The sequence below is a fragment of the Kribbella pittospori genome (assembly GCF_004331465.1).
GTDB lineage: Bacteria > Actinomycetota > Actinomycetes > Propionibacteriales > Kribbellaceae > Kribbella > Kribbella pittospori.
Map to the genome: position 1 here is coordinate 1,086,144 of NZ_SJKB01000001.1, position 57,553 is coordinate 1,143,696.

The 57,553-nt window shown below is 68.8% G+C and carries 52 protein-coding genes and 1 tRNA gene (2 of these 53 only partly in view); 37 read left to right on the forward strand and 16 right to left on the reverse strand.

Translation table 11 applies throughout. The features are described from left to right. Positions 1–214 carry the beginning of an O-antigen ligase family protein gene (locus E0H73_RS04975; RefSeq protein WP_131351848.1) on the reverse strand. 1,169 nt of this gene lie to the left of the window's left edge, so the window shows 214 of its 1,383 coding nt (coding positions 1–214); the start codon lies at positions 212–214; its stop codon lies off the left edge, out of view. 6 nt (positions 215–220) lie between these two features. Continuing rightward, a complete protein-coding gene (locus tag E0H73_RS04980; RefSeq protein WP_131351851.1) occupies positions 221–1,819 on the reverse strand; it encodes a Wzz/FepE/Etk N-terminal domain-containing protein in 1,599 nt (532 codons plus the stop codon). 185 nt (positions 1,820–2,004) lie between these two features. Between E0H73_RS04980 and E0H73_RS04985 the strand changes: the two genes are divergently transcribed. Together E0H73_RS04985 and E0H73_RS04990 are read left to right on the forward strand one after the other, a co-directional pair. Further along, positions 2,005–2,511 carry a MarR family winged helix-turn-helix transcriptional regulator gene (locus tag E0H73_RS04985; protein WP_131351854.1) on the forward strand — a complete coding sequence of 169 codons (507 nt, stop codon included), beginning with the start codon at positions 2,005–2,007 and terminating at the stop codon, positions 2,509–2,511. Further along, positions 2,511–4,118: an MDR family MFS transporter gene (locus E0H73_RS04990; RefSeq protein ID WP_131351857.1), complete on the forward strand. Its 1,608-nt coding sequence runs from the start codon at positions 2,511–2,513 to the stop codon at positions 4,116–4,118. The genes E0H73_RS04985 and E0H73_RS04990 overlap by 1 nt, the downstream gene beginning before the upstream one ends. On the opposite strand, the gene E0H73_RS04995 is transcribed toward E0H73_RS04990, so the two are convergent. Together E0H73_RS04995 and E0H73_RS05000 are read right to left on the reverse strand one after the other, a co-directional pair. Next, on the reverse strand, positions 4,115–5,371 hold the full coding sequence (locus tag E0H73_RS04995; RefSeq protein ID WP_238163805.1) for an MFS transporter: 1,257 nt from the start codon (positions 5,369–5,371) through the stop codon (positions 4,115–4,117). The two genes, E0H73_RS04990 and E0H73_RS04995, sit on opposite strands and share 4 nt — an antisense overlap. After that, positions 5,368–5,973 carry an ArsR family transcriptional regulator gene (locus E0H73_RS05000; protein WP_131351860.1) on the reverse strand — a complete coding sequence of 202 codons (606 nt, stop codon included), beginning with the start codon at positions 5,971–5,973 and terminating at the stop codon, positions 5,368–5,370. The genes E0H73_RS04995 and E0H73_RS05000 overlap by 4 nt, the downstream gene beginning before the upstream one ends. 146 nt (positions 5,974–6,119) lie before the next feature. Between E0H73_RS05000 and E0H73_RS05005 the strand changes: the two genes are divergently transcribed. Then, complete coding sequence (locus E0H73_RS05005) at positions 6,120–6,632, forward strand: RNA polymerase sigma factor (RefSeq protein ID WP_165555486.1); 513 nt, start codon at positions 6,120–6,122, stop codon at positions 6,630–6,632. Further along, positions 6,625–7,209: a hypothetical protein gene (locus tag E0H73_RS05010; RefSeq protein WP_131351866.1), complete on the forward strand. Its 585-nt coding sequence runs from the start codon at positions 6,625–6,627 to the stop codon at positions 7,207–7,209. The genes E0H73_RS05005 and E0H73_RS05010 overlap by 8 nt, the downstream gene beginning before the upstream one ends. A gap of 40 nt (positions 7,210–7,249) precedes the next feature. On the opposite strand, the gene E0H73_RS05015 is transcribed toward E0H73_RS05010, so the two are convergent. Genes E0H73_RS05015 through dacB form a run of 3 tightly spaced genes read right to left on the reverse strand, consistent with a single transcriptional unit; the run spans position 7,250 to position 10,741 of the window. Then, positions 7,250–8,179: a GNAT family N-acetyltransferase gene (locus E0H73_RS05015; protein WP_131351868.1), complete on the reverse strand. Its 930-nt coding sequence runs from the start codon at positions 8,177–8,179 to the stop codon at positions 7,250–7,252. Further along, positions 8,176–9,129 (reverse strand): GNAT family N-acetyltransferase, encoded by a 954-nt coding sequence (locus E0H73_RS05020; protein ID WP_131351871.1) that lies wholly within the window; start codon positions 9,127–9,129, stop codon positions 8,176–8,178. The genes E0H73_RS05015 and E0H73_RS05020 overlap by 4 nt, the downstream gene beginning before the upstream one ends. Positions 9,130–9,169: 40 nt before the next feature. Then, positions 9,170–10,741, reverse strand: a complete 1,572-nt coding sequence (gene dacB / locus E0H73_RS05025) for a D-alanyl-D-alanine carboxypeptidase/D-alanyl-D-alanine endopeptidase (RefSeq protein ID WP_131351874.1) — start codon at positions 10,739–10,741, stop codon at positions 9,170–9,172. Positions 10,742–10,894: 153 nt separating this feature from the next. Between dacB and E0H73_RS05030 the strand changes: the two genes are divergently transcribed. From E0H73_RS05030 to E0H73_RS05045, 4 genes are all read left to right on the forward strand, one after another. Continuing rightward, positions 10,895–12,205 carry a family 43 glycosylhydrolase gene (locus E0H73_RS05030; RefSeq protein WP_131351876.1) on the forward strand — a complete coding sequence of 437 codons (1,311 nt, stop codon included), beginning with the start codon at positions 10,895–10,897 and terminating at the stop codon, positions 12,203–12,205. A gap of 147 nt (positions 12,206–12,352) precedes the next feature. After that, the gene (locus E0H73_RS05035; protein ID WP_131351879.1) at positions 12,353–14,464 is read left to right on the forward strand and encodes an alkaline phosphatase family protein; all 2,112 of its coding nucleotides are present in this window, start codon (positions 12,353–12,355) and stop codon (positions 14,462–14,464) included. Positions 14,465–14,467: 3 nt separating this feature from the next. Further along, the gene (locus E0H73_RS05040; protein WP_131351882.1) at positions 14,468–15,232 is read left to right on the forward strand and encodes an MBL fold metallo-hydrolase; all 765 of its coding nucleotides are present in this window, start codon (positions 14,468–14,470) and stop codon (positions 15,230–15,232) included. Continuing rightward, entirely contained in the window at positions 15,229–15,837 is a 609-nt protein-coding gene (locus E0H73_RS05045) for a DedA family protein (RefSeq protein WP_131351885.1), read from the forward strand. Before E0H73_RS05040 ends, E0H73_RS05045 begins: the two co-directional genes overlap by 4 nt. Here the strand turns inward: E0H73_RS05045 and E0H73_RS05050 are convergent. Continuing rightward, positions 15,823–16,464 carry a TIGR03085 family metal-binding protein gene (locus tag E0H73_RS05050; protein WP_131351888.1) on the reverse strand — a complete coding sequence of 214 codons (642 nt, stop codon included), beginning with the start codon at positions 16,462–16,464 and terminating at the stop codon, positions 15,823–15,825. The two genes, E0H73_RS05045 and E0H73_RS05050, sit on opposite strands and share 15 nt — an antisense overlap. Before the next feature lie 162 nt (positions 16,465–16,626). Between E0H73_RS05050 and E0H73_RS05055 the strand changes: the two genes are divergently transcribed. After that, positions 16,627–18,477 carry an ABC transporter ATP-binding protein gene (locus E0H73_RS05055; RefSeq protein ID WP_238163806.1) on the forward strand — a complete coding sequence of 617 codons (1,851 nt, stop codon included), beginning with the start codon at positions 16,627–16,629 and terminating at the stop codon, positions 18,475–18,477. Further along, positions 18,474–20,270: an ABC transporter ATP-binding protein gene (locus E0H73_RS05060; protein ID WP_131351894.1), complete on the forward strand. Its 1,797-nt coding sequence runs from the start codon at positions 18,474–18,476 to the stop codon at positions 20,268–20,270. The genes E0H73_RS05055 and E0H73_RS05060 overlap by 4 nt, the downstream gene beginning before the upstream one ends. A gap of 65 nt (positions 20,271–20,335) precedes the next feature. Here E0H73_RS05060 and E0H73_RS05065 read toward each other — a convergent pair whose 3' ends face one another. Together E0H73_RS05065 and E0H73_RS45745 are read right to left on the reverse strand one after the other, a co-directional pair. Continuing rightward, positions 20,336–20,656, reverse strand: a complete 321-nt coding sequence (locus tag E0H73_RS05065; RefSeq protein ID WP_131351896.1) for a Fe-S cluster assembly protein HesB — start codon at positions 20,654–20,656, stop codon at positions 20,336–20,338. Between the two features lie 395 nt (positions 20,657–21,051). Beyond that, positions 21,052–22,068 (reverse strand): hypothetical protein, encoded by a 1,017-nt coding sequence (locus E0H73_RS45745; protein WP_165555487.1) that lies wholly within the window; start codon positions 22,066–22,068, stop codon positions 21,052–21,054. 184 nt (positions 22,069–22,252) lie between these two features. Between E0H73_RS45745 and E0H73_RS05075 the strand changes: the two genes are divergently transcribed. Beyond that, positions 22,253–23,119, forward strand: a complete 867-nt coding sequence (locus E0H73_RS05075; RefSeq protein ID WP_131351903.1) for a GNAT family N-acetyltransferase — start codon at positions 22,253–22,255, stop codon at positions 23,117–23,119. 30 nt (positions 23,120–23,149) lie between these two features. Here E0H73_RS05075 and E0H73_RS05080 read toward each other — a convergent pair whose 3' ends face one another. After that, positions 23,150–24,262: a dipeptidase gene (locus tag E0H73_RS05080; protein ID WP_131351906.1), complete on the reverse strand. Its 1,113-nt coding sequence runs from the start codon at positions 24,260–24,262 to the stop codon at positions 23,150–23,152. A 64-nt stretch (positions 24,263–24,326) separates the two neighbouring features. On the opposite strand from E0H73_RS05080, the gene hisI reads away from it, so the two are divergent. The 12 genes from hisI (at position 24,327) to E0H73_RS05140 (ending at position 33,629) form a co-directional block, all read left to right on the forward strand. Further along, positions 24,327–24,656, forward strand: coding sequence for a phosphoribosyl-AMP cyclohydrolase (gene hisI, locus E0H73_RS05085; protein WP_131351909.1), 330 nt, complete (start codon positions 24,327–24,329; stop codon positions 24,654–24,656). Further along, positions 24,653–26,185, forward strand: coding sequence for an anthranilate synthase component I (locus E0H73_RS05090; protein ID WP_238163807.1), 1,533 nt, complete (start codon positions 24,653–24,655; stop codon positions 26,183–26,185). The genes hisI and E0H73_RS05090 overlap by 4 nt, the downstream gene beginning before the upstream one ends. Continuing rightward, positions 26,185–26,715, forward strand: a complete 531-nt coding sequence (locus E0H73_RS05095; RefSeq protein WP_131351912.1) for a Trp biosynthesis-associated membrane protein — start codon at positions 26,185–26,187, stop codon at positions 26,713–26,715. Before E0H73_RS05090 ends, E0H73_RS05095 begins: the two co-directional genes overlap by 1 nt. A gap of 56 nt (positions 26,716–26,771) precedes the next feature. Next, the gene (locus E0H73_RS05100) at positions 26,772–27,026 is read left to right on the forward strand and encodes an HGxxPAAW family protein (RefSeq protein WP_131351915.1); all 255 of its coding nucleotides are present in this window, start codon (positions 26,772–26,774) and stop codon (positions 27,024–27,026) included. Positions 27,027–27,037: 11 nt separating this feature from the next. Continuing rightward, positions 27,038–27,847 (forward strand): indole-3-glycerol phosphate synthase TrpC, encoded by an 810-nt coding sequence (gene trpC / locus E0H73_RS05105; RefSeq protein ID WP_131351918.1) that lies wholly within the window; start codon positions 27,038–27,040, stop codon positions 27,845–27,847. 90 nt (positions 27,848–27,937) lie between these two features. Then, the gene (gene trpB / locus E0H73_RS05110) at positions 27,938–29,152 is read left to right on the forward strand and encodes a tryptophan synthase subunit beta (protein ID WP_131351921.1); all 1,215 of its coding nucleotides are present in this window, start codon (positions 27,938–27,940) and stop codon (positions 29,150–29,152) included. Then, positions 29,145–29,972: a tryptophan synthase subunit alpha gene (trpA, locus tag E0H73_RS05115; RefSeq protein WP_131351924.1), complete on the forward strand. Its 828-nt coding sequence runs from the start codon at positions 29,145–29,147 to the stop codon at positions 29,970–29,972. The genes trpB and trpA overlap by 8 nt, the downstream gene beginning before the upstream one ends. Before the next feature lie 7 nt (positions 29,973–29,979). Then, positions 29,980–30,636 carry an SCO family protein gene (locus E0H73_RS05120; RefSeq protein ID WP_165555488.1) on the forward strand — a complete coding sequence of 219 codons (657 nt, stop codon included), beginning with the start codon at positions 29,980–29,982 and terminating at the stop codon, positions 30,634–30,636. Next, entirely contained in the window at positions 30,633–31,136 is a 504-nt protein-coding gene (locus E0H73_RS05125; RefSeq protein ID WP_238163808.1) for a MauE/DoxX family redox-associated membrane protein, read from the forward strand. Before E0H73_RS05120 ends, E0H73_RS05125 begins: the two co-directional genes overlap by 4 nt. Next, the gene (locus E0H73_RS05130; protein WP_131351930.1) at positions 31,133–31,840 is read left to right on the forward strand and encodes a DsbA family protein; all 708 of its coding nucleotides are present in this window, start codon (positions 31,133–31,135) and stop codon (positions 31,838–31,840) included. Before E0H73_RS05125 ends, E0H73_RS05130 begins: the two co-directional genes overlap by 4 nt. Before the next feature lie 72 nt (positions 31,841–31,912). Further along, on the forward strand, positions 31,913–32,911 hold the full coding sequence (gene lgt, locus E0H73_RS05135) for a prolipoprotein diacylglyceryl transferase (protein WP_202867197.1): 999 nt from the start codon (positions 31,913–31,915) through the stop codon (positions 32,909–32,911). Continuing rightward, positions 32,904–33,629 carry a VIT1/CCC1 transporter family protein gene (locus E0H73_RS05140; RefSeq protein ID WP_238163809.1) on the forward strand — a complete coding sequence of 242 codons (726 nt, stop codon included), beginning with the start codon at positions 32,904–32,906 and terminating at the stop codon, positions 33,627–33,629. The genes lgt and E0H73_RS05140 overlap by 8 nt, the downstream gene beginning before the upstream one ends. Here E0H73_RS05140 and E0H73_RS05145 read toward each other — a convergent pair. Continuing rightward, entirely contained in the window at positions 33,590–34,639 is a 1,050-nt protein-coding gene (locus tag E0H73_RS05145) for a 1-aminocyclopropane-1-carboxylate deaminase (protein WP_131351933.1), read from the reverse strand. The genes E0H73_RS05140 and E0H73_RS05145 overlap by 40 nt on opposite strands. A 55-nt stretch (positions 34,640–34,694) precedes the next feature. Between E0H73_RS05145 and E0H73_RS05150 the strand changes: the two genes are divergently transcribed. The 5 genes from E0H73_RS05150 (at position 34,695) to pyk (ending at position 44,891) form a co-directional block, all read left to right on the forward strand. Then, positions 34,695–35,462 carry a protein kinase family protein gene (locus E0H73_RS05150; protein ID WP_131351936.1) on the forward strand — a complete coding sequence of 256 codons (768 nt, stop codon included), beginning with the start codon at positions 34,695–34,697 and terminating at the stop codon, positions 35,460–35,462. 210 nt (positions 35,463–35,672) lie between these two features. Continuing rightward, entirely contained in the window at positions 35,673–40,196 is a 4,524-nt protein-coding gene (gene gltB / locus E0H73_RS05155) for a glutamate synthase large subunit (protein WP_131351939.1), read from the forward strand. Then, complete coding sequence (locus tag E0H73_RS05160; RefSeq protein WP_131351942.1) at positions 40,196–41,662, forward strand: glutamate synthase subunit beta; 1,467 nt, start codon at positions 40,196–40,198, stop codon at positions 41,660–41,662. The genes gltB and E0H73_RS05160 overlap by 1 nt, the downstream gene beginning before the upstream one ends. A 126-nt stretch (positions 41,663–41,788) precedes the next feature. Next, positions 41,789–43,339, forward strand: a complete 1,551-nt coding sequence (locus E0H73_RS05165) for a metallophosphoesterase family protein (RefSeq protein ID WP_238163810.1) — start codon at positions 41,789–41,791, stop codon at positions 43,337–43,339. Between the two features lie 100 nt (positions 43,340–43,439). Beyond that, positions 43,440–44,891, forward strand: a complete 1,452-nt coding sequence (gene pyk / locus E0H73_RS05170; protein WP_131351945.1) for a pyruvate kinase — start codon at positions 43,440–43,442, stop codon at positions 44,889–44,891. A 53-nt stretch (positions 44,892–44,944) separates the two neighbouring features. Here pyk and E0H73_RS05175 read toward each other — a convergent pair whose 3' ends face one another. Continuing rightward, positions 44,945–45,697, reverse strand: coding sequence for a transcriptional regulator (locus E0H73_RS05175; RefSeq protein WP_131351946.1), 753 nt, complete (start codon positions 45,695–45,697; stop codon positions 44,945–44,947). Between the two features lie 48 nt (positions 45,698–45,745). Further along, positions 45,746–45,819, reverse strand: a tRNA-Leu gene (locus E0H73_RS05180). A 517-nt stretch (positions 45,820–46,336) separates the two neighbouring features. On the opposite strand from E0H73_RS05180, the gene E0H73_RS47040 reads away from it, so the two are divergent. The 7 genes from E0H73_RS47040 (at position 46,337) to E0H73_RS05220 (ending at position 53,479) form a co-directional block, all read left to right on the forward strand. Continuing rightward, positions 46,337–46,678 carry a hypothetical protein gene (locus E0H73_RS47040; protein ID WP_238163858.1) on the forward strand — a complete coding sequence of 114 codons (342 nt, stop codon included), beginning with the start codon at positions 46,337–46,339 and terminating at the stop codon, positions 46,676–46,678. Between the two features lie 24 nt (positions 46,679–46,702). Beyond that, positions 46,703–47,284 carry an ANTAR domain-containing response regulator gene (locus tag E0H73_RS05190; RefSeq protein WP_131351947.1) on the forward strand — a complete coding sequence of 194 codons (582 nt, stop codon included), beginning with the start codon at positions 46,703–46,705 and terminating at the stop codon, positions 47,282–47,284. Positions 47,285–47,463: 179 nt separating this feature from the next. Further along, on the forward strand, positions 47,464–48,705 hold the full coding sequence (locus E0H73_RS05195) for a branched-chain amino acid ABC transporter substrate-binding protein (protein ID WP_238163811.1): 1,242 nt from the start codon (positions 47,464–47,466) through the stop codon (positions 48,703–48,705). Positions 48,706–48,793: 88 nt separating this feature from the next. Beyond that, positions 48,794–50,110 (forward strand): branched-chain amino acid ABC transporter permease, encoded by a 1,317-nt coding sequence (locus E0H73_RS05205; RefSeq protein WP_238163812.1) that lies wholly within the window; start codon positions 48,794–48,796, stop codon positions 50,108–50,110. Further along, entirely contained in the window at positions 50,107–51,819 is a 1,713-nt protein-coding gene (locus E0H73_RS05210; protein ID WP_131351948.1) for a branched-chain amino acid ABC transporter permease, read from the forward strand. Before E0H73_RS05205 ends, E0H73_RS05210 begins: the two co-directional genes overlap by 4 nt. Then, positions 51,816–52,766: an ABC transporter ATP-binding protein gene (locus E0H73_RS05215; RefSeq protein ID WP_131351950.1), complete on the forward strand. Its 951-nt coding sequence runs from the start codon at positions 51,816–51,818 to the stop codon at positions 52,764–52,766. The genes E0H73_RS05210 and E0H73_RS05215 overlap by 4 nt, the downstream gene beginning before the upstream one ends. Beyond that, positions 52,763–53,479, forward strand: coding sequence for an ABC transporter ATP-binding protein (locus E0H73_RS05220; RefSeq protein ID WP_131351952.1), 717 nt, complete (start codon positions 52,763–52,765; stop codon positions 53,477–53,479). The genes E0H73_RS05215 and E0H73_RS05220 overlap by 4 nt, the downstream gene beginning before the upstream one ends. A 39-nt stretch (positions 53,480–53,518) precedes the next feature. On the opposite strand, the gene E0H73_RS05225 is transcribed toward E0H73_RS05220, so the two are convergent. Beyond that, positions 53,519–54,259: a DUF554 domain-containing protein gene (locus tag E0H73_RS05225; protein ID WP_131351954.1), complete on the reverse strand. Its 741-nt coding sequence runs from the start codon at positions 54,257–54,259 to the stop codon at positions 53,519–53,521. Positions 54,260–54,383: 124 nt separating this feature from the next. Between E0H73_RS05225 and E0H73_RS05230 the strand changes: the two genes are divergently transcribed. Then, positions 54,384–55,031: a GNAT family N-acetyltransferase gene (locus tag E0H73_RS05230; RefSeq protein WP_131351956.1), complete on the forward strand. Its 648-nt coding sequence runs from the start codon at positions 54,384–54,386 to the stop codon at positions 55,029–55,031. Here the strand turns inward: E0H73_RS05230 and E0H73_RS05235 are convergent. Then, complete coding sequence (locus E0H73_RS05235; RefSeq protein WP_131352545.1) at positions 54,994–55,401, reverse strand: hotdog fold thioesterase; 408 nt, start codon at positions 55,399–55,401, stop codon at positions 54,994–54,996. The genes E0H73_RS05230 and E0H73_RS05235 overlap by 38 nt on opposite strands. 105 nt (positions 55,402–55,506) lie before the next feature. On the opposite strand from E0H73_RS05235, the gene polA reads away from it, so the two are divergent. Then, positions 55,507–57,553, forward strand: the 5' portion of a protein-coding gene (gene polA, locus E0H73_RS05240) for a DNA polymerase I (RefSeq protein WP_131352546.1). It continues 656 nt past the right edge of the window; 2,047 of the gene's 2,703 nt are visible here — the first part of the coding sequence; the start codon lies at positions 55,507–55,509; its stop codon lies beyond the right edge, outside the window.

Genomic DNA, 57,553 nt, shown 5'->3' on the forward strand with positions numbered 1-57,553 from the left:
AGGCAGCAGCGCCGACCCCCAGCACCATCTCGCCGACGAACAACGGACTACCGGGCAGATGGAGATAGGCGAACGCCCGGTCGAGCAGCAGGTAGCCGGCCAGGAGAGGGCCGAGCAATCGCCCGTACAGGATCCAGAGACGTCCTGATGCATCCGATGGCGGCGCGCCCAGGACAGCGCCGACCTCGCGCGGAGTACCCGCGGGCGTCGACATCCCGCATCAGCCCTGTGGTTGGCGGCGGCCTCTGGCAGGCCGGAATGCCAGAACTTCGACTGGCTGCACGGGCTCAGTTCCGATCCGCTCTCGCAGCCGGCGGACGAACTTCGGTCCACTATCGGTCCGCCGGTAGATGTAGCCGGCGACATGCTCGACATGCTCGAGCCGCTCCACCACGGTGACGTGGTCCTGCACCGGTTCGCCGGGACCGAGCACGACGACGGTCGCATCGGAGTCCTGCACCAGCTCGACGGCGTTCGCCGCTGTCAGCACCGCGGGGCTGTCGATCAGGACGATCTCGAAGGACTCCTTGGCCTCGGCGATCAGCTTCCCTACGGCCTCGGCGTACGCCGTGCCGCTGGTCCGCCGCACCCGGGTGGGTCCGGCCCGGAGGACGGTGACGTCCGCGTTGAGCGGGCTCGGCTCGATGCATTCCGACACCGGACGGCAGCCGGCCACGACCTGCTCGAATCCGTCGGCCTGCGGACTGCCAGGAAGAAGCAGACCGGTAAGGCCGCTCCCGCCCACATCGGCGTCCACCGCCAGTACTGGCGTCCCGCTCTCGGCGACCGCGAGCGCGACGTTGGCGACGACCGTACTCCGGTCGGATCCGCTCTCGGCCGAGACGAAGACGACGGCCATCCGGTGGTCCCGGGCAGAGCGCAGACGCTCGACCGACCCCGCCGTGAACCGGAACGCCTCGGCGGCCGCGGACTGCGGATCAGCAGCCATCGGCAGGGGATGGGCGGTCGCCGACAAGGTGGACCGGATCCCATTCCGGCCGGTCGGCGGGATGTCACCGAGGAGAGGCGCGTTGTAGATCGCGACCGGGTCGAGGCGGTCGTCGAGACACCGCCGGCGGCCGGCCCGCAGATACGCAAGTCCGGCACCCAGGGCGAGCCCGGCGACCAGGCCGATCGCACCGGATCGCTTCGCGTTGCCGTTGATCGGCAGCTGCGGTTCGGCGGCCCAGGTGACGGTCGGGTGGGTGGCCAGGGCCAGCTGCAGGTCGACCAGTGTCTGGGTTCGCTGGTTCTGCAGGTCGTTCCGCTGGCCTCGGGTCCGGGCGTCGTTGATGGCCCGCTCGACCGCTGCGACATCGGCCGCACCTTGAGCCGCTATGGCGGCACTCCGGGCGTCGTCGAAGGCCTTGAGCACTGCGTTGACACCGGCCTGGGCGACTTTGCTGCTCGGCCAGGTGAAGGTCAGGGCGACGATGCTGGAACCGAAGCCGCCCGGGGTGGCCTGCTCCGGTGGGGTGATCTCCAGCGAACTGTTCTCGCCCGCGAAGTCGCGCCGGGTCAGCAGGTTCTCGTTCAGCTCCGCGTTGGCGAAGCGGACCGCGCGGTCGGCGACCTCCTGCGACTGCAGCAGCAGCACCTGACTGTCGAAGTACTGCGTGCGGGCCTCACCCTCGGCGAGGGTGCTCTGCGGCACCGTGACCGTGGCGTACGCGCGGTAGATCTCGGCCTGCGTCATCGAGTACCCCACCGCTGCCACGGCCGTCAGCACCGCGATGACCGTGACCATCACCCAGTAGCGGCGTACCGCACTGAGGACAGTCGGCTCAAAGCGCGCTTGCTCGATTCCCGTGGCCTTCATGGCCCCACCTCAGTCGCTCCCCTGGACTTCGGTGCACTCCCCAGAGAATGCTCCCCTTCGGAGGATGATAGACGGAGAGTGGCCGGAATTGTGCAGTTCTCCAGAACATCTCACGCTCCGTAAACGAAACCGCCCAGTCTGCCATATGGTTGCAGAAACCAACTATTCCGCTATATAGTTGGGTTATGCAACTAGCTCAGGAACCCCTCGTCCCGGGGGTAGAGCGGGACGCGTCGGCCCAGGAGCTGCTCGAGGGAGTCAGCTCGCTGGTACGGGCCGTGCGTTGTATCGAGCATCGGCATCTGACCCCTGACGGCGGGCTGCGCCGCTCCGACGCGAGCGTGCTCAAGGTCCTGCTCAGGGACGGCGAGCAGCGCGGCGGCGAGATCGCAGCGAAGCTCGGCGTCGATGCGTCGGTGGTGAGCCGGCAGCTCACCGCGCTGGAGGCCGACGGACTGGTGAGCCGTCGACCGGATCCGGCCGATGCCCGGGTCGGGCTGGTCAGCCTGGCACCCCACGGCAAGGCCCAGCTGGAGGCCCTCTACTCCACCTACACCCAGCAACTTCGAACCGCCCTGGCGGACTTCGACGACGACGCGCTCCTTGTCGCTGCGGAAACCATGCAGCGGATCGCTCGCGCCATCACCGAGGCCGCCACGGGTGTGAGGCGTTCTCAACCAACAGGAGACTGATGACTGTCACCGAGACCCGGCGTGCGGCTGTGCCCACCGCGCCGGAACTCACCCACCGCGAGATCCTCGAGATCCTGATCGGACTGCTCGCCGCGCTGTTCACAGCGATGCTGAGCTCGACCATCGTCAGCAACGCCCTGCCGACGATCATCGCCGAGCTGCAGGGGACCCAGACGCAGTACACCTGGGTGCTGACGTCGAGTCTGCTGGCCACCACGGTGTCCACGCCGATCTGGGGCAAGCTGTCCGACCTGATGAGCAAGAAGCTGCTCGTCCAGCTGGCCATCTCGTTGTTCGTGGTCGGGTCGGCACTGGCCGGCATGTCCCACAACGTGCCGTTCCTGATCGGCGCCCGTGTCCTGCAGGGCCTCGCGATGGGCGGCCTGATGGCGCTCGCCCAGGCGATCATCGGAGCGGCGATCCCGCCCCGCAGCCGCGGCCGGTACTCCGGCTACATGGGTGCGGTGATTGCCGTCGCGACCGTGAGCGGTCCGCTCGTCGGTGGCGTCATCGTCGACACCTCGTGGCTCGGCTGGCGCTGGTGTTTCTACGTCTGCGTCCCGCTGGCCGTGGTCAGCCTGGTGATTCTGCAGAAGTACCTGCACCTGCCGCTGATCAAGCGCAAGGTCCGGATCGACTACCTCGGCGCGGTGCTGATCAGTATCGCGGCCAGCCTGCCGCTGCTCTGGGTCACCTTCGCCGGTCACGACTTCGCCTGGATGTCCTGGCAGTCCGCGCTCTTCGTCGGCGGAACGCTGCTGGTCGGCTTCTTCGCCGTCGTGGTGGAGAACCGGGTCAAGGAGCCGTTGGTTCCGCTCAAGGTCGTGCGGGAGCGGACCACTGCGCTGGCGATCGTGGCCAGCCTGGCGGTCGGTGTCGCGATGTTCGGCAGTGCGCTGTTCCTCGGCCAGTACTTCCAGATCGCCCGTGGGTACAGCCCGACCGAGGCAGGCCTGCTGACGATCCCGATGATGCTGGGGTCGTTCCTCGGCTCGGTCGGGTCCGGTCAGATGATCACCCGGTTCGGCAAGTGGAAGCGGTACTTGGTTGCCGGTAGCATCCTTCTGGTCGGCGGCCTGACGGTCCTCGGCACCATCGACCACACCACGCCGTATTGGTACGTCGGACTCGGCATGCTGGCGATGGGCCTCGGCATGGGTATGGCCATGCAGAACCTGGTCCTCGCCGTACAGAACACCGTTGACGTCTCGCAGATCGGTGCCTCGAGCGCCACGGTTTCGTTCTTCCGCAGCCTGGGTGGTGCCGTCGGCGTGTCGGCCCTGGGTGCCGTGCTCGCGGTCCGGGTGCAGGATTCGATCGTCGCCGGTCTGCTCGCCACTCCGGGCGGCGCCGACGCCGCGCGCAAACTGCAGGAGGGTGGCTCCGGCAGCACCAGCCTGCTGGATGTCGGCCACCTGCCGGCGCAGTTGGCGGAGCTGGTGCGGCAGTCGTACGGCGATGCGACCGGGCGGATCTTCCTGATCGCGGCCGCCTGTGCGGTGGTCAGCCTGATCGCGGTGCTGTTCATCAAGGAGGTTCCGCTCCGGCTGACGGTCGCCAAGGTCGACGACGTCGAGGATCTCGCCGACCGCGCAGTACACGACTAGAACTCAGGAGGCTCGAGGCCGTCGAGTTCGCGGGTGCGAATGTTCGGCGAGCCGACGAGCCACAGGACGGCAAGCAGGCCGCCGGCTGCGGAGACGAGGAGGGTTGGCCGGACACCGATCCAGGTGCCGAGCAACCCGCCGACGACCGCGCCGAGCGGCCTGATGCCGTAGTTGATGGTGCTGTAGGCCCCGGACACCCGGCTCCGCATGTAGTCGTGCGTGACGGCGGCCTGCAGCGAGTTGTTCGGTATGTCGAAGCACATCACCGCGAACGCGCCGACGAACTCGGCCGCGGCCAACGCGGTGGCCTTGACCCAGGTCGGGCCGTCGGCGAACGCCGCGATCGCAATGGAGCCGGGAAAGATGACGGCACCGGCGGCGATCAGCGGACCGACGCCGATGATGCGGCTGAGCGGCGAGGCAGCGACGGCGCCGAGCAGCCCACCGGCTGCACCGATGCCGAACGCGATCCCGATCGTCCCGGCGGACAGCTCCAACTCCCGGCTGGCGAACAGCACCAGCAACGCAGTGCTGATCAGATTGAAGAAGTTGACGGTGGTCGAACAGCCAAGGCTGCGGCGGAGGTACGGGTGCCGGAGCAGATAGCGCATGCCGGCGCGGGCTCGGCGCAACAGCGGTTCCGCTGTCTCGTCCGAGGCGGCCGGAGTCATCGTGATCCGGCTGATCTGGAGCGCGGAGAACGCGAAGGTCAACGCGTCGACGACGATCGCGACCGGTGCGGTCAGCCACTGCACGAGCAGGCCGCCGAGCGCGGGACCACCCATGAACGAGATGGACCTGGTCGCAGACAGCTTGCTGTTGGCCTCCAGGAACTGATCCCGCTCGACCAGCGCAACGAAGAACGACGCGTAGGCGGTGTTGAACAGGACATGCGCCGTACCGGCCAGGATCGCGATCACGTAGAGCTGGCCGAGGGTGAGCAGGTCCATCCAGTACGCCGCCGGCAGCGACAGCAGCAGTACGGTTCGGGACAGGTCGGCCGCGATCATCAGCGGGCGCTTGTCCCGGCGATGGTCGACCCACGTGCCGATGAACAGCGACGCGAGGTTCGGCAGCCAGACCGCCGCAGTCAGGAATCCGACCTGACTGGGCGAGGCGTTGAGCATGGTGACGGCGATCAGCGGCAGCGCCAGCTCGGTGATCCGGTCGCCGAACTCGGACACGCCCTGCGCGGACCAGAAGGTCCGGAACCGGCGATCCCGCCAGAGACTGGTGGCGGACAGCGTGCTCACGGAGATCCCTCCGTCGTTGTTGCTTCGGGCAACGTCATCCGCAGGTAGCGGACCGAGCCGGCATCCGGTGGAATCTCGCCCTCGTCGCGGCGCTGGACGTACGGCGCCAGCAGTTGCTCGATCGCGGATTCGATCGCCTCGGCCTCGGCCGGTGTGATGACGAGGCGGGTGTTGGCGGACCCGGCGACGCGGCTCCACCCGGGCTCGAGTCCGGGCTCGGTCTCGGCCAGCCACTGCTGCACGGCCTCGAGTGACTGGTTGATCATCTCGGCGCGGAGCAGCCGGCCGGCCTCGGCACCCTCCGGGGTATCGGGCATCTCGTAGCGGAACCCTCGGGATACCGCGCTCCACCAGCGCTGGCGCCGGTCCGAGCCGCCGTCCGGGGGAGGCCCGTCCACCACCAGCCCGAAGTTCGCCAGGTGCCGCAGATGCCAGCTGGTGACCGACGGCGACGCGCCCACATGCTCGGACAGTTGGGTCGCCGTCGACGGCCCGTTGCGCTGCAGCCAGCTGAGCGCGGCCAGCCGGACCGGGTGAGCCAGCGCCCGCATCGCCTGCGGGTCGGTGATCTCGAAATCGCCGTACGGATTTCTGAGAGACATGTTTCGAGAGTAATCTCTCAGATCTCGCGAGGACAAGACCTGGCACTCTGGTCGGGGCGGCGCGAAACTTCTCCGGACCGGGACGGAACCGGGTGGGGTGGTCGCGCGTGTTAGCGGTGTGACGACCCGTTGGGGAGGTGCGCGGCGTGCACGACAGCGACGGTGACCCGGCTGCCGACGTGGCGGCGCTGTACCGCCGCACGTGGCCGCGGCTGATCGGTCTGCTGGTGTCCATCGGCGGATCTCGGGCCGACGTCGAGGAGGTCGCCCAGGATGCGTACGTGAAGCTGCTCGGGCGCTGGGACTCGATCCGCCGGTACGACGACCCGGAGGCCTGGGTACGCGCGGTCGCGGTCCGGACCCTGGTGAGCCGGTTGCGCCGGCAGCAGGTGGCGACGCGCGCGCTGGCGAAGCTTCGTGGGCGGCCGGCAGCCGTGGAGGGGCCGGATGGTGACGCCTTGGATGTCGCTGCCGCCCTGGCGCGGATCACGCCCGAGCAGCGGGCGGTCGTCGTACTGCACCACGTGATGGATCTGCCGGTGGAGCAGATCGCCGAGGAACTTCAGGTCGCGCCGGGCACGGTGAAGTCCCGGCTGGCGCGGGCGCGGCAGGCCCTGGCGCCACTGCTCACGGTCAAGGAGGTGTCCGAGCATGCGTGAAGCCCTGATGGAGTACGTCGACGAGCTCACGCCGGCCGAGGCGCCGCCGTTCGAGTACGTCGAGCGCACGGCCCGGCAGCGTCGTCACCGGCGCCGGGTTGTGCTGGCTGCGGTGGCGGCGGTTGTTGTGGTCATCGGGGGAGTCGCCGCCACTGTTGGCCTACCGCGCGCGGGCGAGGAGCCGGCCGGGCCGGAGAAGACCACGAATACCCTCGACGACGGTCCACCGCCGGGCCAGTTCAAGGTCGGTACGACGGTCATGGTGCTGCAGGGTGAGATCGGGGTGATGTCCGCGACGCCGGTGCCGGACCACCCGTCCGTGCTGATGGTGAGCGTCGGACCCGGCATGGGCGCCCCGGAGCCGTGTGTGCCGAGCACAGTCGTCCGCATCCTGTCCCAGGACGACGACTCGGTCCGGATCGCGGCGTACCGCTATACCGCCGTCGCGGATCAGCCGGAGACGCGGCACTGCAGGCCGTCCACCGGTGCGATCGCCGTGGACCTCGACCTGCGCAGTCCACTCGGCGGCCGCACCGTCTACGCGGGCAGCACCGGCGACCGCGCCGTCCTGAACTGACGCCTCGCCGGGGTGGACCGCGACCACCCCGGCGGGACGTCTACACGGTCCTGCGCCAGATGTCGCTGATCAGGTCCGGCTTCATGCCGACCGACGTGTAGAGGGCGACGGCGGGCGTCGGGTTGCTGCTGTCGACGTGGAGGATCGTTCCGGAGCGCCCTGCGGCCGCGTCCACGGCGAACGCGTCGTGCAGCAGGAACTTCGCCAGCCCGCGACCGCGCGCCGACGGTACGACGGCCAGCCGTCCGACGTACCCGCAGTTGTCGGTGCTCACGAAGTTGTCGTTGCATTCGGTTACGGCCACTGCCTGCCCGTCGAGCTCGACCGTCGTCAGCTGCGACCAGTCGAACGTCGACCGGCTCTCCCGCGACGCCAACCACTCGTCGTACGGCCGTGGATCGGCCCCGGCCTGCCCGCGGAACGCCTCCACGAGTACGGCGTGAGCCGCCCGGCGACTGCGGTCGTCGAAGGCCCCGCGTCGTACGGTCGCGCCCTCCGGCACCGTCGGCGCCGGGACCTCGCCGTTGAAGTTGATGCGCATCCGGTGGACCGACGTACCGATCGTGAAGCCGTGCGCGGCAACGATCTCCGGCATCAGCTGGTCCTGACGGATCACGCCGACGCTCACCACGACCTCGCCGGTCGCGCCGTCGGAGGCCCGATGCACCGCCCGATCGAGGAGCCACCCGACGATGGCCGGGTTCTCACTCAGTACTTCGAGATTCGCCCGGGTCCGGTCGTTGTTCACGGCCGCGGTCGCGGAGCCGGCGAACTTGCCTGCCGGGTCGGTCACGATCCAGCCGTCGGTGGCCGGGTCGAAGCCCGGATCCCGCAGGTAGTTCGCGGCGTCCTCGACGCTGTACTTCGCGAATCCGATCAACGCGCTGGTGTAGGCGCCGGACCGCTCGGCGATCAGGGTGGCGTCCTCCACCCGCATCGGGCGGACGGCGTAGCCCTCGGGCAACGTCATGCGGCCTGCACCTCCAGCTGCCACACGTCGATCACCAGTGAGGCCGACATGCCGACCGACAGATAGAGGCCGAGTGCGGGTGTCGGGTTGTTCGTGTCCACATGCAGAATCGTCCCAGCCAGCCCGGCCGCGGCATCCAGCGCGAACTGATCCCGCAGCAGGAACTTCGCCAGTCCGCGCCCACGGGCCTCCGCTACCACACCGAGCCGCCCGATGTAGTTGCAGTTCTCGTCCTCGAGGAACTGGTCCGTGCACTCCCGGAAAGCGACCACCTTGCCGTCGAGCTCGAGCAGCGTGATCAGCGACCAGTCGAACGACGACTGGTTCTCGTGCGATGCGTGCCACTCCTCGAAAGTCCGTGGGCTGAACCCGAACTGGCCCGCGAACGACGAATTCAGCACGTCCTGGGCCGCTCGTCGGCTCGCCTTGTCCGGAGCGCCCCGGCGCACCGTGATCCCGGCCGGTACGGCGGGCGCCTCGACCGGTCCGGCGTGATCGATCCGCATCCGGTGGTAGGTCGTACCGGTCACGAAGCCGTACTCCGCGAAGCGCGCGCGGCGGGACTCGTCGGCGCGGTAGACGCCCACGTCCATGGGCACGGAGGCGTGCCCGTAGGCGGCCGCGATCTCGGCTGCACGCCGGGTGAGCTCACCAAGCAGACAGGCCTCGACCACCGGCTCGGCGGTGACCACGTAGGCGTCGAGCTGGTGGCGGTCGCCCTTGCCGTAGATGGTGGCGAAGCCGGCCAGGCGATCGCCGTCGAAGACCAGCCAGCCGTCCGTCGCGGGCTCGAATCCGGGAGCGGTGAGTTCGTCGACGACGTCGTCGAGGGTGAAGTCGGCGAAACCGATCACGGCCGTGTTGCAGGCGGCGACCAGCTCGAAGACCGCTTCCGCGTCCTCCTTGGCCGGCGGTCGGACGGAGTACGTGGCAGGCAGTACGGCGGTCATCCGGCCATCGTGCTGAAGGACCGCCGTACTGTCTAACCGATTAGCAGGCCTTCTCCCACTCGAGGTCACAGGTCGACTGAGAGGTCCGCAGGGTGTTCGGGCTCACCGCGGCGGGCGGTGCCTGGTCGCTCCACGACGCGAGCGTGACGCCGACCGCGTCCTCGATCGATCGCGGGCTGTTCAGGTAGTTGTTGCTGATCATCGAGAACACGAGCTTGCGGCCGTCCTGGTTGCTGACGTAGCCGGACAGCGCCGTCACGCCGGTGAGCGAGCCGGTCTTGCCGTGCAGGTTGTTCGCGGCCGGCGTGTTCAGCATCCGGCTGCGCAGGGTGCCGCCGACGAAGCGTTCCGGGTTCCCCGCGATCGGCAGGCCGTCGTACCACTGCTGCCACCACGGCTCCTTCTGGACGCCGATCAGGATGTCGGTGACGCTGTCCGCGGTCACGTTCACCTTGCGGGACAGCCCGGAGCCGTCGGAGAGCCGGATCCGGCTGGTGTCGACGCCGACGCTCTTGGCGTAGTCGGTGACCACGCCGAGACCCGCGGACCAGCTGCCCTCGGCCTCGACCACGGCGCCCATCGCCTTGACCAGCGTCTCGGCGTGCATGTTGTTCGACAGCTTGAGGAACGGCGTCATCAGTTCGCCGACCGTCATCGACTCGTCCCGGGCCAGCCGCCGCGCGGTGGCGGGGGAGGCCGCGTTCTTGATGTGACCGTCGACGCGGATGCCTTCGGCCGCGAGCGCGCGCTCGAACACGTCGGCCGCGTAGAGCTCCGGCTCCCAGACGGTCACCCACTCCTGGCCGACCGAGGCCCCGAGCGGGACGGAGCCGGTCACCCGGACGATGTTGGTGCCGTGGTCGCGCTCGATGCTGAGCGTGTTCGACGTCCCGGCGGCGCCGGTCTTCGCAGTGTTGACCAGCTTCAGTACGCCGTTCCCCGGGACCAGCGTGAGCTTGACGGCTGCACCCACCGTCGCACCGGGCCGGCTCTCGACGATCGCCGTACCCGAGTCGTAGTCGGTGTTCGGAGCGAGCGTGAGGGCGGAGATCTGGGCCGAGTAGTAGAACGGCTCGTCGTCCCAGGCCCAGCTGTCACCGAGCCGGACGTGGTCGAAGTAGGTGTCGTCGGCGATCAGGTCACCGTCGACGCTGCGGACGCCGGCCGCGCGGAGCTGTTTGGCCAGTCCCACGTAGTCGGATTCGAGCGCGGTCGGGTCGCCGTACCCCTTGAGGTAGAGGTCCCCGTCCAGCTTCCCGCCGCGGACCGGCGCGGTCGCCAGTACGTCGGTGTGGAAGCGGTACGACGGGCCGAGCGTGTGCATCGCGGCCGTCGACGTGAAGAGCTTGGTGTTCGAGGCGGGCAGCATCCGCTGATCGCCGTTCCGGTCGTACAGTGTCTCGCCGGTCGTCGCGTCCCGGACCACCAGCGCGACCTGCGACCCGTCGTAGCGGGCATCGTTCAGCAGCGTGTCCAGCTGTTGCTGCAACCCCGTTGCCTGTACGCCGGCCGGTGCTCCGGCCGACTGTGTCGCCACGCCGCCGACAACCGCTGCGACAGCGGCGACGGCAGCGACCACCCCGCGCCCCGACACTCTCGGTAAATAGCTCACGAGAACTCCCTCAAACCCAGGCGGAAACCAACAGCGGGAGTCTGTACCCCGGATCGCTCCAGGTCCAGTGATCGTCGCGATTCCGCTCTGTCCATCCAGGTGAATCGATGGAAAACTGCTCCGCACAGGTACCGCCCCACCTGAGGAGCACTGATGTTCCAACGACTTCTGGTGGCCGCGCTGGCCGCACTCAGCCTGGCCGCTGTTCTCTCGGCGCCCGTGCAGGCCGTGCCCCAACGAACCGCCGCGGCGGTGTTCCCGGCCGAGATCATCGGCGAGGACTTCCCGGATCCGGACGCCTTCGAGCAGAACGGCACGTGGTACGCGTACTCGACCAACAACGGTCGGGGGCATGTGCCGGTGGCCAGTGCGCCGAGCGCGAGCGGGCCATGGACCATCCGCGGCGACGCCATGCCGGGCGGCCCGTCCGCGGGCTGGGCGCAATCGGGCCGCACCTGGGCGCCGGACGTGTACGCGAACCCGGACGGCACCTACACGCTGACTTACACGGCCTGGCACAAGGCATCCGGCCGGCAGTGCATCGGCGTCGCGACCGCGACCTCACCGCTCGGCCCGTTCAACCCGGTTGGCAGTGCGCCGCTGATCTGCCCGCTCGAACTCGGCGGCGCGATCGACGCGAACACCTTCGTCGCCAACGACGGCACGCGCTACCTGGTCTGGAAGAACGACGGCAACGCGATCGGGCAACCGTCGACGCTCTGGCTCACCCGGACGGCGAACAACGGTACGACGCTCGCCGGCGGGAACGCCGCGCTGCTGACGTCCAGCGGGATCATCGAGGCGCCGGACCTGGTCCAGCGTGGCAGCCAGTACGTGCTGTTCTTCTCCGGTGGCGGCTACACCGACTGCAACTACCTCACGTCGTACGCGACGTCGCCCAGCCTGAACGGCCCCTGGACCACCGCGTTCCGCCCGCTGATGACGACCGCGACCTTCGACAACCACATCTGCGGGCCGGGTGGCGCGGACTTCCTCGGGGACAAGGTCTTCGTGCACGGCTGGGTGAACGGATCGCGGCACCTGTACGTCGCCGACGTCGGCTGGGCGAACGACTACCCAGTCGTCCGGGGTAGCCGGGTCCGGTACGAGGCTGAGCGCGGGACGCTGAACCACTGCCAGGTCCGCGCGAACGCCGCCGGCGCCTCGGACGGCAAGGTGGTCGCGTACATCGACTTCGCCGACTCCTGGGTGGAGAACTCGGTGTTCGCACCGGTCGCGGGCGGTTACACCCTGCACGTCGGCTACGCGAACGGCTCGGGTGCCACCGCCAGCCACGGTCTGGTTGTCAATGGCAACAACCAGGGCTCGGTCAGTTACCCGGTCACCGGCTGGGACAACTGGCAGCAGAGTTCGGTCCAGGTCACGCTCAACGCGGGCTGGAACACGATCCGCCTGACCAAGGGCGACCTCTACACCGAAGTCGACTATCTCGAGCTTCAGTAAGCTGCCGGCTCAGGGAATCACCCGGCGATACCCCGGGTCCGACCCGGGAACCACCCGTCCAGGGCGTGGCGCGGTGCAACTGTGCTGCAGCATGCCTCGTACCCTCGGTACAGCACAGCAGGACGGACGGGGAGCACGAAGGCGGCAATGGCGAAACCACCTGAGCAGGTCTCGGATCGGCGGCGGCGACGGCCGTTCTGGCTCGACCTGCGCCGTACCGGCCGGGGACTCCAGGCGATGCTGCTGGGCGGGCTCCTGTCGCTGATCTCGCTGATCATCACGTTCTGGACGTTGCCGCAGATCAGCAGTGACGGCCGGCTGCCGATCCTGCGCCTGGTCGTGCTGCTCGCGCTCTTCAGCATCCTGATGCGCTGGGTGCTGGCCGGGGTCGCGATCCTGATCGGGTCGATCGGCGTACTGGTCGGCGGGTTGCTCTCGCAGTTCGGCGTCGTCTACCTCGGCATCACGGTCGACCCCGGCGTGACCCTGCACGGCGGTGTGGGGGCTCCGCTGCTGGTCGCGGTCGTGATGGCGTCGGTCAGCGCCTTCGTCGGTTGGGTCGCGTACGCCGGGAGTGACGACGCGTACGTCGCCGAGGTGATGCGGGTCGTGCACCGGAGGGCCCGGAAGATCCAGGCGGCACCGAAGACCGGGATGCTGATCATCCAGATCGACGGGCTGTCCGCGCCGCTGCTGAACTGGATGGTCCTGGCCGGCAACTTGCCCAACCTCGGCGGCTGGATCCGGGACGGCAAGCACTCGATGGTCGGCTGGCACACCGGCGTACCGGCGACGACTCCGGCCAGCCAGGCCGGCATCCTGCACGGCGGCTCGAGGCACATCCCGGCGTTCCGGTGGTACGAGAAGGAAACCGGCCGGGTGATGGTGACCAACCGGGGCCGGGACGCGGCCGAGATCGAGACCCGGATGTCGACCGGGCGCGGCCTGCTCGCCGACGGCGGCGTCAGCATCAGCAACAACTGGTCCGGGGACGCGGACAAGTGCGAGCTCGTCTTCAGCCGGGCCGCGCTGCCGAACAGCCGCAGCCGGGGCTACGTGCGGTTCTTCTCCAGCCCGCAGGGCGCCGCGCGTGGACTGATCCTGTGCTTCGCGGAGATCTTCAAGGAGCTGCACCAGGCCCGGCGCCAGCGGGTTCGCCACCTGGTCCCGCGGGTCAAGCGCGGTGGCGCCTACATCTTCCTGCGCGCGATCACGAACGTCCTGCTGCGCGACCTGAATGTCTCGCTGATCACCGACGAGTTGGTCAAGGGCACCCCGGCGATCTACTGCGACTTCGTCGACTACGACGAGGTCGCGCACCACGCCGGGCCGACCCGGGCGGAGTCCCTGCAGACGCTGGAGGGCCTGGACCGGGTCCTCGGTGCGCTGCAGCGGATCATCGACATCCTGCCGCACTCGTACGAGATCGTCGTCCTGTCCGACCACGGCCAGAGCCAGGGCTCGACCTTCCTGCAGCGGTACGGCCGGACCCTGACCGAGGTCGTCGACGATCTGGTCGACACCACCAAGGAGCCGGTCGCGGCCGTCGGCAAGGCCGAGGGCTGGGGACCGGTGAACGCGTTCCTGACCGAGCTGAGCCTGCGCCGGAGCGTGGCTGGTTCGGTCACCCGGAAGGCGCTGCACGGCAAGGCGTCGCGCGGCGAGGTGGAGCTCGGTCCGAAGGACTGCGAGCCGCCGGTCGCCGCCGACGAGCAGATGGTCGTCACGGCGTCGGGCAACCTGGCGCTGCTCTACCTCGCCACGACGCCCGGCCGGGTGCCGCTCGAGGAGATCGAGCTGCTCCACCCCAAGCTGATCCCCGGTCTGGCCACGCACCCCGGCATCGGCTTCGTGGTGGTCGACTCACTGGCCGAGGGGCCGGTGGCGATCGGCGGTGCGGGTGTTCACGTCCTGCGGACCGGCCGGATCGAAGGCACCGACCCGCTGACGCCGTACGGCGAGCGCGCGGCGGCGTCGCTGCTCTGGCAGGCGGAGATGCCGCACAACGGGGACATCGTCGTGATCAGCCGGCTGGACGACTACACGCACGAGGTGGCGGCGTTCGAGGAGCTGGTCGGGTGCCACGGCGGCATCGGCGGCTGGCAGACCGACGCCGTCCTGGTGCACCCGAGTCGTTGGGTGCTGACTGAGCCTCCCGTAGGCTCCGACGCGGTCCACAGACTGCTGATCAGCTGGCTGGAGCTCCTGGGCCATCGCAAGGACCTGGACAAGCGGGTCGAGACGAGTGTGGAGGCCTGACGCGTGCGGATCACCTGGTGGGGGCACGCCACGACCACTATCGAGGCGGACGGCACGCGGGTCCTGACCGACCCCGTCCTGACCTCGCGCATCGCTCATCTGCGCCGCCGCCGCGGACCGGCCCCGCTGCCCGAGGCGAACCGCTGTGACGCCGTACTCGTGTCGCACATGCACTCCGACCACCTGCACTTGCCATCGCTGGCGCTGGTCTCGCCGGACGCCGCGCTGGTCGTACCGCGGGGATCGGCGAAGCTGATCCACCAGGACCAGGGCGCAGCGCTGTCGGACCGCTGTATCGAGGTCGCCCCGGGCAACCAGGTGCGGATCGGGTCCCTCGACATCACTGCGGTGACTGCTCACCACGACGGCCGCCGGCTGCCATGGTCGTCGTACGCCGGACCTGCTCTCGGCTACCGCGTGGAGACGTCGCCGAGTGTCTGGTTCGCCGGCGACACCGATCTGTTCGACGGTCTGGCCGCGGAGGTGGGTCCCGTCGATGTGGCCGTGGTGCCTGTCGGCGGCTGGGGGCCATCGCTCGGTGAAGGTCACCTGGATCCGGTCCGGGCGGCGGAAGCGGTTCAGCGGGTCGGGGCCACGACGGCAGTGCCGGTGCATTTCGGGACGTTCTGGCCGATCGGGTGCGACTGGCTGAAGCCCGAGCTGTTCCTGCCACCGGGGGACAGGTTCAAGGCCGCGATGACCGAGCTGGAACCCGCGGTGAACGTCGAGCTTTTGGTCCCTGGCGAGTCGGCCGAGGTGCGCGGATGAGCGGCGACACGCGCTTCGACCTCTGGTACCTGTTCGCACTCGCGGGAGCGGTTCTCATCGGAGCGGTCCTGCCGGTGCTGCCGACCGGCGCGGCCGTCTCGGCCGGTGCCGTCCTGGCCTCGCACAGCAATCCGATCGGGCTGGTCGGCGTCCTGATCGCCGGTGCGGCCGGCGCGTACGTCGGCGACCTGATCGTGTACGCCGGTTGCCGGTTCGGCGGCGAGCGGCTGGCCAAACGCATCGGCTGGCTGCGCGACAACGCGTCGCTGGATGCACTGCGCGACCGCCTGGCCGACCACGAGATAGGTGTCCTGCTGACGTCGCGGCTCATCCCGGGCGGCCGGGTTCCGGTGCTGCTCGCGGCCGGTCTCGCCGGGTACCGCTGGGAGCGGTTCGCGGTCGTGGACCTGGCCGCGTCCTCGCTCTGGGCGGCGGTCTACATGGCGATCGGACTCCTCGGCTTCGCCCTGTTCGACAAGCCGTGGCAGGGCGTGCTGGCCGCGATCGTGCTCGTCGTACTGACCACCGTGCTCAGCAGTCTGGTCCAGCGCGCGCGTCGCCGGCACGCGGCGAAGGCAGATGCCGCGAAGTCAGACGCCGAATGACGCGCTGCGGAGCCGCTCGACCGTCTCCGCCTCGCCCTCGAGTTGAACGTCGGCCACCTGCTGACGGCCCATGCAGAACAGCACCAGCTCGGCCGGCTCGCCGGTCACCGTCACGGACCCGCGCTCGGTGGGTCGCTTCGCGACGGACGTCGTACCGTCGGGGCGTTTGAGCACCACACCACTCGGGGCCTTCCGGAGGAACGACTTCGCGCCGAGCCGGACACCCTTCCACAGGCCCTCCTGCTGCTCGGCCGGCAGCGTGCGGACCTCGTACGACGGCTGGGCCCGGCGGACGTCCTCGTGGTGCACGAAGTACTCGGTGGTGTTGAGCTGGTGCCCGAGCTTCGGGAAGGCGTAGATCGAGGCCCGGGGCGGTCCGTTGCGGACCTTGCCGACGACCTCGGCGAAGCTGTAGCGCCCCTTCGCCCGCGCCATCCGCCGCGCGGTGGTGTCCGACAACGCCGGAATCATGATGCCGGGCCCGGCCATCGGATCGGCCTCCCGGACATACAGATGCACGGCGAGGTCGTAGGTCGTCCAGCCTTCGCAGAGCGTCGGCTGATCAGGCCCCAGCTCATCGAACAGATCACACAGAGCAAGTCTCTCTACCCGGCTGTAGTCGGTCACGAATCCGATCCTAACTTCAACAACTACTTGCTTCTTCTCCTCCGCTGCACAGGCGACCTGAGGAAGAAAAAGAAACAGGAAGGGGCGCAGGGAATGGCAGAATGTCATTCGTTGTCATGTTTGTGCTTGGTGTTCGCACCTGACTGCCCCTTGGAGAGTGTCTTGCAGCCGAAAGTCCCCGACAAGGGAAGCGTCACCCGGCGGGGGCTCGCCGTTCTGCGGGTCGCGATCTGGGAAGAGCCGTGGATCTTCGCCTTTTCCGTGGTCGCCGCCATGCTCTACGGAGCGATGACCGTGGCCGGCGGCTGGGCGCTGGGCTGGGCGACCGATCACGTGCTCCGGCCCGCGTTCGAGAGTGGTCACACCACCTTCGGCGCGATCGCCTCCCTGATCGGGTTGTTCATCGGGATCGCGATCCTGAACGCGATCGGCGTGGTCGGGCGGCGGCTCGGGGCCGGCGTGATGCAGTTCCGGCTGCAGGCGACGTACCGCCGCCGGGTCACCCGGCAGTACCTGAAGCTTCCGCTCGAGTGGCACCACCAGCACTCGACCGGCATGTTGCTGTCGAACGCCAACGCGGACGTGGAGTCGACCTGGTTCGTGATCGCTCCGCTGCCGATGGCGATCGGCGTGCTGGCGATGCTGGCGTTCGCGACCGTGGCGATGTTCGCGGCCGATCCGTGGCTCGCGCTCGTCGGCTGTCTGGTGTTCCCGCTGGTGTTCGTGGCGAACGTGATCTTCCAGCGCTACCTCCAGCCGCTCGCCACCCGGGCGCAGCAGCTGCGCGCTGACGTCTCCGAGGTCGCGCACGAGTCGTTCGACGGCGCGCTGGTGGTGAAGACGCTGGGCCGCGAGGCCGCCGAGACCGAGCGCTTCCGGGAACCGACGTACCAGCTCCGGGACGCGAACATCGCGGTGAACAAGGCGCGCGGATTGTTCGACCCGGTGATCGACGGCCTGCCGCGGCTGGGTGTGCTCGCCGTACTGCTGGTCGGCGTCGCCCGGGTGCGGTCGGGCGGGGCGGACGCGGGTGACGTGGTTCAGGTGGCGTTCCTGTTCACGCTGATCGGCTTCCCGATCCGCGCGCTCGGCTGGGTGCTCGGCGAATTGCCGCGGTCGGTCGTCGGCTGGGACCGGATCCAGCGGGTGCTGACCGCCGAGGGCGGGATGGAGTACGGCGAGGCGCGATTGACCTCGACGAAGGCGGCCCGGTTGCAGGTGGCCGGCGTACGGTTCGGGTACTTGCCGGACCGCGACGTACTCGCTGGAGTGGACTTCACCCTCGCCCCCGGACGGACCGTCGCGATGGTCGGGCCGACGGGCGCCGGGAAGTCGACGATGACCACGCTGCTGATGCGGCTGGTCGATCCGGAGCAGGGCGCGGTCAAGGTCGACGGGGTCGACCTGCGGGATCTGGCCCGGGACGAGCTGGCCGGCTCGGTCGCGCTGGTGGCGCAGACCGCGTTCCTGTTCGACGACACGATCCGCGGCAACATCACGCTCGGCGGCGACTACAGCGACGAGGACGTCTGGGACGCGCTGCGGATCGCCCAGGGTGACGGCTTCGTGAAGCAGTTGTCGGACGGCCTGGACACCAAGGTCGGCGAGCGCGGTACGACGCTGTCCGGCGGCCAGCGGCAACGCATCGCGCTAGCCCGCGCGCTGGTACGGCGTCCTCGCCTGCTGATCCTGGACGACGCGACCAGTGCGGTCGACCCCCAGGTCGAGGCACGGATCCTGGCCGGGCTGCGGTCCGCCGTACAGGACGCCGCCGCGGCGACGACCGTGCTGGTGATCGCGTACCGCAAGGCGACGATCTCGCTCGCGGACGAGGTGCTGTTCCTCGACGAGGGCCGGATCGCGGCGCAGGGCACGCACACCGAACTGCAGGAGACGTCGGCCGCCTACCGGGATCTGGTCGACGCCTACGAGAAGGACGCGGAGCGCCGCCAGGAAGAGGCGGATCTGGCCGCGGAGATCGACGATCTGGACTCGGAAGGAGCATCCGCGTGAGTGCGGCAGAAGCCAGCCGGTTGGACCATGGCGATGACGCCGGTGGTCTCGAGACCCTGCGGCAAGGGCTGAAGGTGTCGCCCGAGCTGGCGAACGGGTGGTGGGTCACCGGGATCCTCGCGCTGACCATGACCGCTGGGCGGATCGTCGTACCGATCGCGGTGCAGCAGACGATCGACAAGGGTCTGTCCGGTCCGGGCGGAGCGGACCTGTCGTACGTCGCTTGGATGTGCGTGGTCTGTACGCTCGGCATTCTCGTCACCGCTGGAGCGTCGTACCTGACGACTGTGCGGCTCGCGATCAACTCCGAGCACGGGCTGGCGACGATGCGGATCAAGGCGTTCCGCCATGTGCACGACCTGCCGGTGCTGACCCAGAGCACCGAGCGGCGTGGTGCACTGGTCAGCCGGGTCACGTCGGATGTGGACACGGTGTCGCAGTTCCTGCAGTTCGGCGGGTTCATCTTTCTGGTCAGCATCGGGCAGATGCTGCTCGCGACCGTGGTGATGTTCGTCTACTCCTGGCAGCTCGCGTTGGTGGTGCTGCTGTGCTTCATCCCGCTGTTCGCCAGCCTGAAGTACCTGCAGCGGGCGATGTCGAAGGCGTACGGCATCGTCCGGGCGAAGGTCGGAGAGATGCTGTCCGCGGTCGCCGAGCCGGTGGTCGGCGCGCAGGTGGTCCGCGCGTACGCGATCGAGAAGCGGACGCAGGACCGGATCGACACCTCGATCGAGGACTACCGGCGGCAGGCGACGAAGGCTCAGGCGCTCACGGGTGTGACGTTCTCGATCGGTGGCCTGGCGGCGGGTCTGGCCAACGCCGGTGTGCTGTCGGTCGGTGTGCTGCTGGGGGTGGACAAGCAAGCGACGCTGGGGGAGCTCCTCGCGTTCATGTTCCTGGTCGCGCTGTTCTCCGACCCGGTGCAGATCGCGACGCAGGTGCTGACGGACGCACAGAGTGCGTTCGCCGGGTGGCGGCGGGTGCTCGGAGTGATCGCGACCCCGGCCGACGTGGTCGACCCAGGGGAGTCGGGGGTGAAGCAGCCGCGCGGGCCGATCACGGTCGAGTTCGCGGACGTGGACTTCGCCTATCCGGAGGGCGAGTTGGTACTGCGGGATGTCGGCGTACGGATCGAGCCGCATCGGCGGGTCGCGGTGGTCGGCGAGACCGGGTCGGGGAAGACGACGTTCGCGAAGCTGCTGACCCGGTTGATGGACCCGACCTCGGGGTCCGTGCTGCTGGACGACGTGGATGCGCGGGAGATCTCGTTCGAGTCGCTGCGCGAGCGGGTCGTGATGGTGCCGCAGGACGGCTACCTGTTCGACGCGTCGCTGGCCGAGAACGTGCGGTTCGGGCGGCCGGAGGTGACCGACGCGGAGTTGCTGACGGCGTTCGAGTCGCTCGGCCTGACGGACTGGCTGGAGTCGCTGCCGGACGGCCTGGATTCGCCGGTCGGGCAGCGTGGTGAGTCGCTGTCCGCGGGTGAGCGTCAGCTGGTCGCGCTGGTGCGGGCGAACATCGCGGACCCCGACCTGCTGGTGCTCGACGAGGCGACCTCAGCGGTCGACCCCGGCACCGAGGTCCGGGTCAACGCGGCGTTGGAGCGGCTGATGGCCGGGCGTACGTCGGTCACCATCGCGCACCGATTGTCGACCGCGGAGGCGGCCGACGAGGTGCTGGTCTTCGACAACGGGGAGATCGTGGAGCGCGGCGCGCACGCGGAGCTGGTCGGCGCCGGCGGGGTGTACGAGCGGCTGCACGACAGCTGGATCGCGCAGCGCAGCGTGGCCTGACCGCTGGACGGAGGGATGGAGCCGGGACCCGGGAGGATGGGTCCCGGCCGCACCCACGGTCATGCTCAGGAAGTCGGGGCCGCACCGTTCTGCTGGCCGGCGCCCGGCTGCGGCACCAGCAGGAACTCGACACCGCCCTTGTCGTCGACCGCTGCGTCCAGGATCTTGTCGTCCAGGGCGTTCGCGGCGTTCTGCTCCAGGAACACGCGTGCTCCGGCCTCCTCCACCACCTGGTCACCGGGCCGCGGCGCCTCGGTCGTCGTCACCGCGAGCGCCGGATCCGCGGGGTTCTCCTGCGAGATCCGCACCCCGGCCCCTTCCGGCGCGCCCTCGACCCCCGTGATGCTCTTGATCACCAGAGTCGCGTTCTCAGTCAGGGTAAGCACAGCCCACTCCATCCGTTGGTTTCACTGAGCCCGCCCCGTGCCCGATCCCCCATAACCCAAACCCCACCGCTGTCACTCCCCACCTTGAGCACCCACCACCCACAAATCCGCGGCGTACGTGGCCGAACCGTGCTCAAAGTCCCGCGCCAACCCACCAACCGCGACCTTGAGCACCCACCAGCCACGATTCCGCGGCGTACGTGGTCGAGCGGTGCCCAAAGTCCGCGCGCCGATCCACCAACCGCGACCTTGAGCACCCACCAGCCACGATTCCGCGGCGTACGTGGTCGAGCGGTGCCCAAAGTCCGCGCGCCAACCCACCAACCGCGACCTTGAGCACGCACCAGCCACGATTCCGCGGCGTACGTGGTCGAACTGTGCCCAAAGTCGGTGGGTTACGCGGCGTGGGAGGAGGGCGGGGTGGTGGAGTGTGGGGCGCGCCAGGTGGGCGGTTCGCCGGGGCGGGTTTCGCCGCGGTGGAAGGCTGCCCGGAGTCGGGCGAACAGGTCTGACCTGGGGTCGACCGCATCTTCCCAGCCGAAGTGGACGAGTTCGATACCCCGGTCGCTCAGCCGCTGGTCGCGTCGATGGCTCCGGCGCAGGAGGCGTCGGCGTTCTGCGGCGCTGGCTGCCTCGTACTTCGCGAGCCCATCAGCTTCTGCCACCGTCCGGTACGTCGGCCACCAGAAGTCGACCCGCTCGGGCATCCAGACCACACCGTCGAAGAACTGGGCCTGGAGGATGGGTGCGGGCAGCCCCGCGGTGGCGAACGCGGCGCGCACGATCGACTCCAGCGCCGACTCCGACCTCGGATCGCCGAAGCCGATCGAGGCGCGCGCCCTCCCGATCCCGGGCCAACGATGCTGACGTTCGACGACGGCTTCGAGCTCGGCTCGCGTCGTACCGATCGCCAAGGCATGATCGACGCTGACGATCGCCTCCCGAAGCGGCAGTTCCCGGGCGAGGTCGACGACTGTTCTGGCCACGCTCGTGACCGGCAGGCCCTGGTTTCGCGACAGATCGGCAGTTGTCAGCCCGGCACGTCGTACGACGATGTCCCGGCGGCGCTGGTTACGTTTGGCTACGGGCGGTCTGGTCAGCCACACGGCTTGCTCTGGCGGGCTGGAACGCCGCGCGGCGTCAACCCAGGTCCGTACGCCGGCCAGTCGCGCCGCGCTGAAGTGGCTGACGACCGAGCCCGGATACGCGGCCTGAGCACAGATGATCCTCGCGGTCTCCGGGTCGACGGCTGCGTCGAGATAGTGCCCGTGGTGGTGTTGCAGATGGCGGTTCCGGAGCAGACGGCGGAGGTCGCCATCGCTGAGCCCGAGCCCCAGCAGCATCGCTCGGCGCTGAGTCGTCAGCCGAGTCGCCCCCAGCCGCTCACGCACCGCGTCCCCGAGTCGATCCACCGACCCAGCCTGCACCGCCGTACCCCCATGCCGCACTCCACCTCTAGCTCGTCTGTGGACAACCACCTCACTTTGTGCACGGGGTGGCCGTATTTCGGGGCGGATTGTGGTTGGTGGGTGCTCAAAGTGGGGTCGGCGGAAACCCGGGTGCGGAGTGTCGGTGGGGTGGTGTGTGATCGGGGGTATGGCGATTGTGTTGGGGACACCGGCGATTGATGAGCTGGGCAACGTTGTGCGGGCGCTCCGGGAGTGGCAGGACGATGCGGCTCCGATCCAGCTGCATCCGGGGGATCTCGGGTGGTTCTGGCGGTTCGGGGTGGAGCGGACGGCAGCGGCCACCAGGACGTGGAGCCGTGACGGCGAGGTCGTCGCGGCCGGGATGCTCGACGAGCCGGAGCTGATCCGCCTGGCGATCAGGCCGGACCTGCAGCACGACGAGGAGCTCGCCCAGCAGTTGGCCGAGGACGTCTCCGCGCCGGAGCGCGATGTCCTGATCGAGGGCAAGGTGTACGTCGAGGCTCCGATGGGCTCGCTCGTCCAGGACCTGCTGTTCAAGGACGGGTGGATGACGGACGACCCGTGGGTGCCGTTGCGTCGCGATCTGAGCGAGCCGGTGCCGGATCCCGGTCTCCGCGTCGACGTGATCGGGGCCGAGGAGGCGCATGAGCGGACGGCCGTGCAGCGGGCGTCGTTCGACGGATCGACGTTCACCGACGCGCGCTGGCACGCGATGGCCGACGGCGTGCCGTACGCCGACGCGCGCTGCCTGGTGGGGCGCAACGAGATCGGTGAGTCCGTGGCGGCCGTCACCGTGTGGTCGGCCGGGGAGGGCAGGCCCGGGCTGCTCGAGCCGATGGGCGTGCACCGGCTGCATCGCGGCCGCGGCTACGGCCAGGCCATCACGGTTGCGGCGGCGCGAGCCCTGCAGGAGATGGGCTCGTCCAGCGCGATCGTGTGCACGCCCGGCTTCAACGTCGGAGCCGTTGCCACCTACAAGGCGGCCGGCTTCGAGCAGTTGCCGGACAAGCGCGACCTGTACCGCAACGACTAGGCGGCCGCAACGACTAGGCGGCCACGAGGACTAGGCGGCCGCGTCGTCGGCGGCCCGGAGTACGCGGAGGATGTTGCCCCCGGCAAGTTTTGCCAGCTCGTCGTCGCTCCAGCCACGATCGGCCAGGGCCGTGAACAGCGCCGGGTACGACGACACGTCCGGGAGCTCGACCGGGAACTCCGGGCACCCGTCGTAGTCGCCGCCGACGCCGATGTGGTCGACTCCGGCCACCTCGCGCACATGCTCGACGTGCTCGACCACATCGGCCAGCGTGGCGAGCGGCTTCGGCTTGCCGTAGATCTCCGCCAGCCGCTTCCGGGTGTCCGGTTCGTTCGGGTCCAGGCCCTGCTTCTCCGCCGCCTCACGAGCGCTGGCGACCCAGTCGACGTACGCCTGGGAGACGAAGTACGGAACGAAGGTGACCATGCAGACGCCGTCGTTGCGGGCGAGCGTCTCGAGTACGTCGTCCGGTGCGTTCCGCGGTACGTCGCAGACCGCCCGGGACGAGGAGTGACTGAAGATCACCGGTGCGCTGGTCACCCGCAGTGCGTGCCGCATGGTGTCCGCGGAGACGTGCGACAGGTCGACCAGCATGCCGATCCGGTTCATCTCCCGGACGACCTCCTCGCCGAAGTCGTTCAGCCCGCCGAGCACGGGCTCGTCGGTCGCGGAGTCGGCCCAGGACACGTTGTTGTTGTGGGTCAGCGTCATGTACCGGACGCCGAGCTCCCGCATCACCCGCAGTACGCCGAGGGACTCGCCGATCGAGTGGCCGCCCTCCATCCCCATCAGTGAGGCGACCCGGCCGGCCTTGATCGCCGCGTCCACGTCGGCGGCGGTCGACGCCAGCTGCAAGGCGTCGGGGAACCGCTCCACCAGCCGGAGCACGAAGTCGAGCTGCTCGAACGTCCGCCGGACGGAGTGCTCGTCCTGAGGAACCCACAGCGACCAGAACTGCGCGCCGACCTGTCCCTCTCGCAGCCGCGGCAGATCCGTGTGCAGCTGCGGCACCGAGCCGCTCAGGTCGTGCGCGTCGAGGTCGTAGTCGCACAACTCGTGGAACGCGATCGGCAGGTCGTTGTGCCCGTCGATCACCGGCTGCGCCGTCAGGACGTCCCGGACCCTCGCCTCACTCGATGTCATCTCGCCATCCTGACAGATTCTGCCCGCGGTCAGGCGGCGGCCGTGCATCGGCGACAATGGGTCGGTGAGCATCGACGAGCTGACCTTCGACGCGGCCGGGCTGATCCCGGCAGTGGTGCAGCAATACGACACGCGCGAGGTCCTGATGGTGGGCTGGATGAACGCCGAGGCGGTACGCCGTACCGCGGAGACCGGACGGAGTACGTTCTGGTCCCGCAGCCGGCAGCAGTACTGGGTCAAGGGCGAGACCAGCGGCCATCGCCAGCACGTCAAGCAGATCTTCGTCGACTGCGACGCCGACACCCTGCTGGTGCTGGTCGACCAGGAGGGCCCGGCCTGCCACACCGGCACCCGCAGTTGCTTCGAGCACGGCGAGATCGAGGTCAAGCCGTGAACCAGAGCGTCACCGAGACCACGATCGCGAAGGAAGCCGTGAACAGCCCCAGCCTCGAGACCTTCCGGGAGTACGCCAAGGACCGTCGTGTCATCCCGGTGACGCGCCGGCTGCTCGCGGACGCCGAGACGCCGATCGGTGTCTACGGCAAGCTCGCGGCCGAGCGCGAAGGCACGTTCCTGCTCGAGTCGGCCGAGAACGGCGGGGTCTGGTCCCGCTACTCGTTCATCGGTGTCCGCTCCGCCGCGACCCTGACCGAGCGCGACGGCCAGGCCGTCTGGACCGGCAACCCCCCGGTCGGTCTGCCGGAGACCGGCGACCCGCTGCAGGCCCTGCGCGAGACGCTGGAGATCCTGCACACGCCGCGCCTGCCCGACCTGCCTCCGCTGACCGGCGGCATGGTCGGCTTCCTCGGGTACGACGCCGTCCGCCGGCTGGAGCGGTTGCCGGACACAACGACCGACGATCTCGGCCTGCCCGAGCTGACCTTCCTGTTCGCCACCGACCTGGCCGCGCTCGACCACGAGACCGGCGAGATCTGGCTGATCGCGAACGCGGTCAACTGGGACGACTCCGACGAGCGGGTCGACGAGGCGTACGCGGACGCGGTCCGCCGCCTCGACGCGATGGAGGCCGACCTGGCCCGGCCGACGCCGTCGTACGTCGTCCGCGCGGACCGTGGCGCGCAGCCGGATCCGCACCGGCAGCGGTCCAGCGCCGAGTACCGGGAGGCCGTCGAGCACGCCAAGGAGGAGATCCGGGCCGGCGAGGCGTTCCAGATCGTCGTCTCCCAGCGGTTCGAGCTGCAGAACACCGCGTCCGCGCTGGACGTCTACCGGGTACTGCGCCGGTCGAACCCGAGCCCGTACATGTACCTGGTCCGCCTGGACGGCTTCGACATCGTCGGCTCCAGCCCCGAAGCGCTGGTGAAGGTCACTGAGAACAAGGTGATCCTGCACCCGATCGCCGGCACCCGCCGCCGCGGCGCCACACCGGAGGAGGACCACGCGCTGGAGGAGGAGTTGCGCGCCGACGCCAAGGAGCGCGCCGAGCACCTGATGCTGGTCGACCTGGGCCGCAACGACGTCGGCAAGGTGTGCGCTCCGGGCACGGTCGAGGTGGTCGACTTCATGGACGTCCGCCGGTACAGCCACGTGATGCATCTGGAGTCGACGGTCACCGGTCAGCTGGCGGCCGGGCGGACCGCGTTCGACGCGCTCACCGCCGCGTTCCCGGCCGGAACGTTGTCCGGGGCACCCAAGCCGCGGGCGATGGAGATCATCGACAAGCTCGAGGTGACCCGGCGCGGCGTGTACGGCGGTGTCGTGGGCTACCTGGACTTCGCCGGTGACGCCGACACCGCGATCGCGATCCGGACCGCGGTCCTGCGCGGCACGACGGCGTACGTGCAGGCGGGTGCGGGCATCGTCGCCGATTCCGACCCGGCCGCCGAGGACGCGGAGTGCCGGACCAAGGCGGCCGCGGTGCTGAACGCCATCGCCGTCGCGGGAACTTTCAGTGATGTCTGATGAAGCCGCAGCGACTTGTTGACCTCCTGGCGCTGGTTGGTCTCGTCCTGCTCGGCTTGTCGGCGTACCTGACCTGGTCGTCGGCCGATCCGGGCAGCGGCCGGCCGGTCGTGGACTTCAACGGCTACACCGTCACCAAGGCGCCGGTGACATTGGCGCTGGCGTCGCTGGTCGCGGTCGTTGTCACCAAACTCGCCGGTACGGCGTTACGCCGCGTGCTGGGTGCTCTCGTGCTGCTGCTGGGTGCGGGCGCCATCGGTGTCGCCCTGCAGGTGCGACCAGGCCCGGACGAGCTGGGCAGGATCCGCCCTGAGCTGAGTCAGGCGCTGACCGACCACGTCTCCGTGACCGGAGGTCCGGCTCCGTGGTTCGCCTTGGCCGGGGGAGTGGCGCTGGTCGCGGCGGGCCTGATCACCTTGCTGACAGCGCATCGCTGGCGGCGCGCGACCGCTCGCTACGAGCGTGATCCGGCCGCCACACCGGCCGATCAGTGGAAGGCGATCGACGCAGGGGAGGACCCGACTCTCTGAGCTCGGGGGGCTACCGCCACAATAGGACGGGACGACGACGAGGAGTGGCGCCAACCATGGACAATACGACAGCCGATCAAGCGGTGACGCGGGTGAGCGAGGAGGCTCACGACCTGCACGGCAACAGCCCGGCGGCCTGGACCGCGGTGGCGATCGTGCTGGTCGCGTTCACGCTAGGGGCCATCGCGATGGTGCTCGGCCCGAACTGGCTGCTGTTCTGGATCTCGGTCGCGATCGCCGTACTCGGCGCGCTGACCGGCAAGGTGATGCAACTGCTGGGCTTCGGTGTCCCGGCAGACGGCCACCACTGAGGAGTTGACCGATGACGACGGTGCTTGACGACATTCTCGTGGGGGTTCGGGAAGACCTCGCGGAGCGCCAGGCGCGGGTCAGCCTGGACGATCTCAAACTGGAGGCGCAGCGCAAGCCCGACGCCAAGGACCCGATGCCGGTGTTCCGCGGCGACGGGATCGCGATCATCGCCGAGGTGAAGCGGTCCAGCCCGTCCCGGGGCGAGCTGGCCGAGATCAGCGACCCGGCCGCGCTGGCCGGGGAGTACGAGGGCGGTGGCGCCGCGGCGATCTCGGTGCTGACCGAGAAGCGCCGGTTCAACGGCAGCCTGGACGACCTGCGGGCGGTCCGCGGCCGGGTCGACGTACCGGTGCTGCGCAAGGACTTCGTGATCTCGTCGTACCAGCTCTGGGAGGCCCGCGCGGCCGGCGCCGACATGGTGCTGCTGATCGTCGCGGCGCTGGAGCAGGAGGCGCTGGTCTCGCTGATCGAGCGTGCGCACTCGATCGGGCTGTGCCCGCTGGTCGAGGTGCACGACGAGGAGGAGACCCGGCGTGCGGTGGACGCCGGCGCCCAGCTGATCGGCGTGAACAACCGGAACCTGAAGACCCTCGAGGTCGACCGGGACACCTTCGCCCGGGTCGCGCCGACCATCCCGGCCAACCTGGTCCGGGTGGCGGAGTCCGGGGTCCGCGGTCCGCATGATGTAATCGAGTTCGCGCGCGCCGGGGCCGATGTCGTCCTCGTCGGTGAAACCCTGGTGACCGGCGGCGATCCCCGTGCTTCGGTCGCCGACCTCGTCGCCGCCGGATCGCACCCCGCCATCCAGCAGCGGCATTAGGCCTCTCCTCACGTCGGTCCACACGGCGCGGGGGTGGTGGAAGACGCTCCCCGTGCCTTGGGCCCGGTGTTTCTTTGGAAGGTTTGTCGGATGAGTACTGTGCTGCCCGACCAGCTCGGGCACTTCGGCCGTTTCGGCGGCAGGTTCATGCCGGAGGCGCTGATCGCGCCACTCGACGAGCTCACCCAGGCCTGGCAGGAAGCCATGGCCGACCCGGAGTTCACGGGCGAGTTCGACCGGATGCTGCGTGAGTACGCCGGTGTCCCGAGCCTGCTGTACGACGCGACCCGGTTGTCCGAGGCGGCCGGTGCGCGGATCCTGCTGAAGCGCGAGGATCTGAACCACACCGGTGCGCACAAGGTCCGCAACGCGCTCGGCCAGGCGCTGCTGACCAAGCGGATGGGCAAGACCCGCGTGATCGCCGAGACCGGCGCCGGCCAGCACGGCGTCGCGACCGCGACCGCGTGCGCCTACCTGGACCTCGAGTGCGTGGTCTACATGGGCGAGGTCGACACCGAGCGGCAGGCGCTGAACGTGGCCCGGATGAAGCTGCTCGGTGCCGAGGTGATCCCGGTCAAGTCCGGCAGCCGGACGCTGAAGGACGCGATCAACGAGGCGCTGCGCGACTGGGTCGCCAGCGTCGACAAGACCCACTACCTCCTCGGTACGGCGGCCGGTGCGCACCCGTTCCCGGCGATGGTGCGCGACTTCGTCCGTGGCATCGGCGACGAGGCGCGGGTCCAGTCGCTCGAACTGCTCGGCAAGCTGCCCGACGCCGCGGTCGCGTCGGTCGGCGGTGGATCGAACGCGATCGGCCTGTTCGCGGCATTCATCCCGGACACCGAGGTGAAGCTGTACGGCATCGAGCCGGGTGGTGACGGGTTCGAGACCGGCCGGCACGCAGCCACGATCAGCGCGGGACAGGTCGGCGTACTGCATGGTGCACGGTCGTTCCTGCTGCAGGACGACGACGGGCAGACGATCGAGTCGCACTCGATCTCGGCCGGTCTGGACTATCCGGGCGTCGGGCCGGAGCATGCGTGGCTGGCCGAGACCGGGCGGGCGTCGTACCGGCCGATCACGGACGCCGAGGCCATGGAGGCGTTCCGGCTGCTGTCGCGGACCGAGGGCATCATCCCGGCGATCGAGTCGGCGCACGCGGTCGCCGGTGCGCTCGACATCGCCAATGAACTGGGGCCGGAGGCAACCATTCTGGTGAACCTGTCCGGTCGTGGTGACAAGGACATGGACACCGCGAGCACGTGGTTCGGACTGATCGACGCTCCGGAGGCCGGTCGTGAGTGAAGTGGTTGCCCTGGGCAAGGCCGGGGCCGCGATCCGGAAGGCGAACGACGAGGGCCGCGGTGCCCTGGTCGCGTACCTGCCGGCCGGTTACCCGTCGTACGACGGCGGGATCGATGCGATCAAGGCGCTGGTCGACGGTGGCGCCGACGTACTCGAGATCGGTTTCCCGTACAGCGACCCGGTGATGGACGGTGTCACGGTCCAGCGCGCCTCCGAAGCCGCACTGGCCGGTGGGCTGCGGACCCGTGACGTCCTCAGCACGGTGGAGAAGCTCGCGTCGTACTCCGATGTGCCGGTGCTGGTGATGACGTATTGGAACCCGATCGAGCGGTACGGCGTGGACCGGTTCGCGGCCGACTTCGCCGGGGTCGGGGGAGCGGGGCTGATCACGCCCGACCTGATCCCGGACGAGGGCGCGGAGTGGATCGCGGCCGCGGACAAGCACGACCTGGACAAGGTGTTCCTGGTGTCGCCGTCGTCGACCGACGAGCGGATCCGGATGACCACCGCAGCCTGCCGCGGTTTCGTCTACGCGACCGCGGTGATGGGTGTCACCGGGACCCGGGAGAAGCCGTCGGATCTGGCGGCGCCTCTGGTGGCGCGGACGAAGGCAGCCACCGGTGTGCCGGTCGGCGTCGGCCTTGGTGTCTCGAACGCGGACCAGGCCGCCGGAGTAGCGGCGTTCGCGGACGCGGTCATCGTCGGTTCGGCGTTCGTCAAGGTGGTCGAGGCCGGCGAGGGTCCGGCGGGTGTGCGAAGGCTCACGGAGAGCCTGGCCGAGGGTGTCCGCAGGGAACCCAGCACCGCCGCCGGTCGTTAGAACCGCCGTGAGTCGAACCAGGAACGCGGCACTCCTGCTGGCCGCGGTGGCTCTGCTGGCCCTCGCGGGCTGCAGCGGCGGCAAACAAGAGGCGGACAACCCCGGTGGAGCGGTCATCCGCACCACTCAGAACCCGAACGGTCTGCGCGGGGCGGCTCTGGACCAGCCGTACGCGATGCCGGCGAAGACCCTGACCGACACGGGTGGGAATCCGTTCAACCTGGTCACCTCGACGAAGAAGCCGGTCACGCTGGTGTTCTTCGGCTACACGAACTGCCCGGACGTCTGCCCGACGGTGATGGCCGACGTGGCGTCCGCGCTGACCAAGCTGGACGAGTCGGTGCGCGACCAGGTCCAGTTGCTCTTCATCACCACGGACCCGGCCCGCGACACCGGCCCGGTGATCCGGAAATACCTGGACCGGTTCGACCCGTCGTTCGTCGGGCTGTCCGGTTCGCTGACCTCGATCAAGGACATCGCGCAGGCCGTCGGCGTACCGGTGGAGGGGATGCAGAAGCTTCCCTCCGGCGGCTACGAGGTCGGCCACGGTGCCCAGGTGATCGGCTTCGGCAAGAACGACAAGGCGAACGTGCTGTGGTTGTCGAACGCCGCCATCGGCGACCTGGCGCACGACTTCGGGAAGCTGGTGGAGGACAACCAGTGAGCAAGTGGCGACAGCCGTGGTTCCCCTGGGTCTCCCTGGTGGCACGGCTCGTGCTGGGCGTGGTGATGCTGGTGGCGGGTGCGCTGAAGGTGACCGATCCGGAGACCGCGGCGCAGGCGGTCCGGGCGTACGAGATCCTGCCGAGCGGGCTGGTCTCGCCGGTCGGCTGGGGGCTGCCGTTCCTGGAGCTCGCGATCGGATTGCTGTTGATCGTCGGTTTCGGTGTCCGCGCCGCGGCGGTGGCCGCGGGTGTTTTCATGATCGTGTTCATCGTCGCGGTATCGTCCGCCTGGGCGCGCGGCCTCGCGATCGACTGCGGCTGCTTCGGCGGCGGCGGACAGATCGCCCCCGGCCAGACGAAGTACCTGCAGGAGATCTTGCGGGACGTCGGCCTGCTGCTGCTCGCGGCCTGGCTGTGGCTGAACCCTGTGAGTAAGTACGCCCTCGAGTCCGACCCATCCACCGAATCGTCCGCCCGGACAGGAGCCACCGCGTCGTGAGCAAGACCAAAGCGCCCGTGAATCCGCTGGTGCAGCAGCCCAAGCGGCGGATCTCGCCCGGGATCATCGTGGTGATCGTGCTGGTGCTGGCCCTCGGGGCCGGCGTCGGCGTGCAGTACTGGCGCGGCCACTCCAAGGTCGAGGTGAGTTCGAACGGGCGGCCCGAGCCCACCGTGATCACCGGCCCGGGCCAGGCCGGCAAGGGTGTCACCGTCGGCCAGGCCGGCGCGAAGGCGCACATCGACCTGTACCTCGACTTCCGTTGCCCGCACTGCGCGGAGTTCGAGGAGGCGACCGGCGCGACCGTCGACAAGCTGGTCCAGGACGGCACCGCCACGCTGACCTACTGGCCGCTGGGCTTCGTCAACCCGGACGCTTCGCCGCGGCTGGCCAACGCGTTCGCCGCCGCGGCCGCGAACGGCAAGGCGCTCAGCTTCGCCGACGAGATGTACGGCGACTTCAGCAAGTCCTGGACCACAGACCAGTTGCTGGAGCTGGGCAAACAGCTCGGCATCGGCGACGCGAAGTTCCAGCAGGCGGTGCAGGACAACACCTACGCCGGCTGGCTGGACAGCGTCTCCAAGGCGTCGGACGACCGCGGCGTGACCGGTACGCCGACCGTCTACGTCAACGACAAGCCGCTCGACGCGGACCAACTGACCGCGGAAGGCCTGCAGAAGGCCGTGGACGCGATCGCGAGCTGACGCACCGAGTCCCCATCGTGACCATGAGTTTCTGGTCGCGGTGGGACGGGTCGAGTAGCGTTCCCACTTGCCATGTCTAGTCTGATTCCCGCCGTGATGGTTCCGGCGTTCATCCCCAGCCCGAGCCAGGGTGTCTGGCACGTCCTCGGCCTGCCGATCCGCGCGTACGCGCTGTGCATCCTGGCCGGCATCTTCGTCGGCTACTGGCTCGGCCGCCGGCGCTGGGTCGCTCGCGGCGGCTCGCCCACCGTGCTGGCCGACATCATGTTCTGGGCCATCCCGTTCGGGCTGGTCGGGGCCCGGATCTACCACGTCATCACCGACGCCGAGCTGTACTTCGGCGCGGGCCGGCACCCGATCGACGCGCTGAAGATCTGGCACGGCGGGCTCGGCATCTGGGGTGCGGTCGCGTTCGGCGCACTCGGTGCCTGGATCGCCTGCCGGCGGGCCAAGGTGCCGTTCCTGGCGGTCGCGGACGCGATGGCGCCCGGGATCGCGCTGGCCCAGGTGCTCGGCCGGTTCGGGAACTACTTCAACCAGGAACTGTTCGGTAAGCCGACCGACAAGCCGTGGGGCCTGGAGATCGCGCCCGAGCACCGGCCGGACGGGTATCAGAACTTCGCCACCTTCCACCCGACGTTCCTGTACGAAGCGATCTGGAACCTCGGTGTGGTCGCGCTGGTTCTCCTGGTCGACCGTCGTTACAAGCTCGGCCACGGCCGTGCGTTCGCCCTGTACGTGGCCGGCTACACCGCCGGTCGTGCCTGGGTCGAGAACCTGCGCATCGACACCGTGAACCACTTCCTCGGCCTGCGGCTGAACGTGTGGACGTCGCTGATCCTGTTCGTCATCGCCGTCGTCTACTTCATCGTCAGCGCTCGCCTGCAGCCCGGCCAGGAGGACATCTCCGGCGGTCCCGCCGCCGGCAAGCCCACCGACGACGAGGCGAAGCCCGAGTCCGAGCCCGAGTCCGAGGCTGACGCCGTGGCGGCTGATGCGAAGGTCGACGCCGAGCCTAAGGTTGAGGCGAAGAGCACCAACGGTTCCGATCCAGACGGGTCTCGTGACTGACGTACCTGAGGTTTCTGCCGAGCATCACGGGGATCACACTCATCGTGATGTGAACGGCGGCTGGCTGCGGCCGGCGGTGTTCGGGGCGATGGACGGCCTGGTGTCGAACTTCGCCCTGATCGCCGGCATGGACGGCGGCACCGAATCCGGCTCGAAGGTGATCGTCCTGGCCGGGCTCGCGGGCCTGGCCGCGGGCGCGTTCTCGATGGCGGCGGGGGAGTACACCTCGGTCGCCTCGCAGCGCGAGCTGGCCCGGGCCGAGATCGAGGTGGAGCGCAAGGAGATCCAGCGCCACCCGGTCGACGAGGAGATCGAGCTCGCCGAGACCTACCGCGCCAAGGGGCTCGACCCGGACCTGGCCAGCAAGGTCGCCAAGCAGTTCCACACCGATCCCGACCAGGCCCTCGAGGAGCACGTCCGCGAGGAGCTCGGCATCGACCCGCACGACCTGCCGAACCCGGTGGTCGCGGCCGCGTCCTCGTTCGTCTGCTTCGCGGTCGGCGCGTTCATCCCGCTCCTGCCGTACCTGCTCGGCGCCGGCAGCGTCGTACCGGCGCTGATCATGTCGCTCACGGCGCTCTTCGTCTGCGGCGCCGTCGTCTCCCGCGTGACGAGCAGGTCGTGGTGGTACTCCGGCCTCCGCCAACTGATCCTCGGCGGCCTCGCCGCAGCCCTGACCTACTTCGTCGGCACGCTGGTGGGCCCGGGCATCGGCTGAGTGTGCGTGAACAGCCCGCTGTAGGCGTTCAGGGCTGGCTGGCCGCCCAGGTGGGCGTAGAGGACGTTGGAGCCCTTGCCGATCTCGCCCTCGCGGATCAGATCGATCAGCCCTGCCATCGACTTCCCCTCGTAGACCGGGTCGATGATCATCCCTTCGAGCTGCCCGGTCAGGCGGATCGCGTCGAGCGTCGACTGCACCGGGATGCCGTACAGGTCACCGGCCCAGCCCTCGACCACGGTGATCTCGTCGTCGCGTAGCTCCCGGCCGAGCCCGATCAGCTCGGCGGTCGCCCGCGCGATCCGCGCGACCTGGTCGTGGGTCTCCTGCAGCTTCGCGCTCGCGTCGATCCCGATCACCCGCCGCGGCCGGTCCTGCCCGGCGAACCCGGCGATCATCCCGGCCTGTGTCGACCCGGTGACTGCGCAGACGATGATCGTGTCGAAGAACACGCCGAGTTCCTGCTCCTGCTGTGCGACCTCGTCCGCCCAGCCGGCGAACCCGAGCCCGCCGAGCGGGTGGTCCGAGGCACCCGCGGGGATGGCGTACGGCGTACCTCCGCGGGCCTCGACGTCGGCCAGCGCTTCCTTCCAGCTGTCCTTGAACCCGATCCCGAAGCCGGCCGGGTCGAGGCGGACCTCGGCGCCCATGATCCGGCTCAGCAGGATGTTGCCGACCCGGTCGTTGAGCGCGTCGGGCCAGTCGACCCAGTTCTCCTGCACCAGTACGGCTTTCAGGCCGGCCTTCGCCGCGACCGCGGCCACCTGCCGCGTGTGGTTCGACTGATACCCACCGATCGACACCAGTGTGTCCGCGCCCTGCGCGAGCGCGTCGGGGAGCAGGTACTCGAGCTTCCGCGTCTTGTTCCCGCCGTACGCGAGCCCGGAGTTGCAGTCCTCCCGCTTCGCCCAGATCCGGGCTCCACCGAGGTACACACTCAGCCGGTCGAGCGGATGCACCGGGCTCGGCCCGAACAGCAGCGGATACCGCGGGAAATCGGACAGTGCCATGATTCCTCCCGAAACTCGATCGCCCGGCGCAGCCGCCGTGACTAGGGTCGGCCAGATGTTCCCCGGCGAGATCGATGTCCAGCCGTCCATCTACCTCGACCACCTCGGCACCATCTTCGCCCGCTTCGGCACGGACACCCAGGATTCGGGCAACGTCTCGTACGGCGTACAGACCCCGTCCGCCCGTTACTTCGTCAAGACAGCGGGCGATCCCGCCAACACCGATCCGTACCTGGATTTCGACGGCCGCGTCGCCCTCCTGCGCAACGCGGTAGACCTAGCGGAGTCCGCCGTACACCCCGCCCTGCCGACGTTGCACGCGGTGATCGAGTCGCCGGGCGGCCCGCTGCTCGTCTACGACTGGCGCGACGGCGAACTGCTCGGCGTCAACCGGCCAGCGCATGAACGGTTCCGCGCCCTGCCCGTCGACGAGATCCTGACCGCGCTCGACACCCTCTACGACCTGCACGCCGATCTCGACGCCGCCGGCTGGGTGGAGGGCGACTTCTACGACGGCGCCATGCTGTACGACTTCCCGACCCGCCGGCTCACTGTGATGGACCTCGACACCTATCGCCGTGGTCCGCACCGCAACGACATGGGCCGCATGTTCGGCTCCAGCCGCTTCATGGCGCCCGAACAGCACTCCCTAGGCGCTCCCATCGACAGCCGGACAACGGCGTACGTGATGGCCCGGGCCGCCCTCGTCTTCCTGTCCGACCCGCCACCAGGGCTTTACGCCGTGCTCCAGGAAGCCACCACGACTCGATTCCCGTCGTACTCGGCCTTTCATCGGGCGTGGCTGAGTGCTCGGGGTAGATGAATTTCAGGTGTTGTGGGTGGTTCTCTGGAAGGGATGCTGGGAAGATTGAGGGCGAGGAGTGAGCGCTTGCTTACTGTGGGTGAGTAAGGCGTTGTGACGGTGGAATGGCTGTCCATCTGTCGGGCGTCATGAGGTAGTCTCGGGACACCCGGCTTGGGCCAATGTTGTCCCGCGGCCAGTTGTTGACCGTAGGACGACGGGAGCCCCTGAATGTTTGGTCGCGCCCCCTTCCCGAGCGAGGGACTGTACGACGGCACCCACGAGCACGACGCTTGTGGTGTCGCCTTCGTCGCCACCCTGACCGGTGAACCCAGCCACGACATCGTGGCCAAGGCCTTGACCGCCCTGCGCAACCTCGAACACCGTGGCGCCTCCGGTGCCGAACCGGACTCCGGCGACGGTGCCGGCATCCTGCTCCAGATCCCGGACGCCTTCTACCGCAAGGTGTGCGACTTCGAGCTGCCGGTCCCGCGCAGCTATGCCACCGGGATCGCGTTCCTCCCGACCGACGCCGACGACGCCGCGAAGGCGATCGCGCGGATCGAGGAGCTCGCCGCCGAGGAGAAACTGACCGTCCTGGGCTGGCGCGACGTGCCGACCTCCCCGGACCTGCTGGGTGCCACCGCTCGCTCGGTGATGCCGACCTTCAAGCAGCTGTTCGTCGCCGCGCGGGCCGGCCGGGTGCTCGGCCTGGCGCTGGAGCGGATGGCGTTCCGGCTGCGGAAGCGGGCCGAGAAGGAGACCGAGACCTACTTCCCGTCACTGTCCGGCCGGACCATCACCTACAAGGGGATGCTGACCACCGACCAGCTGGACAAGTTCTTCCCCGAGCTGACCGACCCCGACCTCGCCTCCGCGATCGGCGTCGTGCACTCGCGGTTCTCCACCAACACGTTCCCGTCCTGGCCGCTGGCCCACCCGTACCGCTACATCGCGCACAACGGCGAGATCAACACCGTCCAGGGCAACCGCAACTGGATGCGGGCCCGCGAGGCCCTGCTCGCCAGCGACCTGATCCCCGGCGACCTCGAGCAGCTCTACCCGATCTGTACGCCGTCCGCGTCGGACTCGGCGTCGTTCGACGAGGTGCTGGAGCTGCTGCATCTCGGCGGCCGGTCGCTGCCGCACGCCATCCTGATGATGATTCCGGAAGCGTGGGAGAACGCGACCACGATGGACCCGGCGCGGCGGGCGTTCTACGAGTTCCACTCGACGCTGATGGAGCCGTGGGACGGCCCGGCGTCGGTGGTCTTCTCCGACGGCAGCAAGGTCGGCGCGGTGCTGGACCGCAACGGCCTGCGTCCGTCCCGCTACTGGGTCACCGAAGACGGACTCGTCGTACTCGCGTCCGAGGCCGGCGTACTCGACATTGACCCGGCCACGGTGACCGAGAAGGGCCGGCTCGAGCCGGGCCGGATCTTCCTGGTGGACGTCGAGGCGCACCGGATCATCACCGACTCCGAGGTGAAGAACGCGCTCGCCACCGAGCACCCGTACGACGAATGGCTGCATGCCGGTCTGATCCGGTTCGAGGACCTGCACGAGCGCGAGCACGTCGTGCACAGCCACGCGTCGGTGACCCGTCGCCAGCAGGTGTTCGGGTACACCGAGGAAGAACTGCGGGTCATCCTCACCCCGATGGCCAGGGCCGGCGCGGAGCCGATCGGCTCGATGGGCACCGACACGCCGATCGCGGCGCTGAGCGACCGACCACGGCTGCTGTTCGACTACTTCGCGCAGTTGTTCGCGCAGGTGACCAACCCGCCGCTGGACGCGATCCGCGAGGAGCTCGTCACCTCACTGTCGTCGTCGCTCGGCCCGGAGGCGAACCTGCTCAGCCCGAGCCCGGCGTCCTGCCGGCAGGTCGTGATCCCGTTCCCGGTGATCACGAACGACGAGCTGGCCAAGCTGCGCCACATCAACCTCGACGGAGACATGCCCGGCCTGGCCACCACGGTCCTGCGCGGTGTGTTCGACGTCGAAGGTGGGGGAGAGGCGCTGAAGGCGCGGCTCGAGGAGATCTGTGCGGAGGCTGACGCCGCCATCAAGGACGGCGCCCGCATCCTGGTGCTCTCCGACCGCCATTCGAACGCGGACAGCGCCCCGATCCCGTCGCTGCTGTTGACCGCCGCGGTCCACCATCACCTGGTCCGGGAGAAGACCCGTACGCAGGTCGGCCTGGTGGTCGAGGCCGGCGACGTCCGCGAGGTCCACCACGTGGCCCTGCTGATGGGGTACGGCGCTGCCGCGATCAACCCGTACCTCGCGCTGGAGTCGGTCGAGGACCTGTGCCGTCGCGGCACCTACCTGCCGGGGGTCGAGCCCGAGCAGGCCGTCCGCAACGTGGTGAAGTCCCTCGGCAAGGGCGTCCTCAAGGTGATGTCGAAGATGGGCGTCAGCACGGTGGCGTCGTACACCGGTGCCCAGATCTTCGAGGCCAACGGCCTCGCGCCCGACCTGGTCGACACCTACTTCACCGGTACGTCGTCGAAGCTCGGCGGCGTCGGCCTGGACACGATCGCCGAGGAGGTACGCCGCCGGCACCTGCGCGCGTACCCGGCGGACGGCATCCTGCCCGCGCACCGCAAGCTGGAGATCGGCGGCGAGTACCAGTGGCGGCGGGAGGGTGAGCCGCACCTGTTCGACCCGGACACGGTGTTCCGGCTGCAGCACAGCACCCGGACCGGGCGCTACGACATCTTCAAGCAGTACACGGCCCGCGTGGACGAGCAGTCCGAGCGGCTGATGACATTGCGCGGCCTGTTCGGCTTCAACTCCGACCGTGAGCCGATCCCGGTCGAGGAGGTCGAGCCGGTCAGCGCGATCGTCAAGCGGTTCTCCACCGGCGCGATGAGCTACGGCTCGATCAGCGCCGAGGCGCACACCACGCTCGCGATCGCGATGAACCAGCTCGGCGGCAAGTCGAACACCGGCGAGGGCGGCGAGGACTCCGATCGCCTGCACGACCCGTCCCGGCGGAGCTCGATCAAGCAGGTCGCGTCCGGCCGGTTCGGCGTGACCGCGGAGTACCTGACGAACTCCGACGACATCCAGATCAAGATGGCGCAGGGGGCCAAGCCGGGTGAGGGCGGTCAACTGCCCGGCAACAAGGTCTACCCGTGGGTGGCCAGCACCCGGCACTCGACGCCGGGCGTCGGCCTGATCTCGCCGCCGCCGCACCACGACATCTACTCGATCGAGGATCTGGCCCAGCTGATCCACGACCTGAAGAACGCGAACCCGGCTGCGCGCATTCACGTGAAGCTGGTGTCCGAGGTCGGTGTCGGCACGATCGCCGCGGGTGTCAGCAAGGCGCACGCGGACGTCGTACTGATCTCTGGTCACGACGGTGGTACTGGTGCGGCTCCGCTGACGTCGCTGAAGCATGCGGGCGGACCGTGGGAGCTCGGCCTGGCCGAGACCCAGCAGACTCTGCTGCTCAACGGTTTGCGCGACCGGATCGTCGTACAGACCGATGGGCAGTTGAAGACCGGCCGGGACGTGGTCGTCGCGGCACTGCTCGGCGCCGAGGAGTACGGCTTCGCGACCGCACCGCTGGTGGTGTCGGGCTGCATCATGATGCGGGTCTGCCACCTGGACACCTGCCCGGTTGGTGTCGCGACCCAGAACCCCGTACTGCGCGAACGGTTCTCCGGCAAGCCCGAGTTCGTGGTGAACTTCTTCGAGTTCATCGCCGAGGAGGTCCGGGAATACCTTGCCCAGCTGGGTTTCCGGTCCCTGGACGAGGCGATCGGCCACGCCGAGGTGCTGGACATCCACCGCGCGGTCGACCACTGGAAGGCCGACGGCCTGGACCTGTCGCCGATCCTGCACGTGCCGTCGCTGCCCGAGGGCGCGTCCCGGCACCGGGTCGTCGAACAGGACCACGGCCTGGACAAGGCGCTCGACAACGAGCTGATCCGGATCTGCCGGCCGGCCCTCGACAGCGGCGAGCCGGTCCGGGCGCAGCTGCCGATCCGCAACGTCAACCGGACCGTCGGCACGATGCTCGGCCACGAGATCACCAAGCGGTACCGCGCGGCCGGCCTGGCCGACGGCACCATCGACCTGACCTTCACCGGGTCGGCCGGGAACTCGTTCGCCGCCTTCGTCCCGAGCGGTGTCACGCTGCGACTCGAGGGTGACGCCAACGATTACGTCGGCAAGGGCCTGTCCGGTGGTCGCGTGGTGATCCGGCCGGACCGGGTCGCGCGGTTCGACGCCGCCGACCAGATCATCGCCGGTAACGTCATCGCGTACGGCGCGACGTCCGGTGAACTGTTCATCAGTGGTGGCGTCGGGCAACGGTTCTGTGTCCGGAACTCCGGAGCCACCGCGGTCGTCGAGTCCGTCGGCGACCACGCCTGCGAGTACATGACCGGTGGGCGCGTCGTCGTACTCGGCGCCGTCGGCCGGAACTTCGCGGCGGGCATGTCGGGCGGCGTCGCCCACGTGCTCGATCTGGACCGCGCCCTGGTGAACCCGGAGCTGGTGGACCTGCTCCCGCTCACCGAGGACGAGTCCGGACTGTTGCAGGACCTGGTCCGCCGGCACCACGAGGAGACCGGATCGGAACGGGCGGCCAAGCTGCTCGCCGACTGGGCCGCGGCCGAGGTCAGGTTCACCACGGTGATGCCCCGCGACTACGCCCGGGTGCTGGCGGCCAAGGCGGCCGCCGAGCGGGACGGGCTGGACGAGGATGCCACCACGCGAGCGATGATGGAGGCCATCTGATGGCTGACCCGAAGGGCTTCCTGACCACCCCACGCGAGGTCGCCGACCGGCGGCCGGTGGGCGAGCGGGTGCAGGACTGGAAAGAGGTCTACCCCGGTGGACCCGGCAAGGCGCTGCTGCCGATCATCACCAAGCAGGCCGGCCGTTGCATGGACTGCGGGATCCCGTTCTGCCACAGCGGCTGCCCGCTGGGCAACCTGATCCCGGAGTGGAACGACCTGGTCTGGCGGGACGACTGGTCCGGTGCCATCGAGCGGTTGCACGCGACCAACAATTTCCCGGAGTTCACCGGCCGGCTGTGCCCGGCACCTTGCGAGCCGGCCTGCGTGCTCGGCATCAACCAGGACCCGGTGACGATCAAGAACGTCGAGGTCGCCATCATCGACAAGGCCTGGGAGAGCGGTGACGTCAAGCCGCAGCCGCCGGAATGGCTGACCGGCAAGACGATCGCGGTCGTCGGATCCGGCCCGGCCGGACTGGCTGCCGCCCAGCAGTTGACCCGCGCCGGCCACACCGTCGCGGTGTACGAGCGGGCCGACGCGCCCGGCGGCCTGCTGCGGTACGGCATCCCGGAGTTCAAGATGGAGAAGCTCCAGGTCGACCGGCGGATCCAGCAGATGAAGGAGGAGGGCACGGTCTTCCGCTCCGGCGTGAACGTCGGCGTGGACGTGACCGGCACCCAGCTCAAGCAGCGGTATGACGCCGTCGTCATCGCGACCGGTGCCACCGCGGCCCGCGACCTCCCGGTGCCGGGCCGCGAGTACGGCGGCATCCACCAGGCGATGGAGTACCTGCCGCAGTCGAACCGGGCCTCGCTCGGCCGGACTGTGGAGGACCAGATCCTTGCCACCGGCAAGGACGTCGTGATCATCGGTGGCGGTGACACCGGCGCGGACTGCCTCGGCACCGCGCACCGGCAGGGCGCTCGCTCGGTGACCCAGCTGGAGATCATGCCGCGGCCGTCGGACGACCGCCCGACCGGGCAGCCGTGGCCGACGTACCCGATGATCTACCGGGTCGCCTCGGCGCACGAGGAGGGCGGCGACCGGGTCTACTCGGTCTCCACCGTGAACTTCGAGGCCGATGCTGAGGGCAACGTCTCCGGGCTGAACCTGGTCGAGGTCGAGTTCAAGGACGGCCGGTTCGTCCCGGTCGAGGGCACCGAGCGAACCATCCCGGCGCAGCTGGTGCTGCTCGCGATGGGCTTCCTCGGGCCGGAGCGCGAGGGCTTCCTCGAGCAGCTCGGCGTCGAGCTCGACGAGCGCGGCAATGTGAAGCGGGACAAGAGGTACCAGACCTCGGTCGAGGGCGTCTTCGCCTGTGGCGATGCCGGCCGCGGCCAGTCGCTGATCGTCTGGGCCATCGCCGAGGGCCGCTCCTGCGCGAACGGTGTGGACACGCTCCTCACCGGTTCGTCGACCCTGCCCACTCCGATCCCACCGACGGCCCGCCCCCTCGCGGTCTGAACCCGGGACATGAAATGCGGGCTGCAGGCAACAAAACGTTGCGTGCAGCCCGCACCTGGGTGAACGACCGGCAACAGCCACCCGGTTCGAGATGCGATGACTTGACCCGCCCAATAGGTTGGATCCGTGGCTAGCCGCCTGGTGACCAGAGCCCGGCTCCGCGCGATCGCGCCGTGGGCCTCGCTCACCCTGCTCTTCCTGGTCACCTCCGTCACCGTCGGCCTGCTCGGCTTCGTCAACGACTCCGAACGCGTCACCATCGGTGCGCACGCGGCTACTGTCTCGCCCACGTTCGACGGGTACGCCACCCTCGACCTCGGCGCCGTCCTGCCGCGGTTGCGGCTGCCGGCCGACACGCCTGCCGGCATCGGGATCAACATCGACATCCAGGAGACCGACGCCGACAACCTCACCGAACTGCTCAACCGGGACGCCCTGATCGCCTCCCAGCCCGACGGTGAGATCGCGAAGATCCAGCAGGTCGTCCAGCAGATGGCCGTCGACAACGCGGTCGCGGGCGCCGGGACCGGCCTGCTGGTCGTCGTCGTGGTCGCGACCATCTGGACCATGCTCGGCCGGCGTCGCCGCCGCGAGTTGTGGGAGCTGGTCCATTCGCACGAACGCCGGGTCGAGCACCGGGCGATCGTCGTACTGGTCGCGATGCTGATCACGATCGCGTCGATCTTCGGGCCGGGCCAGATGCGGACCGCGGACGTGATTCCGACCGAGTGGCGGCCGCTGGCCAAGCTGCTGCCGGAGCTGTCGCTGGACGAGCGGCTGAAGGGTGTCGAGGTCGCGGCCGGGTTCTCCACCACCGGCGGAGTGGGCGTGATTCGTACCGCGGTCGAGACCTACGAGCGGTCCACCGAGTTCTACGGCCGGCTGGAGGAGCGGGTCAGCCGGGTCGGCGGCCGGATCCACCAGGCGAGCGAGGGGGAGACGGTCGCGCTGCTCGTGTCGGACCGGCACGACAACATCGGCATCGACCGGTTCGCGGCCGAGGTGGGGAAGGTGGCCGGCGCCAAGCTGCTGATCGACGCGGGCGACGACACGTCCTCGGGACAGTCCTGGGAGGTGTTCAGCATCAACTCGCTGCGCCAGCACTTCAAGGACCTGAAGGTCGTCGCCGTGGCCGGCAACCACGACGCCGGCGGACACATCGAGGACTCGATGCGCAAGAACGGCTTCACCGTGCTGGACAGCAAACCGGTCGAGGTCGAGGGCATCCGTTTCCTCGGCGACAGCGACCCGACGCAGACCGGGCTCGGTTCCGCGGACACCCCCGGCGACGAGACGACCGCCGAGCAGTCCGAGCGCCTCGCGGACATCGCCTGCGAGCAGCCCGACGACAAGCGGATCTCCACGATGGTGGTGCACGATCCGTCGTCGTTCGCCGATACCGCCGCCAGGGGGTGCGCGACGCTGCTGGTGTCGGGCCACCTGCATCGCCAGGTCGGGCCTGAGCACAAGGTCGTCGACGGCCGGCCGGTGACGACGTACACGAATGGCACGACCGGGGGAGCGGCGTATGCGTTCGCCCTCGGGTACACGCTGCGGCGGCCGGGTGAGGTCACCCTGATCACGTACGCCGACGGCAAGCCGATCGGTCTGCAGACGGTCACCGCCCAGATCGACGGCGACGTCGGTGTAGGTGCCTACAGCCCCTTGCCTTCTTGACGATTCAGGCTCTCGGGCCGAACTGTCACGAGGGGTTGACCGCCTGGTAAGGGGGGCGGACCAGCGGGCCAGTGGTCTTGTAGGAGTAGGGTTTTGTGACGTGCGTCGCGCAAAGATCGTTTGTACGCTCGGCCCGGCTACTGCCGCCCCCGAGCGCATCCTTGAACTCGTCCAAGCCGGTATGGATGTCGCCAGGCTCAACCTGAGCCATGGGGCCCATGCCGAGCATGAGCGCATCTATCAGCGGATCAGAACCGCCGCCGCGGAGACCGGGAAGAACGTCGGCATCCTGGTCGACCTGCAGGGCCCGAAGATCCGGCTGGCCGAGTTCGCCGAGGGCAAGGTCACCTTGACCTACGGCGAGCGCTTCACCATCACCACCCGTGAGGTACCGGGTGACGCGACCATCTGCGGTACGACGTACGACGGTCTGCCGGGTGACGTCAGTCCGGGCGACCAGTTGCTCATCGACGACGGCCGGATCGCGCTGGTCGCCGAAGAGGTGACCGAGACCGACGTGGTCTGCCGGGTCACCGTCGGCGGACCGGTGTCGAACCACAAGGGCATCAACCTGCCGGGCGTCGCGGTCAGCGTGCCGGCGATGTCCGAGAAGGACGCCGAGGACCTGCGCTGGGCGCTGCACCTGCCGGCCGACATGATCGCGCTGTCGTTCGTGCGGGACGCGTCCGACATCCAGTTGGTGCACAAGATCATGGACGAGGAGGGCCTGCGGGTCCCGGTCGTCGCCAAGATCGAGAAGCCGCAGGCGGTCGCCAACCTGGACGAGATCATCGACGCCTTCGACGGGTTCATGGTGGCCCGCGGCGACCTCGGCGTGGAACTCCCGCTCGAGGAGGTCCCGCTGGTGCAGAAGCTGATCATCGACCAGGCCCGGCTGAACGCGAAGCCGGTCATCGTCGCGACCCAGATGCTGGAGTCGATGATCTCCGCGCCGCGGCCGACCCGGGCCGAGGCGTCCGACGTCGCGAACGCCGTACTCGACGGTGCCGACGCGGTGATGCTGTCCGGTGAGACCAGCGTCGGCCGGTTCCCGATCGAGACCGTGAAGACGATGGCGCGGATCGTCGAGTCCACGGAGGAGCACGGACTCGGCCGGGTGCAGGCGATCGAGTGGGAGCCGCGGACCAAGGGCGGCGTGATCGCCAAGGCCGCGGCGGACGTGGCCGAGCGGCTGGAGGCGAAGTACCTGATCGCCTTCACCCAGTCCGGCGACACCGCACTCCGGCTGGCTCGCTACCGCACCGAGGTCCCGCTGCTCGCCTTCACGCCGGTCCCGTCGGTCAGCTCCTGGCTGAGCGTCGTCTGGGGTATCGAGACGCACATCGTCCCCACCGTCGACCACACCGACGAAATGGTCCGCCAGGTCGACCAGCGACTCCTCGAACTGGGCAAACTCAAGAAGGGCGACCTGGTAGTCATCGTCGCCGGCTCCCCACCCAGCATCCCCGGCTCCACCAACGCCCTCCGAGTCCACCGCATGGGCGACGCCATAGAAGGCATAGCCCCCGCCTACCGAAACCCCGAGCGGTAGTCACCCGAACAGCTGAGGCGGAGGATCACCTGGCCGTCCGCCTCAAGCATGTCTCAGGACTTCGGCCCGATGAATTCGTCCAGCCTGGCAACAGCCTCCCGCCGCGCAACGGACAGCGCATTTCGCCGCGGCATCCGCCAAGGGACGTCCAGCAACGTGAGCGCCTCCTGGCACAACCGCATGATGTCGCCGGACTCGTTGGAGAACATGTAGCGGGGGTAGGTGTACCGCTTCGTCCGGCCGCCGACGGTCCGCGTGGCCCAGTTCGCCACCCGACAACCGTCAGAGTCGAACAATCCGCGCAGGAACGGCTCGGGGCACTCGGCAACAATCTCGCGCTGCCATCCCTGGAGTGCAATGGACCGGAGGTGCTTCGGGCCGCTGCCGTGCTGCGGGAACAGGCAGGGCCAGTGCTTCCAGTAGGAGACAACGGATGTGTAGCCGACTGCCTGCACCCGGTGCACCGGACGGCTCGGGTGAACCGCACGGACTGACTCCTCGGCTTCGTCGATCAATCGAGGATAGGAGTCGTCGCACGCGATCCGGAGGGCGTAGACGTCTCGGCGATGTCGTGACAGACATCCGTCGCCGAGGTACAGGCCCAGCAGATGCGTGTACGCCTCCACCGGCAACTGCCCGTCGGTGCACCGCGGACACGCACTCGAGGGTCGTGCGCGATCCGGGCGATCCCGCCAGTCGCGGAGAGTAGCTCGACTGATCCCGAGTTGCTGGCTGATCGCGTTGAGACTCGCCCCACCAACAGCCATCGCCGCCCGTGCGGTAGCACGTACCTGCTCGTCGTACATGGTCCGAGATTGGCAGGCGCCACCGACAGATCTTGAGTAGAGCGTGAGTGCCCTGGGTGGGACTCGAACCCACACTGTGCGGGTTTTGAATCCGCTTTCTCTGCCAATTGGAATACCAGGGCTTGGCTGGTCGATCTTAGCGTATCCAAGCGCCCGGGCGAGCAACCAAGTGACTCGGCCAACCTGTCGGTGGTGGGCCCGAGAATGAAGCATGCCCAACGTGCGGTCGCAGGACACGGTCGACTCCGCCTTACGGATGTCGGACCAGGGGATCACTGACCGGGTCAACGCCGAGGTGCACGGCGTTGCCATCAAGACGATCCGGCGGTGGCGGCGGCAGTACCAGCGGCGAGGGCTGCCGCGAGGCACGGGCTTCCAAGGCACGCCGTGCCCGCGGTGTGACGGGGCCGCGCTGGAGGAGGCGGCGTACGCATTGTTGCTGGGGTGGTATCTCGGTGACGGCCACATCGCCAAGGCACGACGTGGGGTCTTCTGTCTGCAGATCGCGAACGACGCGAAGTATCCGCACTTGAACCAGGAGATCGCGGCACCGATCCGGCTGGTCAAGGTGACGGCGAGTCCGTGTCTGCGGAGTGGGGCCGGCATGGTTCGGATCGAGGCTCGGTGGAAGCACTGGCCGTGCCTGTTCCCGCAACACGGCCCGGGCGAAAGCATCTGCGGAAGATCGAGCTCGCGCAGTGGCAGCGGGAGATTGTTGCCAAGTACCCCGAACAGTTGTTGCGCGGACTGTTTCACTCCGACGGGTGCCGGTTCGTCAACTGGGCGAGCAAGGCTGACGGGAGACGGTACTACTACCTGCGCTACCAGTTCTCGAACGAGTCCGACGACATCCGGAAGATCCTCACGGACGCGCTGGATCTGCTCGGGATCGCCTGGCGGCAGCCGCGACCGAACACGATCGCGATCAGCCGGATGGAAGCGGTTGCCGTCCTCGACACCTTCGTCGGTCCGAAGTCGTGAAAGTGCTGCCGATAAGGTGGGCAGGTGACTGCTAAGCGTGTGGTGATCGCTGAGGATGAGGCTTTGATTCGGATGGATCTGGCCGAGATGCTGGCGGAGGAGGGGTACGACGTCGTCGGGCAGGCGGGGGACGGGGAGGAAGCGATCCGGCTGGCGACGGAGCATCGGCCCGACCTGGTCATCCTGGACGTCAAGATGCCGAAGCTGGACGGGCTGAGCGCGGCGGAGAAGATCGCCGGCGAGCGGATCGCCCCGGTGCTGATGCTGACGGCGTTCTCGCAGCGCGAGCTGGTCGAGCGGGCCCGCGACGCCGGCGCGATGGCGTACCTGGTGAAACCGTTCTCCAAGGCCGACCTGCTGCCCGCGATCGAGATCGCCGCCTCCCGGTACGTCGAACTGGCCGAGCTGGAGCGTGAGGTCGCCGACCTGGCCGAGCGGTTGGAGACCCGCAAGCTGGTCGACCGGGCCAAGTCGATCCTGCAGACGAAGTTCGGGTTGTCGGAGCCGGACTCGTTCCGCTGGATCCAGAAAACCGCCATGGACAAAAGAGTTTCCATGCGACAGGTTGCCGAGTTGGTTGTTGACGAGGCTGGCGGTAGTGACTGACTCACTCTCCGCGTACGAGGTCCAGCGCACGTACAGCACTCACCTTGACTCACGCTGCTTACCGCTGTAACGACCTCACAACACACGTTCCGTGACATCGCGTCGAGAGCCACCGGAGGTCTAACCTGCGGGTGCTCGCGGCAAACGCGGGAGTCCGGGGTTTGCCGGACTATCCAGACATGGGAGGAACAGTGCACCAGCGTTCCGTAGTACGGGTCGGCGCGTCGCTGATCGTTGCGTCGTTGGCCCTGACTGCCTGCGGTTCACGCAGTGGCGACGACTCCGGGGGGGACTCCGGCGGCGCGACGAAGACTGCCAAGATCGGCGTGATCGCGCCTCTGTCGGGAGACTTGTCGGCCCTGGGTCTGGGTATCCAGCACTCCGTCGAGCTGGCCGTGAAGCAGGCCAACGACAGCAACGCGATCCCGGGCTGGAAGCTCGAGGTCGACGCCAAGGACGACGAGGCCAAGCCGGACCCGGGCAAGAACGCGGCCACCGCGCTCGCCGGTGACGCCGACGTGATCGGTGTGGTCGGCACGCTGAACACCAGCGTCAGCCAGCAGGTCCAGCCGGTTCTCGCGCCGAAGAACATCGTCCAGGTCTCCCCGGCCAACACCGGCCCGGGCCTGACCCAGGGCGCGAACTGGCAGACCGACCCGAAGCGGCCGTACCCGACGTACTTCCGCACCTGCACGACGGACGCGGTCCAGGGTCCGTTCGCGGCGCGGTACCTGTACGAGACCGCGAAGATCACCAAGGTCGCCACCATCCACGACAAGAAGGCGTACGGCCAGGGCCTGGTCGGCACCTTCACCGAGGAGTTCAAGAAGCTGGGTGGGCAGATCGTCGCGGCCCAGACCATCAACCCGGACGACTCGAACTACCAGGCCGTGATCTCCGCGGTGAAGCCGTCGGCTCCGCAGGCGGTCTACTACGGTGGTGAGTACCCGCAGGCCGGTCCGCTCTCGCAGCAGATGAAGGCCGCCGGTCTGAACGTCCCGCTGATGGGCGGCGACGGCATCTACGACCCGAAGTACATCACCCTGGCCGGTAAGACCAGCGACAACGACCTGGCCACCTCGGTCGGCGCCCCGGTCGACGCGCTGGACTCGGCGAAGAAGTTCGTCTCCGACTACAACGCGGCCGGCTTCAAGGAGCCGTACGCGGCGTACGGCGGTTACTCCTACGACGCGGCCAACGCGATCATCAACGCGCTGAAGACCTCGCTGAAGGACGCCAAGGACGTCGAGTCCGCCCGGCAGGCCACCGTCGATGCCATGAGCAAGGTTTCGTTCGACGGCGTGACCGGCAAGGTCGCCTTCGACCAGTACGGTGACACCACCTCCAAGGTGCTGACCGTCTACAAGGTTGCCTCCGGCAAGTGGGCGACCGTGGAGACCAAGGACTTCGAGGCCAAGTAGTTTTCGAGAGTCGACCTGATGCCTCGGGGGTGGGAGCGATCCTCCCACCCCCGTGGCATGTCATAACTGAGGCAGATGGGAGGTCGACGTGGACCAGTTCTTCCAGCAGCTCGTGAACGGGCTGACACTCGGGTCGCTGTACGCCCTGATCGCAGTCGGGTACACCGTCGTCTACGGCATCGTGCAGCTGATCAACTTCGCCCACGGCGAGGTCTTCATGATCGGTGCGTTCGGCGCACTGACCACGTACTTGTTGTTCTTCGACGGCGATACCAGCGTCTGGATCCTGCCGATCATGATCATCGGCGCGATGATCGCTTCGGTCGGCACGGCCGTGGCGATGGAACGTGTCGCGTACCGTCCCCTGCGGAACGCGCCACGACTCGCACCACTGATCACCGCGATCGGCATCTCCGTCTTCCTGCAGGAGTTCGTCCGGCTGTTCTACGAACGCCCGGGCTGGACCCTGTTCGCCTTCGCCGGCCTGGCAGTGGGCATCGGGTACTACGTCGGCGCGCTCGTGTCGAAGGCGGACCTGAACCACCAGGTCAGCAAGTGGTACGACCGTGCCCCGCTGATCGGCGCCGTGATCGGCGCCGTCGGGACCTGGGTGGTTGTCCGGCTGGTCGACAGCGACGTGAGCGTCCTGCTGGCAGTGGGCGTCGTCATCGTCGGCACCGCCGTCGGTACGGCGATCGGCTGGCTGGCCGGTCTTGCGACCCGGCGGAACGCACGCACCGCGATCGGCATTCAGCCGATCGCAGCGGCCGCGGCCACTGCGGCCGTCGCCGCGGTCGTGGGCTGGGTGCTCTTCGAGAAGCTCATCAGCAGCATCACCTGGCCGAGCGCGAAGCAGCGCATCCCGTTCCCGCAGATCGATGTGGTCACCGGTACGGCGATCGAGATCGGCGGCGTGACGATCCAGCGGTCGGCGATCTTCACCATGGCCGCCCTCGCGCTCTGCGCCGTGCTGCTGTGGTTCTTCATCAACCGGACCCGGCTCGGCCGGGGTATGCAGGCCGTGTCGCAGGACCCGGACACCGCCCGGCTGATGGGTATCAACGTGGACCGGATCATCGTGGTCGCGTTCGCGCTGGGCGCCGTACTCGCGGCCATCGCGGGTGTCTCGCAGGGCCTGCAGAACAACAACATCGAGTTCCGGATGGGCTTCCTGGCCGGTCTGAAGGCGTTCACCGCCGCCGTCCTCGGTGGTATCGGCAACATCTACGGCGCCGTCGTCGGTGGTCTGGTGCTCGGTGTCGTCGAGGCGATGGCGACCCAGTACATCCCGGGTCAGTTCGGCGGGAGTACCTGGAAGGACGTGTGGGCCTTCGTCATCCTGATTCTGGTTCTGGTGTTCAGGCCGCAGGGCCTGCTCGGCGCGAGGGTGGTGGACCGGGCATGACCGATCTGAAGACGCCTCCGGCGGAGCCGGAGACCGCGGTCGAACCGCACGCCAAGCCGCTCGCCTGGCCGTTGGGCCTGGCGGGGGTGGCCCTGGTCATCGTCGGCTCCTTCCTGTCCTGGAGCTACGACGGCCAGATCCTCGGCGACCTGTCGATCAACTTCTACCCGGGTGGTCTGCAGATCCTGGCGATCATCCTCGCGGTGCTCGCGCTGGTCCTGCTGCTGGCGGAGAAGGGTCCGCTGACCAAGCTGGGCGCGTGGCTCGACGTCACCGCCGGCCTGCGGGCACTGGGCTTCACGCTCACCCTGTACATGCTGCTGGTCCTGGTCGCGATCTCGGCCGACTCCGACGGCCTGATCAACGTGAACCCCGGCGGCTACATCTCGCTCGCCGGTGCCGCGCTGATCCTGGCCAGCGCCTGGATGATGCCGTTGCGGCACTTGCGGGACATGAGTGAGGCGAGGCTGCCGGCCTGGTTCGAGATCCTCTCGATCGCGGTCCTGATGGCCTCGGTGCTGTTCGTCGCGGCGTACGCGCTCGGCCTGGAGGACGCCTGGTCGTTCATCCTCTGCCTGGTCTTCATCGCGGCCGTCGCGGCCGTGCTGTTCCGGACCGGGGCACTGACCTGGGTCGGCCACGTCGCGCAGCGCAACCGCAAGGTGCTCACGCTGTCGGCGTTCCTGGTGGCCTTCCTGTTCCCGTTCACCCAGGGTGGTTCGGACGCGAACATGTCGATCGCCACCCAGGTGCTGGTCTTCGCGGCGACCGCGATGGGCCTGAACATCGTGGTCGGTCTGGCCGGCCTGCTGGACCTCGGGTACATCGCGTTCCTCGGGTCCGGCGCCTACGTGGCCGCCACCATGTCGACCTCGGCGTTCGCCACCATCGGGTGGAAGCCGCCGTTCCTGGTCGTGATGCTGATCGGCGCCGGTGTCGCGGCGACCCTGGGTCTGATCATCGGTACGCCGACGCTGCGGGTCTCGGGTGACTACCTGGCCATCGTGACGCTCGGCTTCGGTGAGATCTTCCGGTTCTCGATGTTCAACCTGGACGGCAACAACGGCCCGAACCTGACCAACGGACCGAACGGCGTTCCGGGCATCCCGGACCTGGAGATCGGCGGGTTCAACTTCGGCGACGTACACACGGTTGCCGGGATCGAGCTCGGCCGGTTCTCGAACTACTACTTCCTGCTGCTGGTCCTGACCGCGTTCGTCATCCTGGTCTTCTCCCGGCTGAACAACAGCCGGATCGGCCGTGGCTGGGTGGCGATCCGGGAGGACGAGAAGGCGGCCGAGGCGATGGGCGTGAACACGTTCGGGCTGAAGCTGCTCGCGTTCGCGGTCGGTGCATTCCTGGCCGGTCTGGCCGGCACCATCAAGGCCCATCAGGACGGGGCGGTCAGCCCGGACCAGTACATCTTCCTGGAGTCGGCGTTCCTGCTCGCCGCGATCGTGCTCGGCGGTATGGGCACCATCGCCGGCGTGTTGCTGGGAGCAACGATCCTGAAGCTGCTGCCGGAGAAGCTGCGGTTCTTCTCGGAGTACCGGCTGCTGCTGTTCGGCCTGCTGCTGGTGCTGATGATGCGGTTCCGCCCGGAGGGTCTGGTCGCGAACAGACGCCGCCAGTTGGAGTTCCATGAAGAGGACGAGCAGCTGGCCGTCGATGTCGACGAGGAGCACCTGCTGGTCGAGGAGGCGAAATGACCGTCACCGAAACGAGCCGGGCTCCGGCCCGGAGCGCCGGCGCCGCGGTGCTGGAGGCTTCCGGCGTGACCATGCGGTTCGGTGGTCTGCTGGCGGTCAACAATGTCGACCTGACGGTTCGCGAAGGCGAGATCGTCGGTCTGATCGGCCCGAACGGTGCCGGCAAGACGACGTTCTTCAACTGCCTGACCGGCCTCTACAAGCCGACCAGCGGTCAGGTCCGGTTCGCCGGAGCGCCGCGGAAGCCGCCGAAGGCGACCAGGAGTCAGGCCGAGGACCCGGAGGCCGTCCAGGTGGAGGCGCTGGCCGAGCTCACCCCGCTGCCACCCAAGCCGCGGGCGGTCGTCAAGGCCGGGATGGCGCGGACGTTCCAGAACATCCGGTTGTTCGCGAACATGACCGCGCTGGAGAACGTGATGGTCGGCCGGTACTGCCGGACCAGCTCGGGCGCGCTCACCTCGGTCCTGCGCGGGCCGAAGTTCCGCCGCGAGGAGGCGGCCACCACGGCGCGGGCCCAGGAACTCCTCGACTTCGTCGGCCTCGGCAAGTCGACCGAGCACCTGGCCAGGAACATGCCGTACGGCGACCAGCGCCGGCTCGAGATCGCGCGAGCGCTGGCCACCGACCCGAAGCTCATCCTGCTGGACGAGCCGACGGCCGGTATGAACCCGCTGGAGACCCGGCAGGCCAGTGACCTGATCTTCAAGATCCGGGACTCGGGCCTGTCGGTCGTGGTGATCGAGCACGACATGCGGTTCATCTTCAACCTCTGCGACCGGGTGCTCTGCCTGGTCCGCGGCGAGGCGCTGATCGAGGGCACGCCGCACGAGGTGCAGTCCGACCCGCGGGTGATCGAGGCCTACATCGGCACCGGCGAGCAGGACGACGAGGACGAGGCGGCCGCCGTCCAGGACAGCACCGTCGCCGATGAGGAGGACCGCCCATGAGCGCGATGCTCGAGGTCCGCGACCTGGAAGTTGCCTACGGCAAGATCGTCGCGGTGAAGAAGATCAGCTTCAGCGTGGAGCAGGGGCAGGTGGTGTCGCTGATCGGCACCAACGGCGCCGGCAAGACCACCACGCTGCGGACGATCTCCGGCCTGCTCCGGCCGGTGTCGGGCGAGATCCTCTTCCAGGGCGAGCGGATCGACCACGTGGCGGCGCACGACATCGTCGCCCGCGGTCTGGCCCACTCGCCGGAAGGGCGGCGGATCTTCCCGCGGCTGTCGGTGGAGGAGAACCTGCTGCTCGGGGCGTTCGCCCGCAAGGACCCGGCGGGAGTACGCACCGACCTGGACGCGGCGTACGACCTGTTCCCGATCCTGGGGGAGCGGCGCAAGCAGCCGGCCGGGACGTTCTCCGGTGGTGAGCAGCAGATGCTGGCGATGGGCCGGGCGATGATGAGCCGGCCGAAGCTGCTGATGCTGGACGAGCCCTCGATGGGTCTGTCGCCGATCATGATGAAGCGGATCATGTCCACGGTGTCGGAGCTGCAGTCGCAGGGTACGACGATCCTGCTGGTCGAGCAGAACGCCCAGGCCGCGCTGAAGCGCGCGGACTTCGGCTACGTACTGGAGGTCGGCCAGATCGTCCTGTCCGGCACCGGCCGCGACCTGCTGGTCAACGACGAGGTGCGCAAGGCCTACCTCGGCGAGGACTGACGCTCGTCGGCTGAACCCCCTGGTGCCACGCCAGGGGGTTCAGCGACGAATGACGACCAGCAGTTGCACCAGCAAGGGAGCGACGATCAGCGCGGGCAGCAGGTCGGCGACCGCGATCTGCTTGATCTTCAGCAACCGCAGCGCCACGCCGATCAGCATCACGCCACCGGTCGCACCGAGCGCGGTCACATGCGCGTCGGGGAGTACGTCGCCCAGTACGGCGCCGACCGCGGTCATCGACCCCTGCACCACCAGGACGACGAGCGCCGACGCCATCACACCCCAACCGAGGGAAGCGGCGAACGCGATCGACGCGAATCCGTCCAGCACCGCCTTCAGGAACAGCTGATCCGCACCCCGGCCGAGTCCGTCGGACAGCGAGCCCAGGAACGTCAGCGGCCCCACACAGAACACCATCGAGGCCGTCACGAACCCCTCGACGAACGTGCTCTCGCTGTCGGCGCGGCGGAATCGGTGCTGCAGCCACGCCCCGAATTCCTCCAGTCGTAGCTCGATCCGGAGCAGCGACCCGGTGATCCCGCCGATCAGCATCGCGCCCAGCACGATCAGGATCGGTGCGCTGTCGCCGACCGCGTCGCTGAGGACCGAGTCGCCCACCGTGAGTGCGGAGCTGATCGCGATCAGCAGCGTGACCAGACCGAGCGCGTCGGTGACCAGATCCCTGGTTCGGTGACTGAGCCGGTGGCCCACGAGCACGCCGAGTACCGACCCGACGAGGACCGTCGCGACGTTCACAGCAGTGCCGATTCCGATGAACAAACCTGGTCTCCGATCACCTCGCGGCGCAGCTTTGCAAGTGACCCGCAAGGGCCTACTGTTGCGCGGGGACGAGCGTATCCGCCGTCCCGTTCACCTCGGGGGTGGACCGAAGCAGGAGGTCGCTGTGGCATCAGCCATCGAGGTGAGGGACGCCCAACGCGGTGATGCCGCCGCCTTGGTCGCGCTGTGGCGCGAGCTGGCCACCGTGGCCGGTCACCCGTCCCGGCTGCCCGCGGCGCCCTCGCCGGCCGCGGTCGAGGTTGCTGTCAGCAAGCATCTGGACGATCCGTTCGGCCGGCTCCTCGTCGGTGAGCTCGACGGCGCCGTCCACGGTATGGCGTATCTGCGCCGGACTGCGATCAGCCCACTGCACGACGACCTCACGGTGACGGTCGAGTACCTGCATGTCAGTGACGAGGCCCGGCGGCACGGACTGGGCAAGGCTCTGATCGCCGAGGCGACCTCATGGGCCGAGCACGAGAACTGCGCACACGTCGCTGCGGTCGCGCCCCCGATCGCCCGCGAGGCGAACAGGTTCCTCGCCAGGCTCGGGCTGGCCCAGGCCGGCGTACTGCGTTATGCGACCACGCACACGGTGCGCCGCCGGCTCGCGGCCGAGCACGCGCCGAACCTGCTGGCCCTGCTGTCGTCGCGACGGTCCGTGATCGCCCGCCGTGCTCAGCTCGGCCGTCCGCTGCCCGCCGACGTGGCGCACGTCGACGTACCGGCCGAGGTCACTTACCCGGCGGAGCCTGAATCAGCTGGCACGTGAGCCGCGCGGTGCAGACCCGCTTGTCCCGGTCGTCGGTGATCACGACCTCGTACGACGTGGTCGTGCGGCCGAGGTAGATCGGGGTGGCGACGCCCGTGACGGTGCCCTCGCGGACCGCGCGGTGGTGGGTGGCGTTGATGTCCACGCCGACCGCGACCTTGTCGTACGTCGCCGCGTGCAGGGCCGAGCCGATCGAGCCCAGGCTCTCGGCGAGCACGCAGGACGCGCCGCCGTGGAGCAGCCCGTACGGCTGCGTGTTGCCCTTGACCGGCATCGTCGCGACGACCCGCTCCGGGGAGGCTTCGGTGACAACGATTCCCATCAGCTGCAGGAGCGTGCCCTCCATGCCCATGCCCGGGCCGAGGTCCATGTGATCAGTCACAGGGGCAGACTACGGCAGCAGCGCGGGTGTGTGAGAACTGTCCGTGGGAACCACTAGAGTCGGTACGTGGCTCCAGAAACCAACACCTCGACGATGACCAAGGACCCCGCGCAGCCAGGCACCGGCCGGCCGCGGATCCTGCTGCTGGACGGGCACTCGCTGGCGTACCGGGCGTTCTACGCGCTCCCGGTGGAGAACTTCTCCACCACCACCGGGCAGCACACCAACGCGGTGTACGGATTCACCTCGATGCTGATCAACATGCTCCGCGACGAGCAGCCCACCCACATCTGTGTGGCCTTCGACGTGTCCCGCAAGACCTTCCGCTCCGAGCAGTACGCGGAGTACAAGGCCGGCCGGTCGAAGTCGCCGGACGAGTTCAAGGGACAGGTGTCGCTGGTCAAGGAGGTGCTGGAGGCGCTGCGGATCCCGACCACGGAGATCGACGGCTGGGAGGCCGACGACGTGATCGCCACGCTCGCCACCCAGGCCTCCGAGCAGGGCTTCGAAGTGCTGATCAGCAGCGGCGACCGGGACGCGTTCCAGCTGGTCAGCGACGACGTCACGGTGCTGTACCCGAAGCGCGGCGTGTCCGAGATCGCCCGGATGGACCCGGCCGCGGTCGAGGAGAAGTACGGCGTCACCCCGCAGCTGTATCCGGATCTGGCCGCGCTGGTGGGGGAGCAGAGCGACAACCTGCCGGGCGTGCCCGGCGTCGGCCCGAAGACAGCGGCCAAGTGGCTGAACCAGTTCGGCTCGCTGAACGACGTGGTCGACCGGGTGAACGAGATCAAGGGCAAGGCCGGGGAGTCGCTGCGTGAGCACCTGGCCGGCGTGATCCGGAACCGGCAGATCAACGAGCTGGTCCGGGACCTGACGCTCGACGTCACGGTGGACGACCTGGCCCGGGTGCCGTGGGACCGGGAGAAGGTGCACACGCTGTTCGACAGCCTGGAGTTCCGGGTGCTGCGCGAGCGGCTGGTCGCCGAGCACGAGGAGGTCGACGCGACCGTCGACCACGGCTTCGAGCTGGAGGGTGTGCAGCTGAAGCCGGGCGAGGTGGCCCCGTGGCTGAAGGAGAACGTCAACACCGGCGAGCGGGTCGGCGTCGCGGTGCAGGGCAGCTGGGGTCGCGGCACCGGTGAGATCACCGGCCTGGCGCTGGCGACCACGGCCGGTGCGGCCGCCTGGTTCGACCCGGCCGCGCTGACCCCGGACGACCAGGCCGCCTGGCAGGCCTGGCTCGCCGACCCGAAGCAGCCGAAGGCGCTGCACGACACGAACGGTCCGCTGCTCGGCTTCCTGGAGCGCGGCTGGACGCTGGCCGGACTGAGTTCGGACACGCAGCTCAGTGCGTACCTGGTCCGTCCCGACCAGCGGTCGTACGACCTGGCCGACCTGACCGTTCGGTACCTCAAGCGCGAGCTGCGCAACGAGGAGGCCGACAACGGCCAGCTCAGCTTCGACGACATCGAGGGCGGCCCGGCCGCGGATCACACGATGCTGCGGGCGCGCGCGATCGCCGACCTGGCCGACACGCTCGATGCCGAGCTGGAGAAGCAAGCCGGTACGGCGCTGCTCGCGGACGTCGAGCTGCCGCTGATCGATGTGATCGCGAGCATGGAGCGCGACGGCATCGCGGTCGACCGGCCGTACTTGGAGGAGCTGGAGGCGCGGTTCGCCACCGGCGTGCGGGAGGCCGCGACGGCGGCGTACGAGGTGATCGGCAAGGAGATCAACCTCGGCTCGCCGAAGCAGCTGCAGGTGGTGCTGTTCGACGAGCTGCAGATGCCGAAGACCAAGCGGACCAAGACCGGCTACACCACCGACGCGGACTCGCTGCAGGCGCTGTTCGAGAAGACCGAGCACCCGTTCCTGGCGTACCTGCTGGCGCACCGGGACGCGACCCGGCTCCGGCAGACGGTCGAGGGGCTGCTGAAGACGATCAGCCCGAAGGACGCGCGGATCCACACCACGTTCAACCAGACCATCGCGGCCACCGGGCGGCTCAGCTCGACCGACCCGAACCTGCAGAACATCCCGATCCGGACCGAGGAGGGCCGCCGGATCCGGCAGGCCTTCATCGTCGGTGAGGGCCACGAGTCGCTGATGTCGGCCGACTACAGCCAGATCGAGATGC

Bases quoted from the DNA above. Each gene is read 5' to 3' on its own strand.
- E0H73_RS04980 (WP_131351851.1), bottom strand. From the start codon at position 1,819: ATGAAGGCCACGGGAATCGAGCAAGCGCGCTTTGAGCCGACTGTCCTC.
- E0H73_RS04985 (WP_131351854.1), top strand. From the start codon at position 2,005: ATGCAACTAGCTCAGGAACCCCTCGTCCCGGGGGTAGAGCGGGACGCG.
- E0H73_RS04990 (WP_131351857.1), top strand. From the start codon at position 2,511: ATGACTGTCACCGAGACCCGGCGTGCGGCTGTGCCCACCGCGCCGGAA.
- E0H73_RS05000 (WP_131351860.1), bottom strand. From the start codon at position 5,973: ATGTCTCTCAGAAATCCGTACGGCGATTTCGAGATCACCGACCCGCAG.
- E0H73_RS05010 (WP_131351866.1), top strand. From the start codon at position 6,625: ATGCGTGAAGCCCTGATGGAGTACGTCGACGAGCTCACGCCGGCCGAG.
- E0H73_RS05015 (WP_131351868.1), bottom strand. From the start codon at position 8,179: ATGACGTTGCCCGAGGGCTACGCCGTCCGCCCGATGCGGGTGGAGGAC.
- E0H73_RS05020 (WP_131351871.1), bottom strand. From the start codon at position 9,129: ATGACCGCCGTACTGCCTGCCACGTACTCCGTCCGACCGCCGGCCAAG.
- E0H73_RS05030 (WP_131351876.1), top strand. From the start codon at position 10,895: ATGTTCCAACGACTTCTGGTGGCCGCGCTGGCCGCACTCAGCCTGGCC.
- E0H73_RS05035 (WP_131351879.1), top strand. From the start codon at position 12,353: ATGGCGAAACCACCTGAGCAGGTCTCGGATCGGCGGCGGCGACGGCCG.
- E0H73_RS05045 (WP_131351885.1), top strand. From the start codon at position 15,229: ATGAGCGGCGACACGCGCTTCGACCTCTGGTACCTGTTCGCACTCGCG.
- E0H73_RS05075 (WP_131351903.1), top strand. From the start codon at position 22,253: ATGGCGATTGTGTTGGGGACACCGGCGATTGATGAGCTGGGCAACGTT.
- E0H73_RS05080 (WP_131351906.1), bottom strand. From the start codon at position 24,262: ATGACATCGAGTGAGGCGAGGGTCCGGGACGTCCTGACGGCGCAGCCG.
- E0H73_RS05095 (WP_131351912.1), top strand. From the start codon at position 26,185: ATGAAGCCGCAGCGACTTGTTGACCTCCTGGCGCTGGTTGGTCTCGTC.
- E0H73_RS05100 (WP_131351915.1), top strand. From the start codon at position 26,772: ATGGACAATACGACAGCCGATCAAGCGGTGACGCGGGTGAGCGAGGAG.
- trpC (WP_131351918.1), top strand. From the start codon at position 27,038: ATGACGACGGTGCTTGACGACATTCTCGTGGGGGTTCGGGAAGACCTC.
- trpB (WP_131351921.1), top strand. From the start codon at position 27,938: ATGAGTACTGTGCTGCCCGACCAGCTCGGGCACTTCGGCCGTTTCGGC.
- lgt (WP_202867197.1), top strand. From the start codon at position 31,913: ATGTCTAGTCTGATTCCCGCCGTGATGGTTCCGGCGTTCATCCCCAGC.
- E0H73_RS05145 (WP_131351933.1), bottom strand. From the start codon at position 34,639: ATGGCACTGTCCGATTTCCCGCGGTATCCGCTGCTGTTCGGGCCGAGC.
- E0H73_RS05150 (WP_131351936.1), top strand. From the start codon at position 34,695: ATGTTCCCCGGCGAGATCGATGTCCAGCCGTCCATCTACCTCGACCAC.
- gltB (WP_131351939.1), top strand. From the start codon at position 35,673: ATGTTTGGTCGCGCCCCCTTCCCGAGCGAGGGACTGTACGACGGCACC.
- E0H73_RS05160 (WP_131351942.1), top strand. From the start codon at position 40,196: ATGGCTGACCCGAAGGGCTTCCTGACCACCCCACGCGAGGTCGCCGAC.
- E0H73_RS05175 (WP_131351946.1), bottom strand. From the start codon at position 45,697: ATGTACGACGAGCAGGTACGTGCTACCGCACGGGCGGCGATGGCTGTT.
- E0H73_RS05195 (WP_238163811.1), top strand. From the start codon at position 47,464: ATGGGAGGAACAGTGCACCAGCGTTCCGTAGTACGGGTCGGCGCGTCG.
- E0H73_RS05210 (WP_131351948.1), top strand. From the start codon at position 50,107: ATGACCGATCTGAAGACGCCTCCGGCGGAGCCGGAGACCGCGGTCGAA.
- E0H73_RS05215 (WP_131351950.1), top strand. From the start codon at position 51,816: ATGACCGTCACCGAAACGAGCCGGGCTCCGGCCCGGAGCGCCGGCGCC.
- E0H73_RS05220 (WP_131351952.1), top strand. From the start codon at position 52,763: ATGAGCGCGATGCTCGAGGTCCGCGACCTGGAAGTTGCCTACGGCAAG.
- E0H73_RS05235 (WP_131352545.1), bottom strand. From the start codon at position 55,401: ATGGACCTCGGCCCGGGCATGGGCATGGAGGGCACGCTCCTGCAGCTG.